This window comes from Sphingobium sp. Ant17 (genome assembly GCF_000588875.1).
Lineage (GTDB): Bacteria > Pseudomonadota > Alphaproteobacteria > Sphingomonadales > Sphingomonadaceae > Sphingobium.
In genome coordinates, this window is sequence record NZ_JEMV01000018.1 from 1 (window position 1) to 57,671 (window position 57,671).

At 63.1% G+C, this 57,671-nt stretch carries 42 protein-coding genes, 3 tRNA genes, 1 other RNA gene and 12 pseudogenes (1 of these 58 running past the window's edge); 25 read left to right on the plus strand and 33 right to left on the minus strand.

Annotated features, from left to right (window positions below; translation table 11 throughout):
- From BF95_RS27315 to mazG, 3 genes and pseudogenes are all read left to right on the plus strand, one after another.
- Positions 1-169 (plus strand): annotated as a pseudogene (locus BF95_RS27315) (alpha-ketoglutarate permease); the annotation flags it as partial.
- A gap of 163 nt (positions 170-332) precedes the next feature.
- Positions 333-1,748, plus strand: a complete 1,416-nt coding sequence (locus BF95_RS09935) for an ISNCY family transposase (RefSeq protein WP_043151239.1) — start codon at positions 333-335, stop codon at positions 1,746-1,748.
- Between the two features lie 240 nt (positions 1,749-1,988).
- The gene (gene mazG, locus BF95_RS09940) at positions 1,989-2,768 is read left to right on the plus strand and encodes a nucleoside triphosphate pyrophosphohydrolase (RefSeq protein WP_043151241.1); all 780 of its coding nucleotides are present in this window, start codon (positions 1,989-1,991) and stop codon (positions 2,766-2,768) included.
- A gap of 2 nt (positions 2,769-2,770) precedes the next feature.
- Here the strand turns inward: mazG and hflX are convergent.
- From hflX to dusB, 7 genes and pseudogenes are all read right to left on the minus strand, one after another.
- Positions 2,771-4,104 (minus strand): annotated as a pseudogene (gene hflX / locus BF95_RS09945) (GTPase HflX).
- Positions 4,105-4,248: 144 nt separating this feature from the next.
- Complete coding sequence (gene hfq / locus BF95_RS09950) at positions 4,249-4,743, minus strand: RNA chaperone Hfq (RefSeq protein WP_327195445.1); 495 nt, start codon at positions 4,741-4,743, stop codon at positions 4,249-4,251.
- Between the two features lie 130 nt (positions 4,744-4,873).
- The gene (gene ntrX / locus BF95_RS09955) at positions 4,874-6,244 is read right to left on the minus strand and encodes a nitrogen assimilation response regulator NtrX (protein ID WP_043151243.1); all 1,371 of its coding nucleotides are present in this window, start codon (positions 6,242-6,244) and stop codon (positions 4,874-4,876) included.
- Positions 6,234-8,503, minus strand: a pseudogene (locus BF95_RS09960) (sensor histidine kinase). The gene ntrX and the pseudogene BF95_RS09960 overlap by 11 nt, the downstream one beginning before the upstream one ends.
- A 125-nt stretch (positions 8,504-8,628) precedes the next feature.
- Positions 8,629-10,074, minus strand: a complete 1,446-nt coding sequence (gene ntrC, locus BF95_RS09965) for a nitrogen regulation protein NR(I) (RefSeq protein ID WP_043151244.1) — start codon at positions 10,072-10,074, stop codon at positions 8,629-8,631.
- Positions 10,074-11,183 (minus strand): two-component system sensor histidine kinase NtrB, encoded by a 1,110-nt coding sequence (locus BF95_RS09970; protein ID WP_043151245.1) that lies wholly within the window; start codon positions 11,181-11,183, stop codon positions 10,074-10,076. The genes ntrC and BF95_RS09970 overlap by 1 nt, the downstream gene beginning before the upstream one ends.
- Positions 11,180-12,202 (minus strand): tRNA dihydrouridine synthase DusB, encoded by a 1,023-nt coding sequence (gene dusB / locus BF95_RS09975; protein ID WP_043151246.1) that lies wholly within the window; start codon positions 12,200-12,202, stop codon positions 11,180-11,182. The genes BF95_RS09970 and dusB overlap by 4 nt, the downstream gene beginning before the upstream one ends.
- Before the next feature lie 110 nt (positions 12,203-12,312).
- Here dusB and BF95_RS09980 point away from each other — a divergent pair.
- Positions 12,313-13,481: pseudogene (locus tag BF95_RS09980) on the plus strand (bifunctional 2-C-methyl-D-erythritol 4-phosphate cytidylyltransferase/2-C-methyl-D-erythritol 2,4-cyclodiphosphate synthase).
- Positions 13,482-13,485: 4 nt separating this feature from the next.
- On the plus strand, positions 13,486-14,004 hold the full coding sequence (locus BF95_RS09985) for a CinA family protein (protein ID WP_043151247.1): 519 nt from the start codon (positions 13,486-13,488) through the stop codon (positions 14,002-14,004).
- On the opposite strand, the gene BF95_RS09990 is transcribed toward BF95_RS09985, so the two are convergent.
- Together BF95_RS09990 and lipA are read right to left on the minus strand one after the other, a co-directional pair.
- Positions 13,950-14,426, minus strand: a complete 477-nt coding sequence (locus tag BF95_RS09990) for a type II toxin-antitoxin system RatA family toxin (RefSeq protein ID WP_043151248.1) — start codon at positions 14,424-14,426, stop codon at positions 13,950-13,952. The genes BF95_RS09985 and BF95_RS09990 overlap by 55 nt on opposite strands.
- Before the next feature lie 7 nt (positions 14,427-14,433).
- Positions 14,434-15,368: pseudogene (gene lipA / locus BF95_RS09995) on the minus strand (lipoyl synthase).
- A gap of 65 nt (positions 15,369-15,433) precedes the next feature.
- On the opposite strand from lipA, the gene BF95_RS10000 reads away from it, so the two are divergent.
- Both BF95_RS10000 and BF95_RS10005 read left to right on the plus strand, forming a co-directional pair.
- Positions 15,434-16,072, plus strand: a complete 639-nt coding sequence (locus tag BF95_RS10000; protein ID WP_043151250.1) for a carbonic anhydrase — start codon at positions 15,434-15,436, stop codon at positions 16,070-16,072.
- A 10-nt stretch (positions 16,073-16,082) separates the two neighbouring features.
- Positions 16,083-16,898, plus strand: coding sequence for an NYN domain-containing protein (locus BF95_RS10005; RefSeq protein ID WP_043151251.1), 816 nt, complete (start codon positions 16,083-16,085; stop codon positions 16,896-16,898).
- Between the two features lie 184 nt (positions 16,899-17,082).
- Here the strand turns inward: BF95_RS10005 and BF95_RS10010 are convergent, their stop codons facing one another.
- Positions 17,083-18,204, minus strand: a complete 1,122-nt coding sequence (locus BF95_RS10010) for a 5-methyltetrahydropteroyltriglutamate--homocysteine S-methyltransferase (RefSeq protein ID WP_043151252.1) — start codon at positions 18,202-18,204, stop codon at positions 17,083-17,085.
- A gap of 23 nt (positions 18,205-18,227) precedes the next feature.
- Positions 18,228-19,913 (minus strand): energy-dependent translational throttle protein EttA, encoded by a 1,686-nt coding sequence (ettA, locus tag BF95_RS10015; RefSeq protein ID WP_037472204.1) that lies wholly within the window; start codon positions 19,911-19,913, stop codon positions 18,228-18,230.
- 102 nt (positions 19,914-20,015) lie between these two features.
- Between ettA and BF95_RS10020 the strand changes: the two genes are divergently transcribed.
- From BF95_RS10020 to BF95_RS10030, 3 genes are all read left to right on the plus strand, one after another.
- Positions 20,016-21,389, plus strand: a complete 1,374-nt coding sequence (locus BF95_RS10020) for a M20/M25/M40 family metallo-hydrolase (protein ID WP_043151254.1) — start codon at positions 20,016-20,018, stop codon at positions 21,387-21,389.
- A gap of 156 nt (positions 21,390-21,545) precedes the next feature.
- A complete protein-coding gene (locus BF95_RS10025) occupies positions 21,546-21,758 on the plus strand; it encodes a hypothetical protein (RefSeq protein ID WP_037472731.1) in 213 nt (70 codons plus the stop codon).
- A 105-nt stretch (positions 21,759-21,863) separates the two neighbouring features.
- Positions 21,864-21,940: transfer RNA gene (locus tag BF95_RS10030), tRNA-Pro, on the plus strand.
- Positions 21,941-21,946: 6 nt separating this feature from the next.
- Here BF95_RS10030 and BF95_RS10035 read toward each other — a convergent pair.
- From BF95_RS10035 to BF95_RS10095, 13 genes and pseudogenes are all read right to left on the minus strand, one after another.
- Positions 21,947-22,687, minus strand: a complete 741-nt coding sequence (locus BF95_RS10035; RefSeq protein ID WP_043151256.1) for a prepilin peptidase — start codon at positions 22,685-22,687, stop codon at positions 21,947-21,949.
- Positions 22,684-23,405: pseudogene (locus BF95_RS10040) on the minus strand (type II secretion system protein N). The gene BF95_RS10035 and the pseudogene BF95_RS10040 overlap by 4 nt, the downstream one beginning before the upstream one ends.
- Positions 23,402-23,890, minus strand: a complete 489-nt coding sequence (gene gspM, locus BF95_RS10045; protein WP_043151257.1) for a type II secretion system protein GspM — start codon at positions 23,888-23,890, stop codon at positions 23,402-23,404. Before gspM ends, BF95_RS10040 begins: the two are co-directional and overlap by 4 nt.
- Positions 23,887-25,005, minus strand: a complete 1,119-nt coding sequence (gene gspL, locus BF95_RS10050; protein ID WP_043151258.1) for a type II secretion system protein GspL — start codon at positions 25,003-25,005, stop codon at positions 23,887-23,889. Before gspL ends, gspM begins: the two co-directional genes overlap by 4 nt.
- Complete coding sequence (gene gspK, locus BF95_RS10055; protein WP_043151259.1) at positions 25,002-25,991, minus strand: type II secretion system minor pseudopilin GspK; 990 nt, start codon at positions 25,989-25,991, stop codon at positions 25,002-25,004. Before gspK ends, gspL begins: the two co-directional genes overlap by 4 nt.
- Positions 25,984-26,685, minus strand: coding sequence for a type II secretion system minor pseudopilin GspJ (gene gspJ, locus BF95_RS10060; RefSeq protein ID WP_043151261.1), 702 nt, complete (start codon positions 26,683-26,685; stop codon positions 25,984-25,986). Before gspJ ends, gspK begins: the two co-directional genes overlap by 8 nt.
- Positions 26,685-27,065: a type II secretion system minor pseudopilin GspI gene (gspI, locus tag BF95_RS10065; RefSeq protein WP_268747160.1), complete on the minus strand. Its 381-nt coding sequence runs from the start codon at positions 27,063-27,065 to the stop codon at positions 26,685-26,687. The genes gspJ and gspI overlap by 1 nt, the downstream gene beginning before the upstream one ends.
- On the minus strand, positions 27,058-27,504 hold the full coding sequence (locus tag BF95_RS10070) for a GspH/FimT family pseudopilin (RefSeq protein WP_043151298.1): 447 nt from the start codon (positions 27,502-27,504) through the stop codon (positions 27,058-27,060). Before BF95_RS10070 ends, gspI begins: the two co-directional genes overlap by 8 nt.
- 121 nt (positions 27,505-27,625) lie before the next feature.
- Entirely contained in the window at positions 27,626-28,150 is a 525-nt protein-coding gene (gene gspG / locus BF95_RS10075; RefSeq protein ID WP_043151299.1) for a type II secretion system major pseudopilin GspG, read from the minus strand.
- Between the two features lie 9 nt (positions 28,151-28,159).
- A pseudogene (gene gspF / locus BF95_RS10080) lies at positions 28,160-29,376 on the minus strand (type II secretion system inner membrane protein GspF).
- The gene (gspE, locus tag BF95_RS10085) at positions 29,369-30,907 is read right to left on the minus strand and encodes a type II secretion system ATPase GspE (RefSeq protein ID WP_043151265.1); all 1,539 of its coding nucleotides are present in this window, start codon (positions 30,905-30,907) and stop codon (positions 29,369-29,371) included. The pseudogene gspF and the gene gspE overlap by 8 nt, the downstream one beginning before the upstream one ends.
- 71 nt (positions 30,908-30,978) lie before the next feature.
- Positions 30,979-33,177, minus strand: a complete 2,199-nt coding sequence (gene gspD, locus BF95_RS10090; RefSeq protein WP_043151266.1) for a type II secretion system secretin GspD — start codon at positions 33,175-33,177, stop codon at positions 30,979-30,981.
- The gene (locus BF95_RS10095) at positions 33,174-34,022 is read right to left on the minus strand and encodes a type II secretion system protein N (protein WP_043151267.1); all 849 of its coding nucleotides are present in this window, start codon (positions 34,020-34,022) and stop codon (positions 33,174-33,176) included. Before BF95_RS10095 ends, gspD begins: the two co-directional genes overlap by 4 nt.
- A 180-nt stretch (positions 34,023-34,202) precedes the next feature.
- Here BF95_RS10095 and BF95_RS10100 point away from each other — a divergent pair, with 180 nt between their 5' ends.
- Positions 34,203-34,850, plus strand: a complete 648-nt coding sequence (locus BF95_RS10100) for a prolyl hydroxylase family protein (RefSeq protein ID WP_200866934.1) — start codon at positions 34,203-34,205, stop codon at positions 34,848-34,850.
- Positions 34,851-34,982: 132 nt separating this feature from the next.
- On the opposite strand, the gene BF95_RS10105 is transcribed toward BF95_RS10100, so the two are convergent.
- From BF95_RS10105 to BF95_RS10120, 5 genes and pseudogenes are all read right to left on the minus strand, one after another.
- Positions 34,983-37,661, minus strand: a complete 2,679-nt coding sequence (locus BF95_RS10105) for a TonB-dependent receptor domain-containing protein (RefSeq protein ID WP_043151269.1) — start codon at positions 37,659-37,661, stop codon at positions 34,983-34,985.
- Between the two features lie 92 nt (positions 37,662-37,753).
- Positions 37,754-39,347 (minus strand): annotated as a pseudogene (locus BF95_RS10110) (hypothetical protein).
- A gap of 267 nt (positions 39,348-39,614) precedes the next feature.
- Complete coding sequence (locus BF95_RS26305; protein WP_235209674.1) at positions 39,615-39,911, minus strand: tetratricopeptide repeat protein; 297 nt, start codon at positions 39,909-39,911, stop codon at positions 39,615-39,617.
- 376 nt (positions 39,912-40,287) lie between these two features.
- Positions 40,288-40,642, minus strand: a transfer-messenger RNA (tmRNA) gene (ssrA, locus tag BF95_RS26310).
- A 31-nt stretch (positions 40,643-40,673) separates the two neighbouring features.
- Complete coding sequence (locus tag BF95_RS10120; protein WP_043151272.1) at positions 40,674-40,907, minus strand: hypothetical protein; 234 nt, start codon at positions 40,905-40,907, stop codon at positions 40,674-40,676.
- Between the two features lie 256 nt (positions 40,908-41,163).
- Here BF95_RS10120 and BF95_RS10125 point away from each other — a divergent pair, with 256 nt between their 5' ends.
- The 6 genes and pseudogenes from BF95_RS10125 to lexA all read left to right on the plus strand — a co-directional run bounded on the left by BF95_RS10125 (position 41,164) and on the right by lexA (position 46,079).
- A complete protein-coding gene (locus BF95_RS10125) occupies positions 41,164-41,754 on the plus strand; it encodes an anthranilate synthase component II (protein ID WP_043151273.1) in 591 nt (196 codons plus the stop codon).
- 159 nt (positions 41,755-41,913) lie between these two features.
- Positions 41,914-42,906, plus strand: a complete 993-nt coding sequence (gene trpD, locus BF95_RS10130; RefSeq protein ID WP_043151275.1) for an anthranilate phosphoribosyltransferase — start codon at positions 41,914-41,916, stop codon at positions 42,904-42,906.
- The gene (gene trpC / locus BF95_RS10135) at positions 42,903-43,694 is read left to right on the plus strand and encodes an indole-3-glycerol phosphate synthase TrpC (RefSeq protein ID WP_043151276.1); all 792 of its coding nucleotides are present in this window, start codon (positions 42,903-42,905) and stop codon (positions 43,692-43,694) included. The genes trpD and trpC overlap by 4 nt, the downstream gene beginning before the upstream one ends.
- Positions 43,691-44,161: a cyclic pyranopterin monophosphate synthase MoaC gene (gene moaC / locus BF95_RS10140; protein ID WP_043151277.1), complete on the plus strand. Its 471-nt coding sequence runs from the start codon at positions 43,691-43,693 to the stop codon at positions 44,159-44,161. The genes trpC and moaC overlap by 4 nt, the downstream gene beginning before the upstream one ends.
- Positions 44,158-45,338, plus strand: a pseudogene (locus BF95_RS10145) (molybdopterin molybdotransferase MoeA). The gene moaC and the pseudogene BF95_RS10145 overlap by 4 nt, the downstream one beginning before the upstream one ends.
- 69 nt (positions 45,339-45,407) lie before the next feature.
- On the plus strand, positions 45,408-46,079 hold the full coding sequence (gene lexA, locus BF95_RS10150; RefSeq protein WP_043151279.1) for a transcriptional repressor LexA: 672 nt from the start codon (positions 45,408-45,410) through the stop codon (positions 46,077-46,079).
- Here the strand turns inward: lexA and BF95_RS10155 are convergent.
- A pseudogene (locus tag BF95_RS10155) lies at positions 46,070-48,215 on the minus strand (ComEC/Rec2 family competence protein). The gene lexA and the pseudogene BF95_RS10155 sit on opposite strands and share 10 nt — an antisense overlap.
- Before the next feature lie 99 nt (positions 48,216-48,314).
- Here BF95_RS10155 and gltX point away from each other — a divergent pair.
- A pseudogene (gltX, locus tag BF95_RS10160) lies at positions 48,315-49,737 on the plus strand (glutamate--tRNA ligase).
- Positions 49,738-49,757: 20 nt separating this feature from the next.
- A complete protein-coding gene (locus BF95_RS10165; RefSeq protein WP_043151300.1) occupies positions 49,758-51,044 on the plus strand; it encodes a citrate synthase in 1,287 nt (428 codons plus the stop codon).
- A 143-nt stretch (positions 51,045-51,187) separates the two neighbouring features.
- On the opposite strand, the gene BF95_RS10170 is transcribed toward BF95_RS10165, so the two are convergent.
- The 3 genes from BF95_RS10170 to BF95_RS10180 form a co-directional block, all read right to left on the minus strand.
- Positions 51,188-51,263: transfer RNA gene (locus tag BF95_RS10170), tRNA-Ala, on the minus strand.
- Positions 51,264-51,354: 91 nt separating this feature from the next.
- Positions 51,355-51,430: transfer RNA gene (locus tag BF95_RS10175), tRNA-Ala, on the minus strand.
- Positions 51,431-51,518: 88 nt separating this feature from the next.
- Positions 51,519-51,854 carry an FYDLN acid domain-containing protein gene (locus BF95_RS10180; protein ID WP_037480080.1) on the minus strand — a complete coding sequence of 112 codons (336 nt, stop codon included), beginning with the start codon at positions 51,852-51,854 and terminating at the stop codon, positions 51,519-51,521.
- A gap of 177 nt (positions 51,855-52,031) precedes the next feature.
- On the opposite strand from BF95_RS10180, the gene aroA reads away from it, so the two are divergent.
- The 6 genes and pseudogenes from aroA to BF95_RS10210 form a co-directional block, all read left to right on the plus strand.
- Positions 52,032-53,342: a 3-phosphoshikimate 1-carboxyvinyltransferase gene (gene aroA, locus BF95_RS10185; protein ID WP_200866936.1), complete on the plus strand. Its 1,311-nt coding sequence runs from the start codon at positions 52,032-52,034 to the stop codon at positions 53,340-53,342.
- A complete protein-coding gene (locus BF95_RS10190; protein ID WP_043151281.1) occupies positions 53,339-53,587 on the plus strand; it encodes a CBU_0592 family membrane protein in 249 nt (82 codons plus the stop codon). The genes aroA and BF95_RS10190 overlap by 4 nt, the downstream gene beginning before the upstream one ends.
- Positions 53,584-54,218, plus strand: a pseudogene (gene cmk / locus BF95_RS10195) ((d)CMP kinase). Before BF95_RS10190 ends, cmk begins: the two are co-directional and overlap by 4 nt.
- Positions 54,219-54,388: 170 nt before the next feature.
- On the plus strand, positions 54,389-56,101 hold the full coding sequence (rpsA, locus tag BF95_RS10200; protein ID WP_037480069.1) for a 30S ribosomal protein S1: 1,713 nt from the start codon (positions 54,389-54,391) through the stop codon (positions 56,099-56,101).
- Between the two features lie 166 nt (positions 56,102-56,267).
- Entirely contained in the window at positions 56,268-56,558 is a 291-nt protein-coding gene (locus tag BF95_RS10205) for an integration host factor subunit beta (RefSeq protein ID WP_037480067.1), read from the plus strand.
- Positions 56,559-57,053: 495 nt separating this feature from the next.
- Positions 57,054-57,671: the start of a TonB-dependent receptor plug domain-containing protein gene (locus BF95_RS10210; protein ID WP_043151282.1), read on the plus strand. Its footprint extends 1,758 nt past the window's final position; only the first 618 of its 2,376 coding nucleotides appear in the window; its start codon is at positions 57,054-57,056; the stop codon falls past the right edge of the window.

Consider the following 57,671-nt stretch of genomic DNA (forward strand, 5'->3'; position numbering starts at 1 on the left):
TGGCTAATACGCTGTTTGGCGGGACGGCGGAGTTCGTCGCCTTGTGGTTCAAGCAAGCGGGCATGGAGGAAGCTTCTACATCTATGTCACGGTGATGATCGCCATTTCGCTGGTGGTCTATGTGCGGATGCGCGACACACGCGAGCATAGCCAAATCCAGGAAGATTGAAGCCGATGAGAGATTATATTTAACATAATGTATATTATCGGACTTTATGATTGTAAGCGCTAAATAGAAATGTCACCCCTCCGCTAGTTAGAGATGTCACTCTCGACGTCGCAGTGCGGGTCATCGGTGGCATGGTTATCTCCTGATACAGGAGGTGGCGCTTATGACGGTGATTGGCATGAGCCATGGCGAGCTTTCCCGTTACGATACGCTGCTGCGGGTCGAGCGTGGCGAATTGCGTGTTGAGGATGCGTCGGCGCTATTGGGCCTTTGTCGAAGGCAGATATTCCGGTTGCTGTCACGATTACATGCGGCCGGTCCCGAAGGCTTGATTTCGGGTAGGCGTTGCCGACCAAGCAACCGGCGTTATGATGACGATTTCCGCGAGCGCGTCGTCGCGATCGTGCGCGAGCATTATCATGATTTCGGACCAACCCTGGCTCGCGAGTATCTTGCCGAGCGGCACGATATTCATCTGGCCTGCGAGACGCTGCGCCAGTTGATGATCCAGGCTGGTTTGTGGAAAGATCGCGATGCTCGTCGCCCTCGCCCGTATCAGCCTCGCTATCGCCGGGATTGCCGTGGCGAGCTGATCCAGATCGACGGTTCAAAACATTGGTGGTTCGAAGACCGCGGGCCGCAATGCACCCTGCTGGTCTATATCGATGACGCGACCAGCGAGCTGATGCACCTCCAGATGGTCGAGAGCGAGAGCACCTTCGCCTATATGGAAGCGACCCGCGCGTATATCGAACGGCACGGCAAGCCGGTGGCCTTTTATTCCGACAAGCACACGGTCTTCCGCAACCCAAAACCTACAGCCAGGCGCGATGGCATGACGCATTTCGGGCGGGCACTGGATGCGTTGAACATCGAGATTATCTGCGCCAATTCGCCGCAGGCCAAGGGCCGGGTCGAACGGGCCAATGCAACCTTACAGGACCGGCTGGTCAAGGCGATGCGCCTTGAAGGCATATCGTCCATCGCGGAAGCCAATGCATTTCTGGCGGCCTACATGGCCAGGCACAATGCTCAGTTTGCTCGCCCCGCCTTCGATGCCCGCGATCTGCACCGCCCCCTCGCCCCGCATGACGATCTGCGCTCGATCATGGTCTGGCAGGAACAACGGACGGTGACGGCGGCACTGACTCTGCATTACAACAAGGTGATGTTCATTTTGGAGCCAAGCGATCTTGCCAGGAAGCTGGCGCGCAAGCGGGTGACTATTTGCGAGTATCCCGATGGCCGGCTGGAGATCGAGCATGAAGGGCATGTCCTGCCCTATCGCCAGTTCGACAAGATGCGGCAGGTCAACCAGCCAGCCATTGTCGGGAACAAACATCTGGACGCGGCTCTGATCCTGGCAAAGCAGCTGCAGGCGATCATGCCGCATCATCGTAAGCGCAATAATGACGCCCCTGCCCGCCGTGACCAGCCCATGCATCTGTTCCCCGAGCCAGACCCGCCACCAAAGATCGATCGCCGCAAACTGGGTGGCTCCAAGCTCAAGCGCGGCCCCAGGCTGAGCGACGCAGAGTTGCGCGAACGCGGTACGCTCAGGTTCGTGCAGACGACATGACCGGGCCCACTGCAGAGCAGCGGGTCCATGGCTCAGCTACCCCGAGGTTAGCGTATCAGCAGGGTCTGCGCTGCGCTAACCCGATGGCTCCACGCAGCCCCTGCTATTCCCCACCCTGTGACATTTCTATATGGCACAGATTGTGACTTCTCTACTTAGCGAGAACAATGATCGGGCTGGCCATAGCCCGGCACACGCCCTATCGGCAGGATCGACCTTTCTACCAGCCGGAACCCGCCCATGTCCCAAGCCAGTCCCGCCGACATCATGCCGCTTGCCACCGTGATGGCGCGACTGCGCGATCCCGACACCGGTTGCCCATGGGACATCGCGCAGGATTTCGCCTCGATCGCGCCCTATACGATCGAGGAAGCCTATGAAGTCGCCGACGCCATCGAGCGCAATGATATGGCGGCGCTGTGCGATGAACTCGGCGACCTGCTGCTTCAGGTCGCCTTCCACAGCCGCATGGCCGAACAGGCCGGACATTTTACCTTGCAGGATGTGATTGACGGCATCACCCAAAAGATGACCCGGCGGCATCCCCATGTCTTCGGGCAAAACGCACGGCGCGAAGACGGTCATGCACAGTGGGAGGCGATCAAGGCTGCCGAACGGGCCGAAAAAGAACCGGACCCCAGCGCACTGGCTGGTGTCGCAAACGCCCTGCCCGCACTGCTTCGCGCCGAAAAGCTGCAGAAGCGGGCCGCCCGCACCGGCTTCGATTGGCCCGATACGGTGGGGGTCATCGACAAGATCGTCGAGGAACTGGACGAAGTCCGCGCGGCGACCACCCAGGCTGACCGCGCCGAGGAAGTCGGCGACCTGCTGTTCGCCGTGGTCAACCTCGCACGTCATCTGAAGGTCGATCCGGAAGCTGCTCTGCGCGCAGGCAATAGCAAATTCGATCGCCGCTTCCGCGCGATGGAGCAGCAGGCCGGTGCTGACTTCGCCGCTCTGTCGCTCGAAGCGAAGGAAGACTTATGGCAGCAGGCCAAACGGCAGGAGAAAAAGCCCTAAGCCTACGCCTCTCCGCGCTTCCCGAACCGCGCAAAGGCCGCGTCGGATAGCCGGACTTCGACGCGGCTCTCCTCCTCTTCCACGTCCGTCGATAACACTTCGCCATGTTCGTGCAGCCAGGCCATGGCCGCGCCATCCGACACGGGAATGCGCAGGCCATAGACCTTCGCGCCCGTGGTCATATGGTCGCTGATCATGCGTTGAAGCTGCTCCACCCCCTCCCCGGTCAGCGCCGACAGGATCGCCACATCATCGCGCCGCGCCGCCGTTTCGCGCGCCAGGACCGCAGCATCCGCGTCCAGCAAATCCAGCTTGTTCCACGCCTCGATGATCAGCGGCGCTGGCGGTTCGCCCTCAGCTCGCTCCAGCGCGGCTTCCCCCGCAACCCCCAGTTCGCCAAGCACATCCAGCACATCGTCGCGCTGCGCATCGCTGTCGGGATGGGCGATATCGCGAACATGCACGATCAGATCGGCCGACAGCACTTCTTCCAACGTGGCGCGGAACGCCGCGATCAACTGGGTCGGCAGATCGGAGACAAAGCCCACCGTGTCGGACAGGATCGCCTTGTCGAGGCCAGGTAGCGCAATCTGGCGCATGGTCGGATCAAGCGTAGCGAACAGCAGATCCTGCGCCATGACATCAGCGCCGGTCATGCGGTTGAACAGCGTGGATTTGCCCGCATTGGTATAGCCCACCAGCGCAATCACTGGCCAGGGCGCGCGCTGGCGCCGCGCGCGGTGCAGGCCGCGTGTGCGCGTCACCTGGTCCAGTTCCTTGCGGATCTTGGCCATGCGATCGCGGATCATGCGCCGATCCGCCTCGATCTGGGTTTCGCCCGGACCGCCCAGAAAGCCGAAGCCGCCGCGTTGCCGTTCCAAATGGGTCCAACTGCGCACCAGCCGCCCGGCTGATAATCGAGATGCGCAAGCTCGACCTGCAGCCGCCCTTCATTGGTGGCGGCACGCTCGCCGAAAATCTCCAGGATCAACCCGGTACGGTCGATGACCTTGGCCTCGCAGGCCTTTTCCAGATTGCTTTGCTGCACAGGCGACAGGCTGTTGTCGACGATGATGAGGTCGGCCTCTTCCTGCCGCGCGAGCGTCGCGATCTGATCGACCTGACCGCTACCGAACAGGGTGGCGGGCTTGCGGTCGCGCACACGAAATGCCTGTGCCGCGCGCACATCGATGCCGATTGCTAAGGCGAGGCCCCGCGCTTCTTCCAACCGCGCATCGCTGTCCCGCCGATCGCCGCCGTGGGTTTCGGCATGAACGACGACAGCGCGCGCGCCGCGCGCCACTTCATCTTCGGAATCGCGATTGAATATGGCCATGAAAGTTTAACGCCTCAAAACACAGGACGCTCCCGAACAGACACATGCCCGGTCCAACGGAGGAACGGGGCAACGGCCTGCGCGGGAGCGCATAGACTATTATTCAAAAATATGCGGCGGGCGAATGCGTCCGCGCAGGGCCGGTCAATCGTCCTGTTCATTCTCGCCGGTCAGGTCGAGCGCATGGAGCGGCTGGACCGTCGAAATGGCGTGTTTGTAAACAAGCTGCACCATGCCGTCGCGTTCCAGCAGCATGCAGAACAGGTCGAACGCGGCGATTTCGCCTTGTAGCATGACGCCATTGACCAGGAACATCGTCACCGGACTGCCCGATTTACGGACGGCGGACAGGAAGATTTCCTGGAGCAGCTTGGCCTTGCCATTGCCCTCGCTCGCCTTGCGCAGGTCGGACAGGTCCATCGGCTGCGCGGGCATGACGGTCGAAATGGCATGCTTGTAGACAAGTTGCGACTGGCCATCGCGGCGCAGCAGCACGGAAAAATTGTCGAACCAGGTGATGATGCCCTGTAGCTTGACGCCCTTCACCAGAAACATGGTTACCGGAGTCTTGCTCTTGCGCAGGCTGTTCAGGAAAATATCCTGTAGATTGTTCACTTTATCGGCCATGGTCGTCGCCAGTCCTTTATTCTTGGCGGGACGTTACCCGCTCGCGCGCCCTTAAGCAGGGTGTCTTGCTTGCCCCCGCTTGTCGGAGGCGCAACGATCGTATCGCAATTGCGAACGGCCGTCCATGGGGAATGGCGCCGACCTACTCCTTGTCGTCTGTAATGCCCAGCAGCTTCAATTTACGATGCAGGGCCGATCGTTCCATGCCGATGAAGGTCGCGGTGCGTGAGATATTGCCCGAAAAACGGCGGATCTGGATGCGCAGATATTCGCGCTCGAAACTCTCGCGCGCCTCGCGCAGGGGGGCGCCCATGATCGCGGACTGGCCCATCCCCTCCCCGCCGCCGCCGCTGGTGAGTTCAGGCGGCAGCATGTCGAGTTCGATCCGGCCGATCCGGTCGCCCGGCGCCAGGATCATCGTGCGTTCGATGACATTGCGCAACTGGCGGACATTGCCCGGCCATTCATTGGCCTGCAGCGCGGCCATCGCGTCGCTTGCCATGTCCGGCGGCGGAACGCGGCGTTCTGCGGCGAAGCGGGCAAGATAATGTTCAACCAGCGGCGGAATATCGTCGCGCCGTTCGGACAAGGGCGGAATGGCGAGCGGCACGACGTTGAGGCGATAGAAAAGATCCTCACGGAAACGCCGTTCCTCAATCTCCCCCGCCAGGTCGCGCGCGGTCGAGGAAATGACGCGCACGTCCACCTTCACTTGGCGCTGGCCACCAACACGCGTGAAACTCTGATCGGTCAGCACGCGCAATATCTTGCCCTGCGTGGTGATCGGCATGTCGGCGATTTCATCGATATAGAGTGTGCCACCATGCGCCTGCTCCAGGAAGCCGGGACGGACAAGGCCGCTCTGATCCTCCAGCCCGAACAATTCCTCTTCGACCCGGTCGGGGTCCATGCGCGCGGCAGCGACGATGATGAAGGGCGAGTCGGCCCGCCCGCTCCAGCTGTGGAGCATACGCGCGGCTATCTCTTTACCGACGCCGGCCGGGCCGGAAATCAGCACGCGGCTGCCGGTGCCCGCGACCTTCTTGATCGTCGCGCGCACGCCGTTGATCGAGGCGGAACTGCCGGTCAACTCGTCATCCTGGCCGAAACGGGCGCGCAGCACCTGATTTTCCCGGCGCAACCGTTCCGTTTCGGTGGCGCGACTGACAAGGTGCAGCAGCCGGTCGGCCTCGAACGGTTTTTCGATGAAGTCGGCCGCGCCCTTGCGGATCGCGGCGACGGCGGTGTCGATATTGCCATGGCCCGAAATCATCAGCACCGGGATGGTGGGGTCGCGCCGCTTGATCTCGTCCAGCAGTTCCAGGCCGTCCATCCGCGACCCCTGTAACCAGACGTCGAGCAGGACGAGCGAGGGGCGACGCGCGTCCAGCGCTTCGATCGCGGCATCGGCATGGGCGGCGGTGCGGGCAGTGAAGCCCTCATCCTCCAATACACCCGCGACCAGATCGCGAATATCCTCTTCATCGTCGACTATCAGAATATCAAGCGCCATTGGCCGTCACTTTTCCCGTCAAATTACCTTGGGGCATGGCGATTACCTGCCCCTCTTCCAGTCGTTCCAGCGCGCCTGCGGCAAACCGCAATGTCACGCGCGCACCGCCACCTTGCGCATCGTCGAAGCGGATTTCCCCCAGATGCTCCTCCACAATCTTCTTGACGATGGCCAGGCCCAGACCCGTCCCCTTGGTCCGCGTCGTCATATAGGGTTCCAGGATGCGATCGCGTTCGGGCGGCAGGCCAATGCCGTCATCGCTGACCGTGATGATCAGATCATCGCCCTCCCCCGCCAGCGTCATGCGAACATGGCCGCGCGGCCCGCCATCGTCGGGAACGGGTTTGGGTTCAATGGCTTCCACCGCATTCTTGACGATGTTCGTCAGCGCCTGCCCAAGCTGCCGCCGGTCGCATACCAGTTCGAGGTCGGGTTGGTCAGCCTGAAATTCGAACCGGATGGAGGGATGCGCGACTTCGTGAAGAAATAGGGAGTGGCGCGCAATGTCGGCCACGGCCTCGCGCCGGAACACGGGCTTGGGCATCCGCGCAAAGGACGAGAATTCGTCCACGATCCGGCGCAGATCGCCCACTTGCCGAACGATCGTGCCGGTCAGCCGGGTGAAGGTCGGCCGGTCGCTGGTGATTTCCTCGGCATAGCGCCGCTGGAGCCGTTCGGCGGCGAGTTGGATCGGCGTCAGTGGGTTCTTGATCTCATGCGCGATCCGGCGCGCCACATCGGACCAGGCGGCGCGGCGCTGATCGGACAATTGCTGGGTGATGTCATCGAAGGTCAAAATATGGCGCGACGCATCTTCGGACCGCTTGACCGCCAATGTGCGCAGGTCGCCATGCGCGCGCACCTGCACGATGCCCGCGCCATCGCCCGACGCGATGAACTCCGCCAGTTCAGGCGATATCTCGGCCAGCGTGCGACCGACCGGATCATCCCCCTCCTCCACCAGGATCGCGGCGGCCGACCGGTTGAGCAACTGGATCTCGCCACTATGATCGACCGACAACACCCCCGCGCTGACGCCGGACAGGATTGCCTCGATAAAGGCGCGCCGTTCGTCCAACTGGCTGTTAGCGCCCACCAGCGCACCCGTCTGCGCTTCCAGCCGCTGCGTCATCCGGTTGAACGCCGACGCCAGCGTGCCAATCTCGTCGCGGCTTTGCAGGCTGGTGACGCGCGCCGACAGGTCGCCCGCCGTGATCCGCCGCGCCGCCGTCACCAGTTCGTTGACCGGCCGGACCATCCAGTCGGCCACCGCCAACGCGATATAGACGGCAATGCCGACCAGCAGCAGCGATCCCACGAACAAGGCGATGTTGAACCGTAACTGCAACGCGCGCGACTGGGCTGCGAACAGATCATAGTCCGCGATCACCGTCTTTGCCCGCTCCGCATTGGAGAAGGAGGAACTGCCCGCATTGCGTGTGACGTACAGATAGATTTTCGATCCCGGATAGAGCAGCGTCACTGCCTCGATCTGGTTTTGCTTGGCCAGCACCACGACATTTTCGCCCGCCGCCAGCCGCTTGGTGACTTCGGGCGTCAATATTTCGGATGCCGGGCGATTGTCCGGCTCGACCGTCGCCGCCGTGCGGGCGACGCCATCCTTGCCGACCTCGATAATCGACGCACGGTTGAGCTTGCGCGTCACCACCTGAAAGATGAACCTTCGGCAAAGCGCGGGCTGGAGACATCGGACTGGGTCAGATAGTCGCGCAGATCGTCCGCCATGGTGACGGTTTCATCGCTCACCTCACGCAGATTCTGCTCATAGTAGCCGCGCGCCAGGTCGCTCGCATTTTGCAGCATCCCGCGCGCGCTGTCCGATGCCCAGAATTGCACGCCATATTGGAACAGCAGAGACGCGAAGATCACGACCAGCAGCATCGGCACGCTGGCCGCGATCGAGAAGATGGCGACCAGTCGGACGTGCAACTGCCCGTCGCTGCCGATCGCCGACTGCGCCGCGCGCCGCTTGGCCACGCGCCGCCCCAGCAGCATCAGCAGCGCGATTGCGGGCACCAGGTTGGCGACCAGCAACAACGCGATGATCGGCGGGGTCAGCAGATCACCGGACGGCGCGCTGCCCCCAGCGAGCAACCGATATGTCAGGACGGCAATACACAGGAAGAGCGCGAGGGTTATACCCTCGACCAGTGCCGCGAGGCGCCCATGGCGCAGGAAGGGTGGCACCCTACGGCGCCAGATTGATGCCCGCCGGGAAAATGTGGTCGCGCCGCTCATAGTGGCTTTGTTACAACAAGGCCGTGCCCGATCAAACACAGTAATTGATCAAAACCCAGTCGCTGGTCGATATGACCTGTCGGTTCGTCCCGAAAAGCGGGCGCGGCCCGATCAGTCGGCCCCCATCAATCGGCAAGGCGGAGCTGGAGCGGGTCCAAGCCATAGTCGGTCAGCTTCTTGCGCAGCGTGTTGCGATTGATGCCGAGCAATCCTGCGGCGCGAATTTGATTGCCATCGACGCTGGACAGTACCTCCTGCAACAGGATCGGCTCGATCACCCCCAGCAGATCATCATGCAGACTGCGATTGGTTTGGCCCAGCCCGATGCCCAGTTGCCGCTTGGCCCAATCGCGCACCGCATGCACCAGATGGTCGGCCGGGGCGGCATAGTCGGCGGGCACAGCGTCCATGGGCAGCATGTTGCGCAGGATATCGGCCGTGATGATATTTTCGCGACTCAGCACCGACAGTCGCTGCATCATATTCTGCAATTCGCGGACATTGCCCGGCCAGTGGTAGGCCATCAGTAGCTGCGCCGCATCGTCCGCCAGCGTCTTGCGTGGCAGTCCCTCCTGCGCCGCGCGTTCCAGGAAATGACGCGCAAGCAGGATCACATCCTCGCGCCGTTCGCGCAAAGCGGGCAAAGCGATCGGTACGACATTGAGGCGATAGTAAAGATCCTGCCGAAACCGGTTGTCCTCGATCAGCGGCGGCAGATCCTTGTTAGTCGCGGCGATGATGCGGACATTGACCCGCACCGGCTTGGACCCGCCCACCGTCGTCACCTCGCCCGATTGCAGGACGCGTAGCAGCCGCGTCTGCGCCTCCATCGGCATATCGCCAATCTCGTCGAGGAACAGGGTGCCGCCCTGCGCCTGCTCGAACTTGCCGGCGGTGCGGGCATGGGCGCCGGTAAACGCCCCCTTTTCATAACCGAACAATTCCGCCTCGATCAGCTCGCGCGGGATCGCCGCCATATTGATCGCGATGAAGGGCCGCGTGCGCCGCTGGCCCAGGCTATGGATCGCTTCGGCCACCAATTCCTTGCCCGTGCCCGATTCGCCCAGGACGAGGATCGACAGGTCATTGGAAAGCACCCGCGCGATGGTCCGATATACCTCCTGCATCGCCGGTGACCGACCTACCAGCGGCAGGCCGTCATGCGGCAGGCCGATATCGCCCTCTTCCTCCGGCGCGCTCTGCCGCGTGCCGAGCGCATCGGCCACGGCGCGGGTCAATTCGTTCAGGTCGAACGGCTTGGGCAGATATTCGAACGCGCCCTTTTCGGTCGCGCGGATCGCGGTGTTGAGCGTATTTTGCGCGGACAGGATGATGACATTGAGGTCGGGGCGATCAGCGATGATCTCCGCCACTCCTTCCAACCCATCGCCATCGGGCAGCATGACGTCCGTGATCAGGATATCGGGCCGAAAACTGTCCATCAATGCCGCCCGCTCGCGGATCGATGCGGCGGTCTTCACCTTATGCCCCTGCCGCCGCAGCGCCTCGCCCACCACCACGCAGATGGCGGGATCGTCATCCACGACCAGAACGGTTCCCGTCGCCGCCATCAGCCCATGCCCATCGGCAGGAGGATGCGGAACGTTGATTCGCCGGCATCGGCATCGCGCGAATATTGGACGAAGCCGCTCATGTCGCGGACCAGCTTGTCGACCAGCGCCAGCCCCAGCCCCTGCCCGTCCCGCTTGCCGGTGATGAAGGGATTGAACAAATGATCCAGAATATGTTCGGGAACGCCCGGCCCATTGTCCACGACGACGATCTCGATCGGCAGGACCGCACTCCCCTTGCCCCCACCCATCACCACGGACACGCCATGACGAAAGGCGGTCTCGACGCGGATGCGCGGATTTTCCACATGTTCCAGCGCCTCGGCAGCATTTTTCAGCAGGTTGATCATCACCTGCACCAAGGCATCCTCATTGATGTTGGCAAATGGCAAGGACGGGTCATAATGTTTTATGATCTTTACATGTCTTGCAAACCCCGCCGCAGCGATCCCCGCCGCCCGGTCGATCAGCGGATAGATATTGCCGGGGCGACATTCCAGCGTCCGGTCAGTGGTAAAATCCTGCATCCGATCGATCAGCGCGGCGATGCGATCGACCTCGTTGCAGATCAGTTGGGTCAGCGCGCTGTCGCGCCCATCTTGCCCGGATTCAAGCAGTTGCGCCGCGCCTCTGATACCCGATAACGGGTTCTTGATCTCATGCGCCAGGATCGCCGCCGCGCCCATGGCCGACCGCGCGCCCCCCGACGTACCGCGATGACCGATCTTGCGCGCCTGGCTTTGTGCATGGAGCGACACGACCCGCCAACCTTCATGATCGATGATCGGCGAGATCATCAGATCGACCTCCATCTCGGCGGTGCGCCCGGCATGGACCTTGATGTCATAGGCCGCGATCGGCTTGTTGCTGTGCCAGATATCGAAGCGCGCGCCTGCCTCCGCAATGCGGATGGTCCGCGCCACATCGCTGTCGACAATCGCAGACCGTGCCATGTTGAGCAATGTCTCGGCGCTGACATTGGCCTCGGCAATGCTGTTGTCCGGCCGCACCAGCAGCGTCGCGACCGGCAACGCCGTCATCTGGTCGCTGAGCGATGGTCCGTCCTGCTGCAAGCGAAGCGGCGGGACGACCGTCATGACAACGGTCATGCGGCCTGGCGCAGGCTATCGGCATCCGCACCGCTGGCGATCAGCGGCTCATAGAAACCGGCCAGCATGTCGAGCACCTTGTCCGCATCGGGTTCCTGGTTCACCGCATGGCGGAACTCGGCCGATCCGGTCAGCCCCTTGGTGTACCAGCCGATATGTTTGCGCGCCATGTTGACGCCGGTATGGTTATCATAATGGTCGAGCATCGCCTTATAATGGCCTATGATCGCATGATATTGTTCTTCCAGCGTGGGGTCGGGAATGCGCTCGCCCCGTTCCAGCCAGGCCATGACCTGCCCGATCAACCAAGGCCGCCCATAGGCACCGCGCCCGATCATCACGCCATCCGCGCCGCTCTGATCCAGCGCCATATCGGCATCCTCGATCGAGCAGATGTCGCCATTGGCGATCACCGGCAGCTTCACGGCATCCTTGACCGATCGGATGAAGGACCAGTCGGCGCTGCCCTTGTACATCTGGCACCGGGTCCGCCCATGGACGGTGATCAGCTTCGCACCCAGATCCTCCGCGATGTGCGCCAGTTCGGGCGCGTTCAGGCTGCTATGGTCCCAGCCCATCCGCATCTTCACGGTCACCGGCACGTCCATCGCCTCGACCGTCGCCTTGATCAGCGCAGCGGCGAGCGGCAGGTCGCGCATCAGCGCGCTGCCCGCATCGCCATTGACGACCTTCTTGACCGGGCAGCCCATATTGATGTCGATGATCGCCGCCCCCCGATCGGCGTTCAGCTTGGCGGCCTCGGCCATTTCGGTCGGTGAACAGCCAGCCAATTGCATCGACACCGGCTCTTCCAACGGATGCCAGGCCGCCTTTTGCAGCGATTGGCGCGTCTCGCGGATCATCGCAGCGGTCGCGATCATCTCGGTCACGTTGAGACCGCAGCCATAGCGGCGGACCAGCGTGCGGAACGGCATATCGGTCACGCCCGTCATCGGCGCAAGAACGACCGGCGTGGCGATGGTCACTGGACCGATGGAGATGGGGGAAAGCCTGGACATAAACTCTGATGCTACTGCCTAAAAAACAGGCAGGCCATAGCCGAAATGGGATGGGTCGGCAAGGGATGGGGTCTGGCGGCCCTCCCGGCACTCGGCTATGCGCTGACACCATGACCGAAAACAGCAAGACCATCGCCCTGCTCGTCGCGGCGGGTCAGGGTAACCGGGCCGGTGGCGACACGCCCAAGCAATTTCGCCTGGTGGCGGGCAAGGCCGTGTTGGCCCATGCCTATGACGCGCTTGCGGCGCATGGCGGGATGGATGCGATCCATATCGTGCTGGGCGCAGGGCAGGAAGACACGGCCCGCAACCTGCTCGGCGATCGGGCGGCATCCTTCATCGAAGGCGCTGACAGTCGACGCGGATCCGTGCGCGCCGGGCTGGAGTCGATTGCAGCGATGGGCGGCGCAGAGCGGGTGTTGATCCACGACGCCGCGCGGCCGTTCCTGCCCGGCGCAGTGATCGACCGGCTGCTCCACGCGCTGGACGGGGCACCGGGCGCTATCCCTGCGTTGCCTGTCGCCGATACGCTGGTGCGGGGCATGGACGGACGCATCGCCGATGGCGTACCCCGCGACGGACTGTTCCGGGTGCAGACGCCCCAGGCGTTCCGCTTCGCCACGATCATGGCGGCGCACCGGGCTTGGGATGTGGCGCGCGAAGCCACGGACGACGCGCAGATTCTCCGCGCGGCGGGCCATGACGTCATGATGGTGGACGGCGATGAAGGACTGGAAAAATTGACCTATCCCCAGGATTTTGCGCGCGCTGAAGCCCGGCTCGCGCCAGCGATGACCGTGCGCGTCGGCATGGGCTATGACGTCCACCGTCTGGCGGCGGACGAATTATTATGGCTGGGCGGCGTGCTCGTGCCGCATGATCGCGGGCTCGCCGGACATAGTGATGCCGACGTCGCCCTGCACGCCATCGTCGATGCGCTGCTCGGCGCGCTGGCGGAAGGCGATATCGGCAGCCATTTCCCGCCTTCCGACGCGCAATGGCGCGGCGCCTCGTCCGATCGCTTCCTCGCCTATGCGGGCGAGCGGGTGGTCGCGCGCGGTGGGCGGATCGATCATATTGATCTCACCATCATCTGCGAAGCGCCCAAGATCGGCCCGCATCGCGACGCCATGCGAACCCGCATCGCCACCATCCTTGCGGTGCCGATCGACCGGGTGAGCGTCAAGGCGACCACCACCGAGCGGCTGGCTTTGCCGGGCGGCGCGAAGGTATTGCGGCGCAGGCGGTTGCCACCCTCTCCCTTCCCGCGCTATCCTGACGCCATGACCGATACACTCCTCCCGACCGCTCTGGTCGAACTGGCCGAAAAGGTCATCATCGCCAACCGACGCGCGGGACGTACAATCGCCGTGGCGGAAAGCTGCACCGGCGGGTTGGTCTCGGCCGCCTTGACCGAGATTGCAGGATCATCCGACGTGTTCGAGGCGGGTTTCGTAACCTATTCGAACAATATGAAGGCCGAAATCCTCAAAGTGTCGCATGATGTTTTGGAGACCTTCGGTGCGGTCTCGATCGCTACGGCCTGGGCCATGGCGCAAGGGGCGCTCAAGCAAAGCCGTGCCCATGTCGCCGTCGCCATCACCGGCGTCGCCGGGCCTGGCGGCGGGACCGAACAGAAGCCCGTCGGCACTGTCGTCTTCGCGCGTGCCGAACGGGGCGGCAGTCCCGATAAGATCGTCGCGGACCTGCGCCATTTCGGCGATATGGGCCGCGGCGGAGTCCGGCTTCAGGCGGCGTTATGCGCGCTAGAACTGCTGCTGCCCGACTCGCCCGCACCATAAAGTACGGCGGCACGGGTTTCGAAGGCGCCGATCATCTTGCGCAACGCCCGGTCGAACACTTGGCCTGCGAGCATTTCGAACAAGCGGTTCTTGAATTCGAACTCGACCTCGAAATCCACCAATACCCCGCCCTGCCCGTCATCGCGGAAGCGCCATTCATTGTGCAGATGCTTGAGCGGCCCGTCCATATAATCGACCCGGACATGATCGGGCCGATGCTTGTGAACGCGCGAGGTGAAGCTTTCCTTGATCCCCTTGAACCCCACGATCATGTCGGCAACCATGTCCGCTTCGCTGTCCGATCGAACGCGGATCGCGCTGACCCAGGGCAGAAATTCGGGGTAAGCCTCCACATTGGATACCAGATCGAACATCTGGGTCGGGGTGTAGGGGAGATGGCGGGTTTCGCTGTGCTTGGGCATATAGCGTTCAGGCCTTCACGGCCGTCTTGGCCAGCTTCGCTTCGCGCGCCGCGCGCATCTGCGCGAAATCCTCACCGGCATGATAGCTGGATCGGGTCAGCGGCTGGACGCCACTTGAAGGAAGCCCTTGGCCCGCGCGATCGCGGCATAGCTGTTGAACGCCGCCGGGGTGACGAACTCCATCACCTTGGTATGTTTGGGCGTGGGCTGCAGATATTGGCCCATCGTCAGGAAATCGATATCGGCCGACCGCATATCGTCCATCACCTGATGGACTTCCAGCCGCTCTTCGCCCAGGCCCAGCATGATGCCCGATTTGGTGAAGATCGACGGATCGAGCCGCTTGACCGATTCAAGCAGGCGCAGCGACGCATAATAGCGCGCACCGGGCCGGATGGTCGGATAGAGGCGCGGCACTGTTTCCAGATTATGATTATAGACATCCGGCCGCGCCGCGACGATCATCTCGACCGCCCGCTCATGCTTGTTGCGGAAGTCCGGGGTCAATATCTCGATCGTTGTGTTGGGCGTCGTCCGGCGCAGCGCCTCGATCACCTTGACGAATTGCGACGCGCCGCCATCGGGCAGGTCGTCGCGATCGACCGAGGTGATGACGATATGCTCCAGCCCCATCTCCGCCGACGCGTCGGCCAGATTTTGCGGCTCATTGACATCCACCTTGCGCGGCATACCCGTCTTGACGTTGCAGAAGGCGCAGGCGCGGGTGCAGACATCGCCCAGGATCATGACGGTCGCATGTTTCTTCGACCAGCATTCGCCGATATTGGGGCAGGCGGCCTCCTCGCATACCGTCGCCAGACCTTTGTCTCGCATCAACTTGCGCGTCTGATGATAGGCGGGGCTGGTAGGCGCCTTGACGCGGATCCAGTCGGGCTTACGCATGCGCTGGCTGGGCTCGGTTATGGGTGCGATGTCGTTCATTTGTCCCAGATAGCGATGCAAGGCCGGTCTTGCCAGTGTTGATATTGTCGGGCAAACCCCCTGCCATGACCGATTTTACCGACATGCTCGCAGGCTATCGCCGCTTCCGCGAAACCGGATGGGCGCAACAGCGCGGCCGATGGGATGAATTGAATGAGGGGCAAAGCCCCCGCGTCATGGTGATCGCCTGCTCCGACAGCCGGGTCGACCCGACCCAGATTTTCGACAGCAGCCCCGGTGAAATCTTTGTCGTCCGCAACGTCGCCGCTCTTGTGCCCCCGTTCGAAACGACCCCGGGCCATCATGGCGTGTCGGCGGCGCTGGAATTTGCGGTGCAGGTGCTCAAGGTCGGCGAGATCGTCGTCATGGGCCACGGCAGGTGCGGCGGTTGCAAGGCCGCGCTCAGCCACGATCTGAAAGACGCGGAACCGGGCGACGGCGGATTTATTCATGCCTGGATCGAACTGCTCGACGATGCGCGCGAGACGGTGATTGCTGCCCATGGCGACGAACGTAGCGACGAAGTCGAACGGGCGATGGAGCAGGAGGCGGTGAAGGTCAGCCTCGCCAATCTGCGCACCTTCCCCTGCGTCCGGTCCAAGGAGCGCGAGGGCGAATTGAAACTCGTCGGTGCGTTTTTCGCCATTGCCGATGGCCAGTTGCACGTGATGGACGACCAAAGCGGCATTTTCTCGCCCGCCTGAAAGGATTGATATGGCGTCGACACGCGATGGCAGCGGCAATATCGCCCTGCTGATAGACGCCGACAATGCGTCCGCCGCGCATTTCGATCCGGTGATGACCGTCCTGGCCGAACTCGGCACGGTCAATATCCGCCGCGCCTATGGCAATTGGAGCAAGACCACGCTCAAGACCTGGGCCGCGCTCTCGGTCGCGCAGGCGATTGAGCCGCAACAGCAGTTCGATTTGACCAAGGGCAAGAACGCCACCGACATGAAGATGACGATCGACGCCATGGACCTGATGGCGTCGGGCCGCGTCGATGGCTTTGGCCTCATGTCGAGCGACAGCGATTTCACGCCGCTCGTTACCCGCATCCGGCAGCAGGGCATCCCGGTCTATGGCTTTGGCTCGGTCCAGACGCCTGAAGGCTTCCGGCGTGCCTGCACGCGTTTCATCGACGTTGCGGCATTGGCAGCGGCAGAAGTGCCGTTGAACAAGCCGGCGGCGAAGAAAACGACAGCAACTGCCGCAAAGTCGCCGCAAGCCACAGAAAAAAGCACGCAGGCGAAAACCAGTCCGGCCAAAACCGCGCCACCCGCCCCGGTGGCGAAAAAGGCCGTGGACGAGGAAGTCATCAAATTGTTGATCGACGCCTATGGATCGGTCACCCGCGACGAACGCGGCTTCGTGCGGCTGGGATCGGTGGGCCAACTGGCCGGCAACCGCTCCAGCTTCGACGTGCGCAATTACGGCTATAAGCGCCTGTCCGACCTGGTGCAGGACATTCCCAATTTCATCTCGGAAACGCGCGAGGGCGGACAGGTCTGGATCAAGCGGGTCAATTGATCCGTCCGACTGAAAACCGCTACGCTACGGACAATCGGAAAAAAAGGGCCGGTCTTCGCAAAGACCGGCCCGTAAAGTTTTAGGAGAGGATGCCTGAAAGGCACCGTCTTCCTGCATTGATAGCGGTATCATGACAAATGCAAAGCGAAGAGGTACGGTTGCAAATATTGCAACCGTACTATGTTTACGCTTCGCCCCAAATGGCCTTCGCCGTCCGCACGACGAGATCGAGCTTTGCCCGCTGTTCATCTGGCGTGATCGCATTGCCCTCTTCGGTGGAGGCAAAGCCGCACTGGGGCGCGATGCCGAGCTGGTCGATATCGGCATATTTCGCTGCTTCCTCGATCTGGCGCTTCAAGCCATCGATCGGCTCCAGGTCAGGCACCTTGGTCGTGATGAAGCCGGGATAGACCCGCTGCTTGCCCTTGGCGAGGAAGCGCAGCGGCTCCAGACCCCCTGCCCGCTCGCTGTCATATTCCATGAAGAACAGATCGACGCCGGTCTGATTGAAGATGGCGTCCGCTGCCAGGTCATAGGCCCCTTCGGCCGCCCAGGTGGAGCGGAAATTGCCGCGGCACATATGCATCCCGATCAGCATGTCGGCCGGGCGATCCTTGATCGCGTCCTGCATCATGCGGGCATAAGCGGTGATCAGCCAGTCGGGATCGATGCCTTCGGCGACCTTTTGCGCGCGATGCTTGGGATCGCAGAGATAGGCGAAAAAGATATCGTCCATCTGCAGATAGCGACAACCTGCATCATAAAAAGCCTGGACCGCCTTGGCATAGGTTGCCGACAGGTCCGCAAATAGCGCACCGAGATCGGCATATTCGGGGACGCGAATATCCTCCTTCGCGGTCCGAAAATGGCAGCAGCTGGGGCCTGGGATCGAAATCTTCGGCGTCACGCTGGTTGTTTTTGCCAGGAACCGGAAATGGTCGAGCATTGGATGATCCGCGGGGAAGTCCAGCTTCCCCGTGATGACTGGGAAAGTCGGCCGCAATTTGACGCCATGAAACTGCGCACCCTCTTCCGGGTCGCGCTGCTCCAGGTCGAACCCGGTAAGCCCGCCCATGAAATCATAATGCCAAAAAGACCGGCGAATTTCCCCGTCGGTCACGACCTTCAGACCAACGGATTCCTGCATTTTGACCGCTTCGACGATCCCGGCATCTTCGATCGCGGTCAATTCCGCGCGCGAAATGCGCCCCTCTTCGAAAAAACGCCTTTCGCGCAGCGGTAACAGCAGCCGGCCGCAGCAGCGAGCGACATGGTCGGCGCGGAACGGAGGAGTAGAGTTGGTCATCGTCAAAAATCCGTGATGCGCGATTATCGGGTCAGCTTCTTATAGGCGAGGCGCGTGGGCCGGTCGGCCGCATCGCCCAGGCGGCGACGCTTATCCTCTTCATAGGCTTCGAAATTGCCTTCGAACCATTCGACATGGCTGTCGCCTTCGAACGCCAGGATGTGGGTGGCCAAGCGATCGAGGAAGAAGCGGTCATGGCTGATGACCACGGCGCAGCCTGCGAAATTCTCGATAGCCTCTTCCAACGCACCCAGCGTTTCGACGTCGAGATCGTTGGTCGGCTCATCGAGCAGCAGCACGTTGCCGCCCTTTTTCAGCATCTTGGCGATGTGGACGCGGTTGCGTTCACCACCCGACAGCTTGCCGACATTCTTCTGCTGGTCCTGCCCCTTGAAGTTGAAGGCACCGACATAGGCCCGCGTCGACATGTCGTGGCCATTGACCTTCACATAATCGAGGCCGTCGGAAATTTCCTCCCAGACATTCTTGCTTGGGTCGAGATGATCGCGGCTCTGGTCGACATAGCCCAGCCGCACGGTCGTACCGATATCGACTTCGCCGCTATCGGGCGTTTCCTGCCCCGTGATGATCTTGAACAGCGTGGATTTACCCGCGCCGTTCGGTCCGATCACGCCGACGATGCCGCCCGGTGGCAGCAGGAAGGACAGGTCTTCGAACAACAGCTTGTCGCCATAGGCCTTGCTGATGCCCTTGAACTCGATGACTTTGCCGCCCAGCCGCTCTGGCACCTGGATGACGATCTGTGCCTTGCCGGGCGAGCGGTTGTTCTGCCCTGCGACCAGTTCCTCGAACTTCTTGATACGCGCCTTGGACTTGGTCTGACGCCCCTTGGTCCCGGCCCGAATCCATTCCAGCTCGTCGTTGATCGCCTTCTGGCGGCCGGTGGCCTCGCGGTCCTCCTGCTCCAGGCGCTTGGCCTTCTTCTCCAGATAGGTGGAGTAATTGCCCTCGTAGGGGAAATATTTGCCCCGATCGAGTTCGAGGATCCAGCCCACGACATTGTCGAGGAAATAGCGGTCATGGGTGATCATCAGCACCGCGCCCGCATATTCCTTCAGGTGATTTTCCAGCCAGGTGACGCTTTCGGCATCAAGATGGTTGGTAGGTTCATCGAGCAGCAGGATGTCGGGCTTCTGGATCAGTAGCCGGGTCAGCGCGATCCGGCGCTTTTCACCACCCGACAGATTTTCGACCGACAGGTCCGACGGCGGACAGCGCAGCGCTTCCATCGCGATTTCGAGCTGATTGTCGAGCGTCCAGCCATCGACCGCGTCGATCTGCTCCTGCAACGTGCCCATTTCCTCCATCAGCGCGTCGAAATCGACGTCTTCGGGCGGATCGGCCATGATGTTGCTGATCTCGTTGAAGCGATCCATCTTGTCCGCAATCTCGCGGGCACCGTCCTTAACGTTTTCCAGGACATTCTTGTTGGGGTCGAGCTGCGGCTCCTGCGCCAGATAGCCGACGGTGATATTTTCACCCGGCCAGGCTTCGCCCGAAAAATCGGTGTCGATCCCGGCCATGATCTTGATCAGGGTCGATTTACCCGCGCCGTTCGGCCCGACGATGCCGATCTTGGACCCGCGATAAAATTGCAGGTTGATGTTGCTCAACACCGGCTTGGGCGCGCCGGGGAAGGTCTTGGTCATGCTCTTCATGACATAGGCATATTGCGAGGAGGCGGACATGGCTGCTGCAGCTCCGAATGAAGACAGAGAAAGGATTTGGCGCGGAGTTAGCGGAGGCGGGACGCATTGGCAAATGGGTGATGGCCAGCTACGCTCCCATCCATGCAGAAAATCCGATCGGGCACGCTGGCCGCCCTCCTCCTTGGCAGCGCTTTCACCCCCACCCTCTCCCTCGCCGCCCCGGCAGATAGCGCCGCGATTCGCGAAGCGGCGCTCAAGGATGACGTCGCCTGGGACTTCACCGAAGGGCTGACCACCGAAGTCGGGCCGCGTCCGGCCGGCACGCCGCAGGAGGCGCGGGCGCGCGACTGGGCGGTGGCCAAGCTCAAGGCGCTGGGGTTCAGCAATGTGCGGGCCGAACCCTATACCATGCCGGTATGGGTGCGCGGGCATGACGAAGCGAAGATCCTCTCGCCCTTCCCGCAAAATCTGGTGCTGGCGGCGCTGGGCAATAGCGGATCGACCACGGACAAGGGGATTGCCGGCGAAGTCGTCTATTTCCCGACCCTCGCCGATCTGGAAGCGGCCCCCGATGCGAGCCTGAAGGGCAAGATCGCCTTCGTCAGCCATGGAATGGAAGCAACGCAGGACGGCTCCTCCTACGGCTATTTCGGCGCGGCGCGTCGGCAGGGGCCGAGCATCGCGGCGAAGAAGGGTGCGATCGGCATCCTCATCCGCTCGATCGGCACGGACCATCACCGCATGCCCCATACCGGCGTTCAGATGTGGGCCGATGGCGTCACGCCGATCCCGGCCGCAGCGCTCTCCGTACCCGATGCCGAACAGCTCGCCCGCGTCATTGCGCGCGGACAGCCGGTGAAGCTGCACCTCACCCTGACATCGAAAATGCTCAAGGATCAGCCATCGGGCAATGTCATCGCGGAAATTCCCGGTAGCGATCCGGCAGCAGGCGTGGTCGTCGCGGCCTGCCACCTCGATAGCTGGGACCAGGGTACCGGTGCCATCGATGACGCCAGCGGCTGCGCCATCGCAGCGGCCTCGGCTCTGCATGTCGCAAAAGCAGGCCAGCCCCGCCGCACCATCCGCGTGTTGATGGCGGGCGCGGAGGAAGTCGGCGGCGACGGCGCACGCGCCTATTTCAAGGCACATGGTGCCGAGAAACATGCACTGGCGATCGAGTCGGATTTCGGTGCCGACCGGGTGTGGCGCGTCGATTTCAAGCTGCCGCAAGGGCATGAAGCGCTGGCAACACAGGTGGCCGACGCATTGGCTCCCTTAGGCATCGGTGCAAGCAGGCAGGAAGCCGGCGGCGGCGCGGATATCGCGCCGTTGGTGCGGGCGGGCGTGCCCGTCATCGACCTGCAACAGGATGGCACACGCTATTTCGACCTGCACCACACGCCCGACGATACGCTGGACAAGGTTGACCCCGCCCAGTTGCGCCAAAATGTGGCTGCTTGGGCTGTCACATTGAACCTTATCGCCAATGCATCAGAATCCATGGGCGTTAACTGAACTTTTATTGTAGACAACACCCCGTCGCGTGATTCTGTCGCTTCACCGACGCAGAAAAGCATTGATTTGTGCAGCGCACACGTTAATGCGGGTCGCTCGCGTAGGGTCACAGTATAAAGTGGCTGACGCGGCAAAATGCTATGGGAGCCGTACACAATGAAGAAGATCGCTGTAGTTTTCGCTTCGGCCAGCCTGATGGCTCTCGCCGCTTGCGGTGAGACCCCGGCCAACGAAACCGCGAACGCTTCGAACGCCGTGGTTGAGAATGTCGTCGAGAACGCCATGAACGCTTCGGACAACGCCATGAATGCCGCCAACGCTGCCGATAACGCTGCGATGATGGCAAACAACGCTGCGAACGCGATGTAATCTTCGCGTCAGCGAGATTTCCGAAGGGCGGGCCTCATGGCCCGCCCTTTTTGTTTGTAAGTCGATTGACGGCACGCACATTGGGCCGCTAAGGCGCATCGACGTCGGGGAGTAGCGCAGTCTGGTAGCGCGCCTGCTTTGGGAGCAGGATGTCGCAGGTTCGAATCCTGTCTCCCCGACCACTTACCTCACATGATGCGCTGCACGATGATCCAGGCAGGAAAAGCTGCCAGCGCCAGGAACGTCCCCAGCGGCACGCGCGCACCGGCCGCCTTGGCCCGGCCCGTGACCAGCATCACCATTAGACCCGTCACCGACGCGATGAGCAGGATGAACGGCAAAGCCTGCCAGCCCATCCATGCGCCGAGCGCGCCCAGCAGCTTGGCATCGCCCAGGCCCAGCCCGTCCCGCCCCCGCACCGCCCGATAGCCCAGCGCAATGGCCAATAGAGCGCCATAACCTGCCGCCGCACCAATGGCGCGATCGACCGGGGTGACGTCGGTCGCCCACAGGCCGATGGTAAAGCCCAGAAAGGCCAGCGGCAGCGTTAGCGCATCGGGGAGCCAGAAATGCCGCCAGTCCAGCACCGCGAGCGTGAGCAGCAACCATCCGAACACAGCCCAGCCGATGCCACCCAAATTGGGCATCACGCCCAGCGCCAGCGCGCCGATCACCGCGCACCCCGCTTCGACCCGCCCATGCAACGGGTCGATCGCTGCACCACAGCTGCGGCATCGCCCGCGTTGGATCATCGCGCTGAACAACGGTATCAAATCCTGCGCGCCAAGCGTCCGCCCGCAGCCGTCGCAGGCCGACCGCCCGCGCATCACGCTGCGCCCCTGCGGCCAGCGCAGGATCAGCGTGGCGAGGAAACTGCCGAGAATGGCACCCACAAGGCCGCCGATCAGCGCCGCAACCGGCTCGATCACAGCGTGCCGTCGACCTTGAGCAACTGCCCGTTGCCAACGGCCGCAAAGCCCGCAAGCCCCAGCGCCCCGGCCAGCGTCGGATCCGCCGTCTCCACCCGCATTTCAGCGGTATAGCGGCCCGACCGCCAAATGCGCAGGGTCAGCTTTTCCATGCCCGACTGGCTGATCAACGGCAGCAGCAACGCATCGCCATCGCAACTCACGACGCCCGAAAGCCCCTGCGTCAGGTTGAGGCCGGGAAATTGCCCCGCCATCCGCGCCCGCACACGCCCCTCGGCATGGCCGCAGCGATCGCCAGCGAAATAGGCAGTGACGTCCTCCAGCATCAGGCTCCCCACCGGCAGCGGCGCGAAGGTGCGGCCCAGCGGCACAGCGCCCGTCACATCGTCGATGCCGATCCGGCCAAAGCGACCGTCAAAGCACCGCCAATGTCGTCGGCCAACCCGTTACGCCGTTCTATGTCGAATCGCGCTCGGCCCGTCAGCAGGCCAATCGGTGACAGGCCCGCGCGCACGCTGCCCATCGGCATCTCGCCCAGCATCAGCTGGTCGATCCGCCCGCTCCACACCGTCCCCCGCACTTCCCGCGCGGCAACGCCCAGCCGCTCCAGCCCGGCAAGGCCAAGCGCCACGCGCATGGGCAGGAAGATCAGCAGGCCAAGCGCCAACGTGACCAGCAGGATGATCCGCATCCGGCGCGACAGGGTTAGCCCCATCATTGCCCATTTCCCCGCGCAAGAACGGCCTGCACCGCCACGCTGCCCGCCGTGGGGGCGGGCCGCGCGCTCATCGTGTCGACGCGCACACCCTGCGCTTCCAGCGTGGCAAGCCAGCTGAACAGCGCCACCGGGCGAACCGAGGCGATCGCGATGTCCATCCGGTCGGCCCCTTGCGCCTGCGCCCGTTCCAGCGTCAGTCCCGCCTCACCCGCGCTCTGGCCGACCAACTGATCGATCGGCGCGATTGGTCCTGCCGCCTGCGCGGTGCGGGGCAGCGCCTTCAATTGCTTGACGGCGGCGCGCACGGCCGAATTGCGATCGGTCGCCACGCGAAGGTCATCGCGCGCGGCGATCTGCGCCCGGTCGAGCGGCATCGCGACCCCGAACCAGAGGATCACGCCCGCCAGCAGCGCGATCATCACGCCCAGCATCACCTGTTCGCGCGCCGAGCGTTCGGCCCAGAGGCTCTTCATCCGTTCCATCATGACCGCACCGTAATATCTGCCAGCGTTCGCCCGCCCGGATCCTGCGACGGGGTGGCCGTGATGGTGAAGCCCGCCGCCTGCAGCGCGAGCAACACGATGTTGATGTCATCGGCCTTTGCCGAGGCTAGCGTCGCGCGGACCATCCCGTCCGGGTCGCGCGACAGGCTGGTCAGCGCCACGCCCGGCGCGTCCTGCATCGCGCTCAGCAGTCCGGCGACCGGTGCGGTAAAGGCGCGTCCGCCCGCACCGCGCGCGGCAAGCTGCCCCTCCATTTCGGCCAGCGCCTGCGCCGGATCGCTAGCGCCCGGCAGCACTTGCTGCGCCTGCGCCAGACTATCCGCGTCGAGGCGGCTGGCCTCGCCATAATTTTTCGCAATGCCGATGAGCGCAATCAACAGGCTGGCGAGCAGGATCAGGCCACTCCAGAGGGCAATTCGCCCGATCACCCGCTGGTCGATCGACCGCCGCACCCGCTTGGCGAAATCGCCCTGGCGCAGGTCGAGCGGCGGATTGTCGAGCGCGGCAATGGCGCGCCCCTCGATCAAACCAGGCGACACATCGGCAATCGGTGCATCACCGACCAGTGCCCCCGACGCCATGTCGCTCGTCAGCGCCATGTCGACGCCACGCAGCACGGTTGCGCCGCCAATCTCCCCGCGCGCAAAGCCACTCTCCGGCTCAGGCAGCAACAAAGCGGCGGGGACGATCAGATCGGGGTCCAACCCATGATGCTGCGCCCACAGCAACCAATGTTGCATGTCAGCCCGACTGGCGAGCGCAATGATATGCGGCCTGGCGGGGTCTTCATTGGCGCATGGGGCGGCGAACAACTGATCCGATGGTGCGATGCCGCCCGCCAGCGCCGCCAGCCGCGCCGCCGCCCTGCCCTGCCGCACCGGCAGGTCGGGATGAACGACCCAATGCAAAGCGACTAAAGCGGCGGGCGGCACCAACATGACCCGCGCCTGATCGGGCAAGGCCGCAATGCCACAGGCGGCGAGCCAATTGGCGCCCACCCCCGACTGCGCCAACGCGCCGTCGATCACCCGCATCCACTGCGGCTCCGCCTCTTCCGCTTCGGGCAGGAAGACGATCAGGGCGTCGCGTGCGCTCATGCGCCCGCGCCCCAGCTGCGTCGCACGATCGTCGCCGGGTTCTCCCGCGCGTCGATCAGCGCGCGCTCCACCAATTGTGTTCCCCCGACATTCACCGCCACGTCCACTTCGAAAAACCCCGTCGTCAATTTGACTTGTTCGCCCACTTCCTGTCCCGGTGGCGAGCCAGCAAGAGAAGGCAATTGCCAGAATTGCCGCACGCTGCCGTAGCCGTCCGGTGGCCGCTGCGCCAGCAATTGCCGCGCCTGTGCCACCGACAATTCCCCCGGTAACAGCATCGCGAACAACGGTGCCTGCGTCGGCAGCAGCGTATTGATGTTGATCGGCGACAAATCCGTGACGGGCAGCGCGCAAACCCATGGCCGCGCCAGATCATAGATAGCGGGCGTGATGCCGTTGACCGCGCGCAACTCGCTGGCATCGACCATCATGCGGTTCGCCGCGCGATAGGGGCGCGGGGCTTGCGCGTAGGTCTCATCCTCCGCGCCGCCGGGCTGGGCGACGCTGTCGCTGTCGATCCAGTCGGCCAGCGCAGCCGCGGCACCCTGCGCCTGGCGCGCATCGACACCCAGCGCCTGAAGCAAAGCCTGGAATTGCGATACGCCGATCGGGCGAACCTTCAGACTGGCCTCGCTCTCCCCCGTCACCACGCTGTTCAGATTGAAACAATTGCCGCCGTCAGTCACTCGCGCGGTCGCGATGCCGCCGGGAACGGGAATGCTCTGGGGCGTGCCCATCCATCCGCCCGCCAGCGTGATCTTGGCCGGATTGGCCGCGACCAGATCGCCAATCCGCATTCGGGCAATGGCGGTCCCCGCGTCGGCATAGGCCCGCGCCTGGTCGATCGCGCCGCCATTGCCGGTCATGCGCGTGGCCAGCGCCACCCGTTCAAGCGCGGTCGCGGCGACGACGGACATGACCGCCACCAGCAGCAATACCGTCAGCAGCGCCGCGCCGCGTTCATTGGGTTTGCGCGGATCAGGCACCGGTCGCCCCTTCGATAATCGGCTTCTCGATCGGGCCAGGCGCGACCAGGAAGCGCAACGTGACCGGCGGTTCGCCGGCCCGCGTCAACACCATCTCCACCGCGCGAGGGAGCAGGTCAGGCTGGGTCGGGGTCCAATCGTCCCGCCATTTGCCCTGCGCATCCCGAAATTTCAGGACGACCGCCTCGACATTGTCCAGCAGCGCCGCCGGTTCATCGCCCGCCGCGCCGTCCAACTGCGCATAGCTGCGCCGCTCCAGCCGCCCCTGCCGCACCCAATATTCGATCTTTTGCAGCGAAGGCCGCGGCAAATCGCCCAGATTGTCCCATCCGCCGCGCACGAACTGCATCACCGGCTGACTTTCCCCCTCGCCGTTCGCCCAGAAGGCCGGCGCGAGCGTGCCGCTCTCGGTACGCGTGATGCGCGGCACCGCCTGCCCCAGATCGCCCGCCAGCGCGCCGCCTGCCCGCTGGACCGCCGCCATATCATCCAGCCGCGCCTTGATCTGCGCCTGCGCCGACACGCTATTGCCGAGCAGCAGAACGCCCGCACTGGCCAACATCGCAAAGATCATCAACGCGACGAGCAGTTCGATCAGCGTGAAGCCAGCGTCCGGACCATTCTCGCCGTTCGCTTCGAGCGACGTCGAGAAGCCGTCGCTCGACCCGAACGGATGGAGGCGCGAGGCACGCATCACTCCACCACCCGCACAAAGCTCAGCACCACCGGCGATGCGCCGGGCTGTCCATCGACCGTCAAGTCCACCTGCAGCAGCCGCTGATCGTCGGTCGGCTTGACGATCCGGTGCCAACGCCAATTCCGCCCGCCATTGGCGACCGCGCCATCGTCTTCCCCCACGGAGGGCGGCAAGGGATCACTCTGCACCTCCACCATAAGGTTGCGCGCGACGATCTGGCCCAGCGCCTTGCTGTCGAGATCCGCGGCGGTGCGCAGGGTCACTCCCTGCAAACGCACCAAAGCCAGCGCCGCCAGACTGAACACAGCCAGCGCGACGAGCATCTCTAAAAGCGTGAAGCCCTGTTGGGCGGGGGCAAGGCGTTCCGGCTTACCCACCGACCATGACCTTCCCGGCCATATCGACCGTCACGGACACCCGCTCGCCTTCGCGCGCGAGGGTGACCTTCAGCGGATCGGTCGGCAGCCCTGTGCCATCAAAGCCGATCTGTTGCCGCCCGTCCCTGCCCACAAGCGCGCGGGTGCCACTTTTCCAGTTGGCGGTGACGAACGGCTTGTCCTCCAACGGCACCCATCGCCCCTGCTCGCGGCGCTGGAAGCCATAGCCCGACGCCGACACCCATAATCCCATCGGCGCGGCCGTGACGACCGCTTCGTCGCGCGCGGCGGCAACGCGCGCGGCAAAGCGGTCGGCATCCTCGATCACGCGCCCGCGCGGATCGGGGATGGCCATGACGACGGCAGCCGAAATGAAACCGATGATCGTCAGCACGACCATCAGTTCGACAAGCGTGAAGCCGCGTTGGGCGGAACGCATCAAAGGCGTGAAGCCGCGCTCATTCCATCCGTTCGTTTCGAGCGCAGTCGAGAAACGAGGCATAGCCGAGTTCAGCGAAGCTAAACGCTTCTCGACACGCTCGAAGCGAACGGCGGATATGTTACATCTCGCTGGAATAAATATCCGCATTTTCACTCTCGCCGCCCGGCTGGCCGTCCGCACCCAGCGAACTGATGTCGAACGCGCCCTTGCGCCCTGGCACGGTGTAGAGATAGGCGCGGCCCCACGGATCATCGGGCAGCTTCTTGATATAGCCGCCGCGACGATAGCGCTGCGGCTGGGCCAGCGACGCAGGTGGATTGAGCAGCGCCTGCAACCCGTCGGACCCGGCCGGATAGGTCAGATTGTCGAGCCGATATTGTTCCAGCGCTTGTTCGATAGTGGAAATATCGGCCTTGGCCTTCTCGACCCGCGCGGTGTCGGTCGCTGGAATGACATTGATCGCCACGATCGTCGCCAGCAGGCCGATGATGACGATGACCACCATCAGTTCGACCAAGGTAAAGCCTTCCTCTCCCAGCCTATTATTTCCGTTCGCCCTGAGCCTGTCGAAGGGCACTCCTTTTGCTGAAAAGAAAGAAGGGGCTTCGACACGCTCAGCCCGAACGGATTTTAGCTTAAACATATTCAACTCCTAAGCCCCGGTCAGGCTTTGCAACTGCAAAATCGGCAGCAGGATGGACAGGATGATGACGGCGACGATGCCGCCCATCAAAATGATGATGATCGGCTCCAGCATGGCGAGCGCAGTCGAGGTGAACGAATCGAACTCGCGCTCCAGATAATCCGCCGCGCGCTCCAACATGGTGTCGAGCCGCCCGGCGCTTTCGCCGCTCGCCGCGAGATAGACCAGCAGCGGAGGGAACACCCCGGCGCGGCGCAGAGCGGCGGACAGGCTGCCTCCGCCCCGGATCGCTTCGACGATCTCGTCCGACGCGCGACGCAGCACCCGATTATGCACCGTGTTGGCCGTCAGTGTCAGCCCCTCCATCAACGGCAGGCGGCTCGCCACCATGGTCGACAGCGTGCGCGCCATCCGCGCGGCGTGCAGATCGCGGATCAGCTTGCCCAGCACCGGCAGCCCCAGCAAGGTCGCGTCGAACCGATAGCGGAACCGCTCATTCTTGAGCGCCCGCCAAAAGGCGACGCCACCCAGGATCATCGCGATCAGCAGCAGCCACCAATAGGCCGCCAGAAAGGCCGACAAGCCCATCACCATCCGCGTCAGCAGCGGCAATTCCTGCCCCACCGTATCGAACTGCTCGACCACCTTGGGCACGACGAAGATCATCAGCGCCGCCACCACGAACACCGCAAAGGTCGCCAGCACCGACGGATAAGCGATCGCGGTCAGCACTTTCGACCGCATCAGCGCCTGTCGCTCCATCAGGTCGGACAATCGCTCCATGATCGTGGGCAGCTGCCGGAGCTTTCGCCTGCCGAGATCATCGCGCGATAGAGCGGGGGGAAGCTTTTCGGCTCTGCGCCCAGCGCATCGGCCAGCCGCCGCCCCTCCATCACGCCCGAATGGACCTTGCCTACGACGGCGCGGACATGGTCCTGCTCGCTCTGGCGCCCGATCGTGCGCAGCGATTCCTCCAACGGGCTGACCTGGGTCAGCGTCGCCAGTTGCCGCGTGAATAAAGTCAGTTCCTTGGCGCTCAGGCGCGGACTGCGCAGCGACAGGTTTGCGCGGCTGCGGGCGCTCTCGACAGCGCCCGGCTCCAGCGTGACGATGAACAGCTTGCGCGCATCCAGCTTGGCGCGCGCCTCCTCGATAGTATCGGCCTTGATCGATCCCTTGCGGTCCTTGCCCACAGGGTCGATCGCGACATAGTCGAACTCAGCCATCGACGATCGTTTCCGCCTCAACCGAATCGCGCCGCGACACGCGGATCGCTTCTTCCGCCGTGGTCTGCCCGTCGCGCACCAAAGCGCGCGCGGCCGATCCCAGATTGGGCGCATTGAGGAAGGCATGACGCGCAATCAGCGATTCGTCACCGCCATCGTTGATCAGGCGGCGGATCGTGTCATCGACCCGGATCGCCTCGAACACGCCGATCCGGCCCTTATAGCCCGTGCCGCTACACTCGTCGCAGCCCCGCGCGCGATAGATGATCGTGCCGGGATCGAAACCCAGCAGCGCACTGGCCGACTTGTCCGCCTGCACCGGCTCGCGGCAGCTCTGGCACAAGCGCCGCACCAGCCGCTGCGCGATCACCGCGCGCAGCGTGGATGCCAGCAGAAACGGTTCGACCCGCATGTCGCGCATCCGCGTGATCGCGCCGACCGCGTCATTGGTATGGACGGTGGACAGCACCAGATGCCCGGTCAGCGACGCTTGCACCGCAATCTCCGCCGTCTCGCGATCGCGGATTTCGCCGACCATCACCACATCGGGATCCTGCCGCAAAATCGCGCGCAACCCGGCGGCAAAGGTCAGCCCGACCTTGGCATTCACCTGGGTCTGGCCAACGCCCTCCATCGCATATTCGACCGGATCTTCGACGGTCAGGATGTTGCGCGATCCGTCGTTCAATTGCCGCAAACCGGCATAGAGCGTCGTCGTCTTGCCCGACCCGGTCGGCCCGGTCACTAGGATGATGCCGTTGGGCTCGCTCAGCCCCTCGCGGAAAATCCGGTCCGGTGTGCCGTTCATGCCCAGCAAGTCGAGCGTGATCCCGGCATTCTCCTTGTCGAGGATACGCAGCACCACTCGCTCGCCCGCTCGGCTCGGCAGGGTCGACACACGCACGTCGAGCAGCTTGCCGCCCAGCGTCAGGCCGATACGCCCATCCTGCGGCACCCGCCGTTCGGCAATGTCGAGCCGCGCCATCACCTTGATACGGCTGACCACCACCGGCGCGACATGCGGCGGCATGCGCAGCGTTTCGCGCAACACGCCGTCGACCCGCATGCGGACGATCAACCCCGTTTCGTAGGGTTCGATATGAATGTCCGACACACCCTGTCGCGCGGCTTCGGCGATGATGCCGTTGATCAGGCGGATCGCCGGCGCATCATCGGCGCTGTCCAGCAGATCATCGGCTGTCGGAATATCGGCGGCAAGAATATCCAGTTCATCGGCGCCGACATCCAGCGACCCCGCCATGGCGGCTGCGCTGCCCTCCATCGCATAATGATTGGACAGATGCCGGTCGAACTCGGCGGGCGATGTAAACACGACATCGAAGCTGCGCGCCAAATGGCGGCGCACTTCCAGCAGCACGCGCGGATCGCTCCCTTCGCGCACGCCGATGGTTAACCGCTCGCCTTCGATCGGCAGCATGACGACGCCATTCTTGCGCGCGAAGGTGTAAGGAATGTCGATGGGCCGCGGCGGCGCGGGAGGGAACGCGTCCCCGATCTGCGAAAGCGACATTTCAGGAGCCAGAGCATGGGCTTCGCCCCCCTGAACGCCTGCTTCGGCCGTCATGCCTCGCTGTGTGTCGCTCACTGCTGACCTCCACTCGGCGGTAGATCCACCGGCCGCACTACGCCGCTCGATTGCCGTACAATCGGCTCGATCACTTGCGGTTGCGCAGGCGCTACCACCGCGTCGGTCGGCTGGGGCGGCAACGGTGGTGTCGCGCCCATATAGTCGCGGACTAACTCGTCAATGGTTGGCTCCATGTCGGGATTACGCTGCAACTGCATCCCCCGGACATAACCATAGCGCTGCTGCGTCAACTTCTGCGCATCCTCCTTCGACCGCAATATGGTCGGGCGAATGAACACCATCAGGTTCGTCTTCGTGCGGCTGCGGCTGCGCGACTTGAACAATTCGCCCAGCCCCGGAATGTCCGACAGCAGCGGAATGCGCTCGATCGTCTTGCGTTCATTGTCGTCGAGCAAGCCGCCCAGCGCCAATATCTCGCCATCATCGACCGTGACCGTGGTCTCGATCTCGCGCTTGTTGATGATGAGGTCACTGCTCGAATTGCTCACCGGCCCGGCCACACTCGACACTTCCTGCCGCAGGAACAGCTTGATCGCACCGCCCGTATTGATCTGCGGCTTCACTTCCAGCTTGATGCCGACATCCTGCCGCTGGACGGTGCGGAACTGATTGTCGAAATTCTGGCTCAGCGCCTCGCCGGTCGTCACCGGCACCTGCTGCCCGACCAAAATCGACGCCTTCTGATTGTCCAGCGTCATCACCGATGGCGTGGAAAGCAGGTTGCTCTCCGTATCGGACTTCACCGCATTGATGATCGCGCCGAAAATGCCATTCTTGCCGATGCTCCCACCAAGGCCAGCGATCGCGCCAGTCGCGCTGGTCAAGCTGTTGATCGCCGCCTGCTGCAAGGTGCTGGCAAGATCGCCACTATTTTGCACCTCGGTCGTGGTGCGCGTGCCATCTGGCGCGACCACGGTTGTTGTCGTCGTCCCCAATTGCGTCGCGCCATAGGCACCGGCCAGCGTCAGCAAATTGGGCGAGGCGTTGGAATAGTTGGACGCTGCAAAGCCGGTCGAGGTACTGCCGAGCAGGAATTGCACGCCCAACTTCTTGGCGGCCGCATCGCTGATCTCGACGATGATGGCTTCCACCAGCACCTGTTCGCGGCGCGTGTCGATCTGGCGGATCGTCTCGCCCAACATCCGCTGCACATCGCTATTGGCCGCAACGATAATCGCGTTCGCGCCTTCATAGCGGGTGACGATGGCCGGACCACGAGTCGAAATCCCGCTGCCACTGGAGGAACCCGACGAAGCGGCCGCAACCGGCGCGGCAGCCTGCGAAGCGGGCGCGGCACTGCCACCGGCCGCTGGCGTCGACGCCGTTACTGGAAGATTGGTCGATTGCCCCACCAACTGTTGCAACACCGGCAACAGCTTTTCGGCATCGGCATGTTCCAGCCAATAGACGCGGATTTCGGTGCCGCTCGCGGCCTGCTGGTCGAGCTGGCGCGCCATGGCAGAGAGGCGGGCGACGGTATTGGCATCGCCCCGGATGGCAATCGCGTTGCTGCTGTCGATCGGCACCACGGTCGCGGCCGATGCGACCGCATTCTCGCCGCCGCCGCTGCTCGCCACCAACGCCTGCAGCGACGTCGCAATTTCGCGCGCGCCGGCGTTCTTGAGCATCACCATCTGCGTCGCCGACGTGTCGCGATCGACTCGTGCGATCACCTGGCGGATGCGCGCGATATTATCGGCATAGTCCGCCACCACCACGCTGTTACCCGCGCGGTTGGCGGTCACTGACCCTTCCTTGCTGACCAGTGGGCGCAGCGTTTCCAGCGCGCTCGCGGCGTCGATCGAACGCAGGCGGAACACTTCGGTCACGAAGCTGTTGCGGCTGGCACCACGGCCGACGCTGCTCGGCTGGCCCGACGCGCCATCGGCGGGCTGAATGCGATAGGCGCCGCCCGGTGCAGGCACCGCAACCAGGCCATTGGCGCGTAGCGTGGACAGCACGATCTCGAAATATTCCGATCGCGACAGCGGCCGGTCGGTCACGACCGACACTTTCCCCTGCACCCGATTGTCGATGATGAAGGTGCGCCCCGTCACCCGCGCCGCGTCCTGGATGAAAGCGCGAATATCGGCATCACGAACATTGAGCGTCTGCTGCGCCATCAACGGCGCGGCGATCGGCGTCGCCAGCGCGAGGGCAAGGGCGGCGGTGTGTAGGAGTTTGCGGGTCATTGGCCTTGCACGATCAAGTTGACGGAGGCGACGTCAGCGCCACGCTCCACGGTCAGGGACAGGCGCGCACCGGGCGCGATCTGGTTCTGGATGGATTGCAGGTCGCCGATCGGCTGACCGTTGATCTGGGTGACGATGTCGCCGGGGCGGAAACCGGCGCTGGCAAAGCCTGGCCCTTTGGCACTAACCGCCAGCCCGGTGACCCGACCATTTTGCATGCGAGGGGCAAAACCGATGTCACGCTTCAGGCTGTCGGCCGTTGGCCCAGCGCCGGGAGGCGGCGCGGACGCCTCGCCCGATGGTGTCGCAACCGAAGGCGCGCCGCCTTCGGGCGCAGCGGCGGGTGCCGAGGTCGATTGATCGATGAAAATCTGCTCTTCCGCTCCGCCCCGGTCGATGGTGACATGGTCGAACGCCACGGCTTTAAGCACCACGCCAGGCATGATCTCATCCCCTACGGCGAAGCTGTTCTGCACGCCATCCGGCGACGCGATGATCGCCGAACCAAGCCCCGACCCCTCATTGACGCGTACGCCATAAAGCGTGAGCGCCAGCGACGTGACGACGCCATTGCCCGCGGGCGTGGGTGCATCGCTGCGGAAGAAGGGATCGAAGGTCGCGAACAGCGCCTGCTGCGCACTCGGCGACAGGATTTGCGCTTGCCGGCCCTCCCACGGGCCAAAGCTGCCGACCGGCACCACTACGGCCCAGACGAGCCGCACCAATTGCAACGCAAGCAGCATCAAAAGTCCGCGTTCCAGCAGACGCCACAGGTCGAAGGGCGGCAAACCACGCGGCCTGCGCTCGCTCCACCCGCGCACTGTCTGGCCAAACGGCACTCGCATGATCTGATGAAGCCCCCGTTGATGTGGGAGCCTGCTAGGCATTTCTCCTTACGGCACGATGACATTTATATGACTTAAATATGACAATCGACGGCGTACCTGCCCGGCTTGCATTTTGGCGGTTGAACGATAGCAACGGCGGCGTCTTTACCGCATCCGATAGCTATTGCAGGACCGATCATGACGGACCAGACCCTAACCGCCGCTGCCGATGGTGACCTCGCCTGGATTGGCGCCCATCCCCGCGTGCAGCGCGTCCCGAACAAGGAACTGACGCTGTTCATTTTGCGGGACTTCCTCTCGCCAGCCGACTGCACCGCTCTAATCGAACGGATCGACGCCCAGCGCCGCCCCTCGACCATCGCGGACGCCAATGGCGATGGCTATTTCCGCACCAGTGAAACCTGCGACCTTGATCATGGCGACCCGTTCGTCGCCGCCATCAACGCGCGCCTCGATGCCTTCGCGGGGATCGCCACGCCTTATGGCGAACCCATCCAGGGCCAACGCTATGATGTGGGGCAGGAGTTCAAGGCCCATACCGATTATTTCGACCCAAAGGGCGCGGACTATGCGACCTATTGTTCGGTCGCGGGCAACCGCACCTGGACGTTGATGGTCTATCTGAACGAACCGACCGCCGGCGGCGCGACTCGCTTCACCAAGATCGGCAAGACGGTCCAGCCTCAGACGGGCAAGCTGCTCGCATGGAACAACCGCCTGGCACCCGGCCAACCCAACCCCGCCAGCATCCACCACGGCATGAAGGTGCGCAGCGGCGTGAAGCATGTCATCACCAAATGGTATCGCGAAAAGCCGTGGGGGTGATCGCGTCATACGCCCCTTTATCGCGGCGATTGCGCAACGGGCGCTGCCCAAAAACAAAGCGACCGGCCCGCAAGGAACGAGCCGGTCACCTGTAGAGCCATTGGGCCGCGTGCAGGCGGCCCTTAGGTTTTTTTAGAAGGCTACGCTCATCGACGCCGCGATGGTGGTGCCGATCTTGTAGCGGTTATAGAAGACGCGGTTGCCGTCCTGCTCCTGGAACTCCTGGAACTTGCGGCCCAGGATGTTACGGGCTTCGAACTTGAACTCGCTATTGATACCGCCAGGCAGCAGGACGCCTTGACGCGCGACGAAGTCGAGTTGGACACCCGGCCGTTCCTTGATGTCCGGCTGCAGGCTCGGACCACGGCTGGTGACGCGGTCGCTGGCATAGGTCAGCAACAAGGTCTGCTGCGACAGCTTGTCCGTGTCTTCCAGGCCGATCTGCAGGTTGACAAGATGGTCCGACTGGCCCGTCAACGGCACGCCGTCGAGGAAGAAGTCGGAAGCGGCTGGTGGATCACCGATCGTGTAGGTGTACGGAATGGTCGTATCACCCTCCCCAACCTTCAATTCCGATTGGGTATAGGTATAGTTACCAATCAGAACGATCCGGCGCGCGGCAAAGAAATCGGAATTCGAAAAACCGTCGAGCGGGATATATTTCTGCACTTCCAGTTCAGCACCATAAAGCGTCGCCTCTGGCGCATTGGCGAAGCTGGTAGTGACGATATAGGTGTCCGTGATCGTCGTGTAGGTCTCGATCGGATTGTCGATCTTCTTGTAGAAGGCCGCTGCCGTGATCCGTTCGTCACGTCCCATATACCATTCCGCCCGAATGTCCGCATTCCACAGCTGGCTGTCCTTGAGGAAAGGATTGCCGCGGAAGAAACGGTTGGATTCGACGTCCAGATAGGGCTGGGCGATCAGTTCGCGGAACTGCGGGCGCGCAATTGTCTTGGACGCACTGGCCCGCAATTGGAGACCTCTGGCCGCCTCAAGCGTGACCGTCACCGCAGGCAACCAATAATCCTTGCGGATTTCATTAAACGGGGTTGTGCCTGTATTATAGACGTCCAGGCCGGTCACCGACATGTCGCCCTTTTCATAACGGACACCGGCATTGACCGAGAAGCCTGGAAGCAATTCTGCCTGAACTTGCCCATAGCCTGCATGAGTACGCAGCGCCGCGTCATACACCGGATATTCGCCCGAAAAATCGATCAGGCCGATGTTATAAAGCTGGATCGAGGCATCCGAAAGCAGGAAGTCAGGGCGCAGTTGCTGCACGGGAACAGGCAGGTTGACCGCATCGAAATGCAGCTCATAGCGCGAAGACCGGCGCTTGGTGTCGTTGAAGGCATAGCCTGCCGTCAGCGAGAAGCCCGGTGCGATCTTGTAGCTCAGATCGACGCCGGCGAACCACAGATCTTCGTTCAGGTCGCTGAAGGTTACCGACGCGTCGCCGCGCTGGCGGTTGAGAGCGTTGACGAACCGGTCACCGACCGGATCGATCGCCAGGTCGCGATTGGTGCGAACATAGACGAATTCGCGCTCATAGGGCGCCTCACGCTGCGAATTGGCAAAGCCGCCGCGCATGTCGAGGCTAAGCGCGTCGGACAATTTGAATTCACCAACCAGCTGGGTGTCGATCAGTTGACGCTCATACCAGGCGGTATTCTGTTGCAGGAAGTCGGCTTCCTGGATGGTGCCGTCATTCTGGCCGATCGCCAGCGCGCTCCGCTTCAACGTGTCGCGAATATAGAGGTTGGTCCAGCGCAGTTTCTGGTCACCCAGTTCGAGCCCGAAGCCAACCAGGCCGTTGACCGTCACTTCATTGTCGGTGCTGACCTGATTATAGCTTCGGCCTGCACCCGCCGCGACGTCGAGCGACGCCTGTTGCAGATTTTCGCGCGTGCGCCATTTGTTGGCATAGGATGCCGTCGCGATCACGCCCAAACGACCGTCGCTGCCGACATCAACGGCGGTGCCGCCGTTGATCGAACCAGAGAAGTTGAACGGCAGGCTGTTGGTCCGCTGAACGACCGAGGTATCGGAGTTCAGGAACTGCATCGAAATGGCCTGCTGCTCGGCACTGGTCAAATTGGCAAAGGGAACGCCGCTACCAAAGGCCTGCGCCAGCAATGGCGGCACATCGCGCGAACTATCGTCAAAGCCGGTCCAGTCGGACTTGGCACCATAATGGGTATAGCCCATCTGCCCCGACGTTTCGGTGTTGGCCGAGCTGCCAACGCCAATTTCCAGATAGCTTTCGCTCGGGATGGCCTTGGTGGTCAGGTTGATGACGCCGCCGCCGAATTCACCGGGGAAGTTGACCGAATAGGTCTTCTGCACCAGCGTCGATGCGATCACGCTGGTCGGAAAGATGTCGAGCGGAACGACGCGCTTCAAAGGCTCGGGGCTGGGCAACGGCGAACCGTTGAGCAAGGCGAGCGAATAACGATCGCCAAGGCCGCGGACATAGACATAACCGCCCGACACGACCGACAGACCGGTCACGCGCTGGAGCGAACCGGCGATATCGCCTTCGCCCGTCCGCTTGATGTCGGCCGCGGACAGGACGTTGACCACCTGAGGCGCGGATTGCGAGATGTTGGACGTGCGGCGACCGGTAACGACAATGTCCGCGCCGGGGATCGACACATCGACATTACCGGCATCGGCATCGGCTTCTTCGGCGGTGGGCGGCGACACCGCGCCGCCGGCATCGGCACCGGTTTGCGCCATAGCCGCAGGTGCGACCAGAGCGGATGAAATCAGGAGCAGGCGCGCCAGGCTGAGCGGCTTCGACATGCTAAATGTCCCCCTTTGGGATATGCAGTGCAAAAGAAGGCGGGGAAGCGCAAATGCACGCTCCCCCGCCCCTGTTGAGGTCGTGGGTCCGATCAGGTCGTCGGAATGGCGGTGCAGTTACCGCTGGCGCTGCCGAAGCTGGCGGTCACCGAGTTGCAGGTCCAGCCGGCATACCAGGTGTCGCTGCTGTCCTTGACCGCACCGATATAGTTGGTCGTGTCGAACGCGGCGTCGAGCGTCTTGGGATCGACCGCAGCGCGCGCCGTCTCGGTCGGACCGTTGATGAACAGGCTGGTCAGCGAGGGGGTGTAGCTGATCGTGCTGTTGGCACCGGCTTCGAAGATCGACTGGACGGCGGCGGCATCGACGCCACGGCTGCCCCTATACGGCGTGCTGTTGCACTGCATCACCACCGAGATGTAGCGCGGTTTGCCGGCATCCTGCAGCGCCGTATCGGCGTCACGGGTTGTGGTCGTGCTATCGATACGCAGGCAAGTATTCATCGGCGAAACAATGATACCGTTGGCCAGCGTCAAATCCGCACCGCCGCGCAGCAGCATGCTGCGCCATTGCTGCCCGTCGTCGAACGATGAATGTAGGTGAAGTTTGCGATCTTCACATACTGACGCGGCAACGCATCTTCGCCATTGTTGGCAGCCGTACCACCGTTGGAGTCGGTTTCAAGGAAACCGTCGCCAATGTCGTTGCCAGCGCGCTGGGCACTGATGACATATTGTACGGTGCCGCGATAACCGACGTCGGAGTCGAAGTTGTCGTCTTCGTTGCCGGTCAGCACCAGATGCTTGAAGTGGACGTTGCCACCGAAAGCTTCGATACCATCGTCCGAGCTGTTGTGGACCTGGATGTGGTCAAGCTGCGTGCCGGTGCCGACACCCGATGGGGTCAGACCCTGCAACTCGCTACCGCCGGTAAGGGCGAAGCCCGAATAACGGATCTGGACGTAGGACATGCGGCCCGAATTGTCGGCGTCATTGGCACCGCCATAGAGCGCGCCGCTGCTGCCTTCGGTATCGCGCTCGCAGGCCACCGTACCAGCGGCTGCGGCAGGCGCGATGCAATCGGTGATGCGCGCACGGCCAAGCAGAACGACGCCGCCCCACTGTTGCGACGTCTGATCGTCGGCGTTGCCCAGGACATTCGATTCGCTGGTGAAGATGATCGGCTGCGACGCAGTGCCGACAGCATTGATCCTGTTGCCGCGGTTCACCGCCAAATAGGACGCACCGGTCGTGGCGAACACGACAACGCCGGGCTCGATGTTCAACGTGACTTCATTGTTGGTGCTGGCAGCGCCCTGGTCAGTGCCGACATCGACACGGCCGGGCAGCGAGTAAAGAACGCCGGCAACCTTGGGCAGGGTGGTGCTTTCCGTGAAGCGCGCGGGGAAACCGCAGTTCAGCCAGGTGTTGCCATTCTTGTCCGAAATGGTGCCGCGCGCGGTCAGGTCAGCCGAACCGGAAATGTTCGGGCATTCCGCAGCCGGCGTCACGCCGGTCGGCGTGGGGGTCGGGGTCGGCGTGGGGGTCGGCGTCGGCGTTGGCGTCGGCGCGGGGATGACAATGGTGCCTTCGCCCGGCGAAGAAATGTCGTCGGCGCCGCAAGCGCTCAGACTACGCAGGCGCAGCTCGCCATCAGGATCGTTTGGATACGGTTAATCTTGGCCATGTCGTCTCCGCTCCGGCGTATCGCCGGGATATGTTCAGGATGCGGAGCGCAGGGGAAAATCGAATCGGATAACGCCCCCTGTCACCCTCGAAGACGGCAGGTAGGCGCAGCACGTGACAGGCTTGTTGGCGTTTCGTGACGATGGCACGTCATTTAAATGACGGTTTGATGACTTTTATGTCATTGCTATTACAGTTGGTGGCGGAGCGACAGGAAATGCGGCTCGCACCAACCGCACTCCCCGGCCACCTTAACCGCGCCGGACGGTCAACGCATAGCGTAGCTTGCTTGTACCCGACCTATCGCGCGTCGCGCAATGTCGCGCGATGAAGCCTCGTCCCCATTGGCGAGTACCAGGATCGATTCCGGCGCGAACCGCGCGCTCTTATAGGCGTCATGTGCGTCGGCAATCCGCCCCATGCCCAGATACGCATGACCAAGATTGATAAGCCGCGCTGGATCGCTTGCGGCGTCTGGGCGGACAGCGTTCAAGCGTCGCGCTGCCTTGTCGAAATCGCCACGCATCAGCGCGCCGGCGGCCAGGCGACCGTCAGGAACGCCCACGACCACCACCTCATCCGGCGCAGCTGGGCGATGCCCGGCGCGACACAGGCCAGCGCAAACCCCATGATAACCGCTACCGTCTTCATCGCATTTCTCCTGAAAAAAACTTCTTACTATAGTCAGGATTATTTCATTTAGATGACATGAGCGCAAGACCGAGCAATGGCGCAGAAAATGATTTAGTATTGCGTAAAAACAATGGGTTACAAATATTTCATCGCATTGTCATAAAAGCGTAATCGAAAAGACAGCCGAATGTCCATCGATTCGCGTCGCGATTCGCGGTTGGATCGGCGCACGCAGGGCGATCTCATGATGACAATGTCGGGGGATGAAGGTCCGGGAGGTTCTGTTGCCCGGCCCCCCCGGAGGCCGCTGAATTCCCTTCTGTTGCCCGGTGGGTTCAACCGCGCTATTTTAGGGTAACGTCAGGCCGTGAGGCCCTCAGTTACGCTGCAATGGCGAGTGCTTCGTTATCGTTGGCACTTGTGAGTTTTGCACAGTTTAACGGCTTACACGGGCCGGGTAAAAACATCGCCTTTGAACACACGTCGATCCTAGTTCGGCCCCGTCAGACATCCCGCCAGGCATGACACCCATCGGGATATGTGGTGGAACCGCCGGGTACTGCCCCCGGGTCCGCTGCGTCTATTATACGACACAATTTATCACCATAGCCGGGCGAACCCGGCACCCTCTATATGCGCGCGCCTGCCCGGCTTTTCAAGATGTTCCGTCAGCGTTGCGCGCCGACGGCCTCTATCAGCCCGCCGACCGTGGCTGCCGCGCCAGGAACAGGGACGACCGCACCACCGGCGTATCGATCAGCTTGCCCTTCATCAGCGTCCGCAAACGCTCTGCCCCGTCTGGGTTCAGCATCACGACCCGCGTGCCGCCAGCGGGCAGAGCCTCGATGGTTGAAATCGCCAGCGCGTGGCGTTCGCACATCGCCTTGACGTCGGCCAGTTCGGCCTTGATATTGATCGCGCGGCTCATATGCCCTGGTCCTTCGAACCAGTGCGACAGCCTATATAATGGTTGAGATCGGCCAAGATGGGCGCTCCTTGCTGGCAAGCGGGAGCGCGATCGTCTCTCGGTCACGCGAATGCTTGCAGGCAGGGTTCGCGTCGATGGCTGCCCATAGCAGGCGCACCGCCCTGTTGTCGCGCTGTTTCGGCTGCGACATTTCTTATCGAACAGGGGCATAGGACCGCTTCCCCTCGCCCGCCGACCGCCCTATAGCCTTGTCCCCATGATCCTCGTCATCGACAATTATGACAGCTTTACCTGGAACCTGGTCCATTATCTGATGGAGTTGGGCGCGCGGGTCGAAGTCGTCCGCAACGACGCCATTTCGGCGGGCCAGGCCCTCTCCAGCGGCGCCAAAGCCTTCCTGCTATCGCCCGGTCCTTGCACCCCCAATGAAGCAGGGGTCAGCCTCGACCTCGTCGCCGCCTGCGCCGACGCGGGCGCGCCGCTGCTTGGCGTATGCCTTGGCCATCAGGCGATCGGCCAGCATTTCGGCGGCAAGGTCGTGCGCGGCGGCCTGATGCACGGCAAGACCTCACCCGTCACCCATGATGGCACGGGCTTGTTCGTGGGCATCCCCTCGCCCTTCACCGCCACCCGCTATCACTCGCTGATCGTCGAGGATATTCCCGCCGACCTGGTGGTCAATGCGACCAGCGAAGACGGCTCGGTCATGGGCTTCCGCCACGCGACGCTGCCGATCCACTCGGTCCAGTTCCACCCCGAGAGCATCGCGACCGAACATGGCCATGACATGCTGGCCAATTTCATGACGATCGCTGGCATGAAGGTGAAGGCGCGCGAGGCCGCCTGACGTCTGTCCTATCGGGATGGGCTTTGCTATGCTGCGCCAGTCACTTTCCCAATCTGTCGGCAATAGGAAATCATATTTCAAAATGTGCGGGAAAAGTGCGAAGTTAAGCCCTATCGCCCTCTCGACTTACCGGCCCTACCCCGACTAAGGCGAAGCCTCATGACCCGCCTGCCCGACCCCTCTTCACCGCTCGACGCGCAGGCTGCCGCCATCGCTTTCGACTTGCTGTTCGACGCGGACCTGCCGGAGGCGGAGATCGCGACCTTCCTCGTCACCATGGCCCGGCGCGGCGAAAGCGCGATCGAGATTGCGGCTGCCGCCCGCGCCATGCGCGCCCGCATGATCCCGGTCACCGCACCCTCTGGCGCGATCGATGTTTGCGGCACCGGCGGCGATGGCCATCATACGCTCAACGTCTCGACCGCCGTCTCGCTGGTCGTAGCCGCCGCTGGCGTGCCGGTCGCCAAACATGGCAATCGCGCCGCTTCCTCCAAGGCCGGAGCAGCCGACACGCTCGAAGCCCTGGGCCTGAACCTCGACCATGCCGCCACCACCGCCGAAGCGACGCTGGCGGATCTCGGCATCGGCTTCCTCTTCGCGCAAAACTACCATCCGGCGCTCAAGCGCCTTGGCCCCATTCGCAAGGCGATCGGTGAGCGGACCATCTTCAACCTGATGGGACCGCTGGCCAATCCCGCCGGCGTCCGCCGCCAACTCGTCGGCATCGCTCGCCCGGCCTATGTCCCCATCTATGCGGAGGCGCTTGCCGAACTCGGCGTCGATCGGGCGATGATCGTATCGGGTGACGAAGGGCTGGACGAACTCTCGCTCGCGGGCGGCAACGACATGGCGGAAGTCACGGGCCATCGCCTGATCGCGATGCACCGCATCACTGCCGCAGAACTTGGCCTGTCCACCCACCCGGTCGAAGCCATCAGAGGCGGGGACGCGGCCCATAATGCCGCGGCCCTGCGCGCGCTGCTCCAGGGCGAAACCGGCCCTTATCGCGACGCGGTGCTGCTCAACGCCGCCGCCGCCCTCGTCGTCGCGGACGCCGTTGCCGACCTGCGCGAAGGCGTCGAGGAAGCCGCCGAGACGATCGACCGCGGCCTCGCCAACGCCCTGCTCCATTGCTGGATTGCCTACACATGACCAACAAGCTGATCGAGATTTGCGATTTTAAGCGCGAAGATGTCGCCCGGCGCAAAGCCGCAACCAGCATCGCCGCGCTCCACGCCCGCGCCAGCGAACAGACGCCCCCGCGCGGCTTCCGCAAGGCGCTCGACGATGCGGCGCGCTCCGGCTTCGGCCTGATCGCCGAGGTCAAGAAGGCCAGTCCCTCCAAAGGCCTGATCCGCGAAGATTTCGATCCCCCCGCCCATGCCCGGGCCTATGCGGCGGGTGGCGCAGCCTGCCTGTCGGTGCTGACCGACGAACCCTATTTTCAGGGTCATGATGACTATCTGATCGCCGCCCGTTCCGCCTGCGCGCTGCCGGTCTTGCGTAAGGATTTCATCGTCGATCCCTGGCAGATCCTCGAAAGCCGCGCGCTCGGCGCCGACGCCATCCTCATCATCGTCGCCGCCCTGGACGATGGCCAGATGGCCGAGATCGAGGATATCGCGCTCGGCCTTGGCATGGACGCGCTTATAGAAGTGCATGACGAAGCCGAACTCGACCGCGCGCTCAAACTGCGCTCGCGCCTGATCGGCGTCAATAATCGCGACCTGCGCGATTTCACCGTCGACTTCGCCCGCACCTATGAACTGGTGGGGAAAGCCCCTGAAGGCTGCACCTTCGTCGCCGAAAGCGGCCTCACCGGCCATGCCGACCTCACCGCCATGGCCGACCATGGCGTCCGCTGCTTCCTGGTCGGAGAAACATTGATGCGGCAGGCCGATGTCGAAGCCGCCACCCGCCACCTGTTGACCGGCGCATGAGCGATCTCACCCATCTCGACCCCGACGGCGCAGCCCGCATGGTCGATGTATCGGCCAAGGCCGTGACCGCGCGCGAAGCGGTGGCCGACGGACGGATCGACATGAGCGAGGAAGCCGCCGCCGCGATCCTTGCGGGCCTGGTCAAGAAAGGCGACGTCCTCGCCGTCGCGCGGGTCGCAGGCATCATGGCCGCCAAGCGCACCGCCGATCTCATCCCGCTCTGCCACCCGATCGCGCTCAGCGCCGTGACGATCGATTTCGACCTGGACGACACCGGCGTCCGCGTCACCGCCACCGCCCGCACGGCGGGGCAGACGGGGGTCGAGATGGAAGCGCTGACCGCCGCCTCCGTGGCCCTGCTGACCATCTACGACATGGCCAAGGCGATCGATAAGGCGATGGTCATCGACGGCGTCCGCTTGCTCAGCAAGACCGGCGGCAAGTCGGGCGACTGGCATAGGCCATGAGCCTTCTGCCGGTTGCGGAGGCGCAGGCCCGCCTGTTCGCACTGGTCGGCCGACTGCCCGCCGAAGACATGCCCGTGACGGCCTGCGCCGGACGCTGGCTGGCCTCCGATGCCATCGCGCAGCGCGCCCAGCCCTGGGCGGACCTCAGCGCCATGGACGGCTATGCGGTGCGCGCCGCTGAGGCGCCCGGCCCCTGGCACGTCACCATGACCAGCAGCGCAGGCGGCACACCCCCGTCGCCCCTCGCGCCGGGCGAAGCCTGCCGCATCTTCACCGGCGCGCCCTTGCCCGAAGGGGCCGATGCCATCCTGATCCAGGAAAATGCCACCCGTGACGGCGACAGCCTCACCGCCAGCGCCGACCCGCTCGCGCCCGGTCGCCACGTCCGCCCCGCCGCATCCGACTTCGCAAAAGGCGCGCCGCTGCTAAAGGCACGCTCCCGGCTAGGCCCGACCCAGATCGCGCTGGCCGTGCTGGGCGGCCATGGCCACCTGCCCGTCGGAAAGCGACCCAGGGTCGCGCTGCTCTCGACCGGCGACGAACTCGTGCCGCCGGGCGCACCAACCCCGCCGGGCGCTCTCCCCTCCTCCACGCCCCTATGCTCGCCGCAATGCTGGCCCCCTTGCCGTGCGACGTCATCGACCTCGGTATCGTGCCGGACGATCTCGACGCCATGGTCGCCGCGCTCGATCGCGCGCGTCAGGCCGACATCATCGTCTCGACCGGCGGCGCATCGGTCGGCGATCACGACGTGGTCCGCCCTGCCTTCGCGCAAGCCGGAGGCACGCTCGATTTCTGGAAGATCGCCATGCGCCCCGGCAAGCCGCTGATGGCCGGCCGCCTGGGCGACGCGCTATTCCTGGGCCTGCCCGGCAACCCGGTCTCCGCGTTCGTCACCGGCACCCTCTTCCTGCTGCCTCTAGTTCGCCATATGGCCGGAGCATCCACTCCGCTGCCTTCCTTGCACGAAGCCAAACTGGCCTCGCCCCTCCCCGCCACCGGCGACCGCGACGATTATCTGCGCGCCTTCCGCAGCGACGACGGCATCGTCTCGGTCACTTCGCAAGACAGCGCCGCCACCGCCGCCATGGCCTTGGCCGATTGCCTGATCCTCCGCCCTGCCGGATCACCCTCCGCCGCCACCGGCGACACGGTGCAAATTCTACCCCTGCCCTGATCCGGTCGCTTGACTAACCTTCATCTGTTTCCTATGCGTTCCTTATACGTTCCACGGAGGACCGCAGCCATGTTGACGCCCAAACAGCAGGAATTGCTGAGCTTCATTCAAACCCGCTTGGAAGAGGGCGGCGTGTCGCCTTCTTTCGAGGAGATGAAGGATGCGCTGGATCTGCGCTCCAAGTCGGGCATTCACCGTCTGATCAACGCGCTGGAAGAACGCGGCTTCATCCGCCGCCTGCCCAACCGTGCCCGCGCGCTTGAAGTCTTGAAGTTGCCCGATGCCATGCACCGCATCCCGGCCCCGATCGTCGCGCCTAAACCCCAGGTCTCGGCGCCACAGCTCATTGCCGCCAACGACGTGATCGAAATTCCCATGCACGGCCGGATCGCAGCAGGCGTCCCGATCGAAGCGATGGAAGGGCAGACGATGCTGTCCGTTCCCGCCGCGCTGCTTGGCGCGGGCGATCATTATGCGCTGGAAGTGTCCGGCGATTCGATGATGGAGGCGGGTATTCTGGACGGTGACTTTGCGCTGATCCAGCGGACCGAAGTTGCGCGCGAGGGCCAGATCGTCGTCGCCCTGATCGACGAGAATGAAGCCACGCTCAAATATTTCCGCCGCGAAGGGCAAAGGGTGCGGCTCGACCCGGCCAACAGCGCCTATGAGCCGCAAATCTACGACCCGCGCCAGGTCCAGATCCAGGGCAAACTCGCCGGACTGCTTCGCCGCTATAATTGAGGCCGAGGCCGCGCATAGAATGGGCGCGACTTCGACGGAGCATATCGGGGTGACCGCTTGGGGATCGGCACGATCCAGGGGTGGGCATCTCCCGCCTGACGCACCGTACGAACGGCGGCATGGTCCAGATCGATGGCTATGCCGCCGGTTCGCGCCAACAGCCGACGGTCGATCTTGAGCCAGCGCGGGCGGCACCAGCGCGGCAGACCGCGATCGGCAATGACGATGTCCGCAGCCGCGCAATCGCGGGCGAAGGTAGCGCGGTCCACCAGCATATCGCTGCGGGTCACGAGCAACTGCCAGCGCCGCCCGCCCGCCATCAACCCGACCGCGCACAAATCGCTCGAACAGCGCGCCTGCGGCAACCGCGCGATCGACTCCAACGTCCCATCATAACCCGCGCTTTCCGACAAGACATCGCGCACATAGTCGCCCGCCCCTGCGCGCAGGATCGCCATGCGACCATCAGGCGTCCGCACCGCCACATGGCGGCCATCGCCGGTCACCAATATGTCGGGCGGCGACAGAAAAATTATGGTGATGACGCCCGCGACCAACGGCCCCAGCCCCAGCCAGCGCCACCGGCTGCGCCACAGCAAACACCAGAGCATCCCCGCCATCATGCCTGCAAAGACGAACGCGGGCACCGAAGGGGTCAACATCGTCGCCCAAGGACTGGCCGAGACCCCATGGGCGATCATCAGCAACAGCGTCAGCGCCTGCTGCGTCAACCACCAGAAGGGCGCGCCGAGGCCGACCATATCGAACAGCAACGCCAACGCCTCCAGCGGCATCACGACAAAGGTAGTGAGCGGGATCGCGACGATATTGGCGAAGGCACCCAACATACCCGCCTTGTGAAAATGGAACAGCGCGATCGGCATAAGCACCAGTTCGATGACGAAACCCGTCGCCAATGTCACCAGGAGCATGCGTATAACCTTGCGCCAGCGCGCCTCGTCCCGCGCGACGGCAAAGGCACCGAACCGCTTATGCTCAGCCAAGGCAACCAGCGCCGTGACCGCGGCAAAGCTCATCTGGAAACTCGGCCCGACCAGCGCTTCGGGCCAAAAGACCAGCACGATCAGTGCGCCCGTCGCCACCAGCCGCAGCGTAATCGCATCCCGCCCCATCGCAAGGCGCCCAGCACCAACAGCGCGGCGATGCAGGACCGCACCGTTGGCACCTCGGCCCCCGTCAGCAGCGTATAGCCGACCCCCGCCAGCGCGCCCCCTGTGGCCGCGATCAGCATCAACGGCCAGTCGAGCGCCGCCTGGCGGCTAAGCGCCATGACCCGCATCAACAGGAAGATCACCGCCCCGATCAGCGCCGTCACATGCAATCCACTGATCGACAGCAAATGCGCCAACCCGCTGTTGCGCATCGCTTCGGCATCGACCTCGGCAATCGCCCCCTGATCGCCGGTCGCCAGCGCGATGGCGATACCCTTCGCCGGATCATCCACCTGCCCAGCAATATGGGCGAACAGCCGCGCCCGCAGCGGTGTCCCACCCGTAGCAGGCCGCACTACCTCTATCGGTTTCAAGGCCTTGCCGGTCGCGCCTATCCCTTCAAAATAGCGCGCGCGGCGAAATCATATCCACCCGGCACACTGGGTGGTGCAGGTGGCATCAGGCGCACCCGAAAGCGGATCGTCGCCCCTTCGCCCAACCCGATGGGCACGTCGCTGTCCGCGATATTGACCCGGATGACCTTTGGCAGGGTCGGCGCATCCACCGGGCGCAGCATGGCGCGCACCATCTGCTGGGCGGGAACCGCGCGGACCGACAGGACGTCGCCCGTCACCCGAACGAATGTCGCGCGGGCTAGCGGCGCTTGCCCCAGCAGCGACGCTTTCCCCCATATCAGCACGCAACCCATGCAGGCCAGCACCCCGCCCGCCACCATCATCCGCCGCAACCGCGCGCCATCGGGCAGCAACACCCCCAGACAAGCGAGCGCCAACGCCCCGCAGCAAAAGGCCAGCCACGCCATCCGATGGGGCAAGGCGAACCAGGCCGCGATGCCGACCCCCAGCGCGATCGGTGCCCAAAGCGGAACCTGTTCCCGCTCTTTCTCCAGCCAGCGTTCCACCGCCGCAAATCCAGCGCGCAGCCGTGCAGTGACCTCGACCATAAGGGAGGTTTGTCGTGGCTCGAAAGCCATGCTAGGGGGCATCGCATCCATGGATCAGAAGGGCGAATGTCAAGCAATATGGTGGTGAACGCAACGGGAATGAACAAGCCGGTGGTGACCCGTTTCGCCCCCTCGCCTACGGGCTTCCTCCATATCGGTGGCGCTCGCACCGCCTTGTTCAACTGGCTGTTCGCGCGCCACCATGGCGGCAAGTTCCTCTTACGGATCGAGGATACCGACCGCGCCCGGTCGACCGAGGAAGCGGTCGCCGCGATTTTCGACGGCCTGGACTGGCTCGGCCTTGGCGGCGATGAACCGGCCGTATTCCAGTTCGAGCGGACACCCCGCCATGCCGAAGTCGCTAATGCGATGCTCGCGGGCGGCCATGCCTATAAATGCTATGCCACGCCGGAAGAACTGGCCGCGCTGCGCGAAGAACAGCGCGCCGCCAAAAAGCCCATGCGCTATGATGGCCGCTGGCGCGACCGGTCACCAGAAGAAGCACCTGAAGGTGCGCCCTTCGTCATCCGCCTGAAGGCCCCGCGCGAAGGCGAGACGGTGATCGAGGATGCGGTGCAGGGCCGCGTCGTCGTGCAGAATGCCGAACTGGACGACATGATCCTGCTGCGGTCCGACGGCACGCCCACCTATATGCTGGCCGTGGTCGTGGACGATAACGACATGGGCGTCACCCATGTCATTCGTGGCGACGATCATCTCAACAACGCCTTTCGCCAGCTTTGCATCATCCGCGCGATGGAGTGGGAAGAGCCGATTTACGCGCATATCCCGCTGATCCACGGATCGGACGGCGCGAAACTGTCCAAGCGCCATGGCGCGCTGGGCGTTGATGCTTATCGCGACGAGATGGGGATGCTGCCCGAAGCGGTGCTGAACTATCTGCTACGTTTGGGCTGGGGCCATGGCGACGAGGAATTCATCCCCACCGCCCGCGCCATCGAATTGTTCGACGTATCGGGCGTCGGCCGCTCGCCCTCGCGGTTCGACATCAAGAAGCTGGAAAATCTCAACGGCCATTATCTGCGCCAGGCCGATGATGGCCGTCTCGCCGCCTTGGTGGCGCCTCGCGTCGAAGCACGGCTCGGCAAGCCATTGCCACAAACCGGTCTAGCACTTTTAGGCGAGGCAATGGCTTCGCTCAAACCGCGCGCTAAAAACGCTTAATGAAATTGCGGAGGGCGCGGAATTTCTGTTCAAAAATTGCCCGCTCGATTTTGACGAAAAGGCGTCGGCTCTGCTAGACGACTCGGCACGCGCGCTGCTGATAAAGACAGCCGACGCTCTTTCGGTCGCTCCATCCTGGACGGTCGAAGCGATTGAAGACGCGATACGCCACGTGGCGGAGGATGCCGGTCTGGGACTGGGCAAGGTGGCGCAGCCATTACGGGCGGCACTCACCGGGCGCACTGTCTCGCCGGGGATTTTCGATGTCCTCTTCCTTTTGGGGAAAGAGGAAAGCTTGGAACGGCTGACCCATGCGGGGCACGCATCGGTTGGTTGATGGCACTCAAGGAGAACAATATGTCGGATAATAATGCCACTTTGACCGTCGGAGGAGCGACGAAAGACTATGCCGTCATGGACGGCTCGGTCGGGCCCCAGGTCATCGACGTTCGCAAGCTTTACGCCAATACCGGCATGTTCACCTATGATCCGGGCTTCACCTCGACGGCGAGCTGCGAATCCGGCCTGACCTATATCGATGGCGATGAAGGCGTGCTGTTGCATCGTGGCTATCCGATCGGTCAGCTGGCCGAAGAATCCAGCTTCATGGAAGTCTGCTACCTGCTGCTGAACGGCGAACTGCCGTCCAAGACCGAGCTGGACGACTTCATCACCACGATCACGCGTCATACGATGGTGCATGAACAACTCACCACATTCTATCGCGGTTTCCGCCGTGACGCGCACCCGATGGCGATCATGTGCGGCGTGGTCGGCGCCCTGTCGGCCTTCTACCATGACTCGACCGACATCAACGATCCGGTACAGCGCAAGATCGCGAGCCACCGTCTGATCGCCAAGATGCCGACGATCGCGGCGATGGCGTATAAATATTCGGTGGGCCAGCCCTTCGTCTATCCGCGCAACGACCTGTCCTACACGGCAAACTTCCTGCGCATGACCTTCTCGGTCCCGGCGGAGGAATATATCCCCGATCCGGTGATCGTGGATGCCATGGACAAGATCTTCATTCTCCATGCCGACCATGAGCAGAATGCCTCGACCTCGACCGTGCGTCTGGCTGGCTCTTCAGGGGCCAACCCCTTCGCCTGCATCGCGGCCGGCATCGCCTGCCTGTGGGGTCCGGCGCATGGCGGCGCGAACGAAGCGGCGCTCAACATGCTCCGCGAAATCGGCACGGTCGACAAGATCCCGGAATATATCGCTCGCGCCAAGAACAAGGACGATCCGTTCCGCCTGATGGGCTTTGGCCATCGCGTCTACAAGAACTACGATCCCCGCGCGACGGTCATGCAAAAGACCGCCAAGGACGTGCTGGAGAAGCTGGGCGTCAACGATCCCGTGTTCGACGTCGCCAAGGAACTGGAGCAGATCGCCCTCAACGATCCCTATTTCATCGAAAAGAAGCTCTACCCCAATGTGGACTTTTATTCGGGTGTGATCCTGTCGGCGATCGGCTTCCCGACCGAGATGTTCACCGTCCTCTTCGCCCTCGCCCGTACCGTCGGCTGGGTCGCGCAGTGGAACGAAATGATCTCCGACCCAGCGCAGAAGATCGGCCGCCCGCGCCAGCTCTACACCGGCCCGACGCAGCGCGACTATGTGCCTGTCGAAAAGCGCTGATCCGCGCCAGGTCTGACCAAAAAAACGGCGCTCCGAGAGGGGCGCCGTTTTTCGTTGTGCAGTAATCAGGGAAAAACCGGGCGCGGCACATGTCCACCAGACGCAGTTATGCCGTTCGCCCAAACATCATCAATGTCAGAAAATGGTGGAGCCTAGCGGGATCGAACCGCTGACCTCCTGCATGCCATGCAGGCGCTCTCCCAGCTGAGCTAAGGCCCCATTTGGGCGTGGTGCAAGGCCGCACGCCACATGGATCAAACCCTGTCCGGCAAATCCCGCAAGGGATAAGACCGTCGGTCGGATATAAGGATGGTGGAGCCTAGCGGGATCGAACCGCTGACCTCCTGCATGCCATGCAGGCGCTCTCCCAGCTGAGCTAAGGCCCCGTCACCATCGTGAAACGCCGTTGGGACGGCGCTTGCGAGGTCGCTGCCATTAAGTCGCAGCAACCTCCTTGGCAAGAACAAAAATCAGTTAATTGTCATCGCTGTCGTCGTCGCCCGCGGCTTCGACACCCAGGTCGTCGTCGCCGCCCAGATCGACGTCATTATCCGGCGAATCGCCGTCATCATCGACGTCCAAATCCAGATCCAGATCATCGTCAGCCGTTTCCAGCTTGCCATCGGCGGTTTCGATAACCTTCTTGGGCGCTTCTTCGTAGGGAAGCGGTTGCTTGGACTTGAGAACCGGCTCCGGTTCCCAGGCCGCGTTGCAGTTGATGCAGACGACCGGATCGTCCTTGCCCAGGTCATAGAAGCGGGTTGCGCATTTCGGGCAGGTCCGTTTCGTGCCCCATTCAGCCTTCACCATGTCCGGCCTGTTCCTTTATAGATGCTCAAATAGACTTTACGCGGCGCAACGGCTGTTGCCCACGAAACGTCGCGCGCCTTGCCATAGCCCAAGCGCGCTGTCAAAAGCCGGGCGCATTTTTTCCCGCCAGACCAGACTGGACGAACCGTGACCGCTGCTGCCGAATTGCCCCGCCCGATGACATTCACCGCCGCGCCTGCGCTGACAGGCAGCGTGACCGTACCGGGGGACAAGAGCATTTCGCACCGATCGCTGATGCTTTCGGCGCTGGCCGTGGGCGAAAGCCGGGTGGAAGGCCTGTTGGAGGGCGAGGACGTGCTAGCGACCGCCGCCGCCATGCGGGCGATGGGCGCGGACATTCAACGCGACGCGGATGGCATCTGGCATATTCATGGCGTGGGCGTCGGTGGGCTGCTCCAGCCGGAGGGCGCGCTCGACATGGGCAATAGCGGCACGTCGACCCGCCTGCTCATGGGCCTGCTCGCCAGCCATGATCTGACCGCGACCTTTATCGGCGATGCCTCACTCAGCAAGCGCCCCATGGCGCGCGTCACCGACCCACTGGCGCAAATGGGTGCCAGCTTCACCACCAGCCCTGGCGGCCGGTTGCCACTCACCATGCGCGGCGCCTGCCCCGCGGTGCCGCTCGACTATCGTCTGCCCGTCGCCTCGGCGCAGGTGAAGTCAGCGATCCTGCTCGCAGGCCTCAATACGCCAGGCATCACCCGCGTCGTCGAGCCGATCCCGACCCGCGACCATAGCGAACGGATGCTGCGGGGATTCGGTGCGGACCTTAGCGTAGAAGTGGAAGCCGACGGCACCCGCATCATCACGCTGGTCGGCGAAGCCGAATTGCAGCCGCAGCAGATTGTCGTGCCCGGCGACCCCTCCTCCGCCGCCTTCCCGATGGTCGCCGCGCTGCTGGTGCCGGGGTCGAAGGTAACGATCGCCAATGTCGGCCTCAACGCCACGCGCGCTGGCCTTATCGACCTGCTGCGCGAAATGGGCGGTTCCATCGAGGTCATAAATGCCCGCGAGGTCGGCGGCGAACCTGTGGGCGACCTGATCGTCACAGCGTCGGTCCTCCAGGGTATCGAGCCAGATCCGGCCCGCGCACCGAGCATGATCGATGAATATCCCGTCGCCTTTATCGCCGCCGCCTTGGCACAGGGACGCAGCGTCTTTCGCGGACTGGACGAATTGCGCGTCAAGGAATCCGACCGGATCGCCGCCATGGCAGCGGGCCTCCGCGCGATCGGCGTTCCGGTCGAGGAATTGGAGGACGGCCTCATCATCGAAGGGAGCGGCGGCGCACCGCTCAAAGGCGGCGGGCCGATCGCCACCAAGCTCGACCATCGTATCGCCATGAGCTTCGCCGTCGCGGGCCTGGTCTCGCGCGATGGCGTGACGATCGATGACATGCGCCCGGTCGCCACCAGCTTCCCGTCCTTCACCGCGCTGCTCCAGACGCTGGGTGCCATGGCATGACCTTCGACTGGGCCAATATCATCGGTCTGGCGGGCAGCGCCATGATGGTCGTTGCTTATGCCTACAGCAACATCGCCAAGCAGATGAACTTTGTCTTTTTCAATCTGTTGAACCTCATCGGCTCATTGCTGCTCATCTGGTCGCTGACCGTGCATTTCAACCTAGCGTCCATGGCGCTGGAAATCGTCTGGACCCTCATCGCCCTGCTGGGCCTCGTCAAAGCCATGAAAAGAAAATCCGCATGATCATCGCCGTCGACGGCCCCGCCGCATCGGGCAAGGCACCATCGCCAAGGCCCTTGGTCGTCATTATGCCCTGCCCGTTCTCGATACCGGCCTGCTCTACCGTGCGGTCGGCCTAGCCGTGCTTAAGGCGGGCGGCGACCCGGACATCGAATCGGACACGCTCGCCGCCTGCGCCTTTGACGACGAAACCCTGGCCGACCCGGCCTTGCGCAGCGAAGCGGTCGGTAGCCTCGCCTCACGCGTCTCCGTCCATCAGGCGGTGCGCGACGCCCTCGTTAAACGGCAGCGCGATTTCGCGACCCAGCCGGGCGGCGCGATATTGGACGGACGCGACATCGGCACCGTCATCGCGCCTGATGCCCACGCCAAGTTGTTCGTCACCGCCAGCGTCCATGTCCGCGCGCAACGCCGCTATCAGGATGCTCTATCGCACGGTGGCCATCCTGATATGGACTCGCTTGTAGCCGACATCCAGGCGCGCGACACCCGCGACATGAGTCGCGACCATGCGCCGCTCAAGGTCGCCGATGGTGCGGACTTGCTAGACACCAGCGATTTGTCTATAGACGCGGCCGTCCGCCAGGCGATTGCGCTTGTGGACGCCCAGCTTGAAGGTCGCTCCCGCAGCTGACCCGTCAAGGCGTGCGGTATTCCGCGCGCCCTTTTCGCTTTTCTCGTCTGCGCGTCCATGAACGCTTTCGCGTCAACGGATGTCCTTGCCGCATGCGGCGTCGGGGACAGTTTGGCCAAAGACCATCGGATACAACCGGTTGGCCAGCAATGATGAGTGAAGGACTAACCATGGCCTCTACGGCATTCCCCACGCGCGACGATTTCGCCGCGCTTCTCAATGATTCCCTCGGTGGTGAGGACGGCGGCTTCGAAGGCCGCGTCGTCAAGGGCACCGTTACTGCCATCGAAAACGACCTGGCCGTCATCGACGTAGGTCTGAAGTCCGAAGGCCGCGTGCCGCTGCGCGAATTCGCGATGCCCGGCCAGAAGGCCGACATCAAGGTCGGCGACGAAGTCGAAGTCTATGTCGATCGCGTCGAAAACGCCCATGGCGAAGCCATGCTGTCGCGTGACCGCGCCCGCCGCGAAGCGGCCTGGGACAAGCTGGAAGCCGAGTTCACTGAGAGCGCCCGCGTCGAAGGCGTCATCTTCGGCCGCGTCAAGGGTGGCTTCACCGTCGACCTCGACGGCGCTGTGGCTTTCCTGCCCGGTTCGCAGGTCGACATCCGCCCCGTGCGCGACGTCACCCCGCTGATGGACATTCCGCAGCCTTTCCAGATCCTCAAGATGGATCGCCGCCGCGGCAACATCGTTGTGTCGCGTCGCGCCATTCTGGAAGAGACCCGCGCCGAACAGCGCAGCGGCCTCATCCAGACGCTGGCCGAAGGCCAGATCATCGAAGGCGTCGTCAAGAACATCACCGATTATGGTGCGTTCGTTGACCTGGGCGGCATCGATGGCCTGCTGCACGTCACCGATCTCAGCTACAAGCGCATCAACCACCCCAATGAGATGATCAACATCGGCGACACGGTGAAGGTGCAGATCATCCGCATCAACCGCGACACGCAGCGCATCTCGCTCGGCATGAAGCAGCTTGAAAGCGATCCGTGGGAAGGCGCATCGGCCAAGTATCCCGTCGGTGCCAAGCTGTCGGGCCGCGTCACGAACATCACCGAATATGGTGCGTTCGTCGAGCTGGAAGCCGGCATCGAAGGCCTGGTCCATGTGTCCGAAATGTCCTGGACCAAGAAGAACGTCCACCCCGGCAAGATCGTTTCGACCAGCCAGGAAGTCGAAGTTCTGGTCCTCGAAGTCGATCCCGAAAAGCGCCGCATCTCGCTCGGCCTCAAGCAGGCCCAGAGCAATCCCTGGGATAGCTTTGCCGAACGTCACCCGATCGGTTCGACCGTCGAAGGCGAAGTCAAGAATGCGACCGAGTTCGGCCTGTTCATCGGCCTGGACGGCGACGTCGATGGCATGGTCCACATGTCCGACATCGCGTGGGGCATTTCGGGCGAAGACGCGCTGGCGCTGCACCGCAAGGGCGAGGCCGTTCAGGCTGTCGTTCTCGACATCGACGTCGAGAAGGAGCGCATCAGCCTCGGCATGAAGCAGCTTGAGCGTGGTGGTCCGGCCGCTGGCGGTACGACCGCTGCTGCTGCTGGCCTCAACAAGAATGCGATCGTCACCGTGACCGTTCTTGAAGTCCGTGACGGCGGTCTGGAAGTCCAGGCTGGCGACGATGGTGCCACCGGCTTTATCAAGCGCAGCGACCTTGGCCGTGACCGTGACGAGCAGCGTTCGGAACGCTTCCAGATCGGCCAGAAGTTCGACGCCATGATCACCGGCTTCGACCGTGCCAAGAAGCCAACCTTCTCGATCAAGGCGATGCAGATCGCTGAAGAGAAGCAGGCCGTTGCGCAGTACGGTTCGTCCGACAGCGGCGCGTCGCTGGGCGACATTCTGGGCGAAGCACTCAAGGCGAAGACCGAAGGCTAAGTCCTTTCGTCAAAGTCGACTAATTAGAAAAGCCCGCCGGGATCATAATCCCGGCGGGCTTTTCATGTCCTTGCCGGATCGAAACAATCCCTTACCTGCGTGATTGTCAACGCCCTGCAAAACCCCTATGATTAGGCAGGGAAAAATCAGGGGGCTCTGGAATTCGATGATCCGTTCGGAATTGATCCAGAAACTGGCCGATGAAAATCCGGGCCTGACCCTCCCGGAAGTGGAGCGAATTGTCGACCTTTTCTTCAAGGAGATTGTCGATCGACTGGCATCAGGCGGGCGCGTCGAATTGCGCGGCTTCGGCGCCTTCACCACCCGCGCTCGCGACGCCCGCACCGGACGCAATCCCCGTACCGGCGAACAAGTGCCCGTCAGCGCCAAGCGCGTCCCCTATTTCAAGCCCGGCAAGGAAATGCGTGAACGGCTGAATGCCGATCATGAGGATTGACGATTACGTCGCTTTGCGCTGACCATCAAATCGCGCTTGGCTCTGCCGATCCTCCCGACTATAGCCAGCCTTGGTAATGCGGGCGTGGCGAAATCGGTAGACGCAACGGACTTAGACCATTGAGTGCGCACAGGGAAATCTGTGACGTAGAACTGCTCAAATTCGGGGAAACCTTTAACATGGCAATCCCGAGCCAAGCCTGAAAGTCGGCTTTCAGGAAGGTGTAGAGACTAGACGGGCAGCACCTGCGCCCCGGCCTGCCGGGAATGGTGAAGGGATAGTCCAGACCACAAACGCCCCTCCGGGCGGCGGCGAAAGCGTAGCGGGTAAGAAAATCCGTCGGGCTTTGCCCATGGGGGTTCAAGTCCCCCCGCCCGTACCATTACCGCCTTTCCCTGATCGATATAAATTCCAGGTTCGATACACAGAACCGTCATGAGCGCATACTAAAGGCGCGGTCATAGCATAATAACGACCAAGCCTTTGGGGACCATCATGAAATTTCTGGCCGGTAGCGCGATGATCGTGCTGCAATTCTCTGCGTGCGCGTTCGCGGTGGCGCAAGACAATATGCCCGCTGCATCCGATATCGACAGTGGCGACTCCATCATCGTGACTGGAACGCGCGATGCCAAGCGAACGAAGTTCGATACACTAGCACCAATTGACGTGCTATCGTCCAAGTCCATCGACAATAGTATTTCCAACGATCTGTCCGATACTTTGGCGCAACTCTTGCCATCGTTTAACGTCCAGCGTTTGCCCGCGGCGGACGGCCAGGCCTTTGTTCGCCCCGCGACGCTCCGTGGCCTCTCGGCAGACCAGACGCTGGTGCTGGTGAACGGCAAGCGCTATCACCGCTCCGCTCTGCTGGGCAGCCGCGGCGCGCAGTCCGCCGACCTTGCAACCATCCCCAATCTGGCGATCAAGCGCATCGAAGTGCTGCGCGACGGTGCATCGGCCCAATATGGCTCGGACGCGATCGCCGGTGTCGTCAACATCATCCTGGACGATCAACCGGGGATGGAAGCCTTCGGCCAATATTCGCAATATTATGAAGGGGATGGCACTAATTACCAGACCGGCGCACAAGGCGGCCTGGCCCTGGGCGAT

Coding starts and splice junctions, on each gene's coding strand:
- moaC (WP_043151277.1), top strand. CDS start 43,691: ATGAGCGATCTCACCCATCTCGACCCCGACGGCGCAGCCCGCATGGTC.
- ntrX (WP_043151243.1), bottom strand. CDS start 6,244: ATGGCGCTTGATATTCTGATAGTCGACGATGAAGAGGATATTCGCGAT.
- BF95_RS10125 (WP_043151273.1), top strand. CDS start 41,164: ATGATCCTCGTCATCGACAATTATGACAGCTTTACCTGGAACCTGGTC.
- BF95_RS09985 (WP_043151247.1), top strand. CDS start 13,486: ATGACCGATACACTCCTCCCGACCGCTCTGGTCGAACTGGCCGAAAAG.
- mazG (WP_043151241.1), top strand. CDS start 1,989: ATGTCCCAAGCCAGTCCCGCCGACATCATGCCGCTTGCCACCGTGATG.
- gspJ (WP_043151261.1), bottom strand. CDS start 26,685: ATGCGTGCCTCGCGCCTCCATCCGTTCGGGTCGAGCGACGGCTTCTCG.
- gspE (WP_043151265.1), bottom strand. CDS start 30,907: ATGTCGCTTTCGCAGATCGGGGACGCGTTCCCTCCCGCGCCGCCGCGG.
- trpD (WP_043151275.1), top strand. CDS start 41,914: ATGACCCGCCTGCCCGACCCCTCTTCACCGCTCGACGCGCAGGCTGCC.
- BF95_RS10180 (WP_037480080.1), bottom strand. CDS start 51,854: ATGGTGAAGGCTGAATGGGGCACGAAACGGACCTGCCCGAAATGCGCA.
- BF95_RS09970 (WP_043151245.1), bottom strand. CDS start 11,183: ATGACCGTTGTCATGACGGTCGTCCCGCCGCTTCGCTTGCAGCAGGAC.
- BF95_RS10205 (WP_037480067.1), top strand. CDS start 56,268: ATGATCCGTTCGGAATTGATCCAGAAACTGGCCGATGAAAATCCGGGC.
- ettA (WP_037472204.1), bottom strand. CDS start 19,913: ATGTCCGCCTCCTCGCAATATGCCTATGTCATGAAGAGCATGACCAAG.
- trpC (WP_043151276.1), top strand. CDS start 42,903: ATGACCAACAAGCTGATCGAGATTTGCGATTTTAAGCGCGAAGATGTC.
- ntrC (WP_043151244.1), bottom strand. CDS start 10,074: ATGGCGGCGACGGGAACCGTTCTGGTCGTGGATGACGATCCCGCCATC.
- BF95_RS10005 (WP_043151251.1), top strand. CDS start 16,083: ATGGCGTCGACACGCGATGGCAGCGGCAATATCGCCCTGCTGATAGAC.
- BF95_RS10190 (WP_043151281.1), top strand. CDS start 53,339: ATGACCTTCGACTGGGCCAATATCATCGGTCTGGCGGGCAGCGCCATG.
- BF95_RS10000 (WP_043151250.1), top strand. CDS start 15,434: ATGACCGATTTTACCGACATGCTCGCAGGCTATCGCCGCTTCCGCGAA.
- BF95_RS10095 (WP_043151267.1), bottom strand. CDS start 34,022: ATGCGAGTGCCGTTTGGCCAGACAGTGCGCGGGTGGAGCGAGCGCAGG.
- dusB (WP_043151246.1), bottom strand. CDS start 12,202: ATGTCCAGGCTTTCCCCCATCTCCATCGGTCCAGTGACCATCGCCACG.
- rpsA (WP_037480069.1), top strand. CDS start 54,389: ATGGCCTCTACGGCATTCCCCACGCGCGACGATTTCGCCGCGCTTCTC.
- gspM (WP_043151257.1), bottom strand. CDS start 23,890: ATGATGGAACGGATGAAGAGCCTCTGGGCCGAACGCTCGGCGCGCGAA.
- BF95_RS09935 (WP_043151239.1), top strand. CDS start 333: ATGACGGTGATTGGCATGAGCCATGGCGAGCTTTCCCGTTACGATACG.
- BF95_RS10120 (WP_043151272.1), bottom strand. CDS start 40,907: ATGAGCCGCGCGATCAATATCAAGGCCGAACTGGCCGACGTCAAGGCG.
- gspD (WP_043151266.1), bottom strand. CDS start 33,177: ATGACCCGCAAACTCCTACACACCGCCGCCCTTGCCCTCGCGCTGGCG.
- BF95_RS10100 (WP_200866934.1), top strand. CDS start 34,203: ATGACGGACCAGACCCTAACCGCCGCTGCCGATGGTGACCTCGCCTGG.
- gspG (WP_043151299.1), bottom strand. CDS start 28,150: ATGTTTAAGCTAAAATCCGTTCGGGCTGAGCGTGTCGAAGCCCCTTCT.
- BF95_RS10165 (WP_043151300.1), top strand. CDS start 49,758: ATGTCGGATAATAATGCCACTTTGACCGTCGGAGGAGCGACGAAAGAC.
- BF95_RS10010 (WP_043151252.1), bottom strand. CDS start 18,204: ATGACCAACTCTACTCCTCCGTTCCGCGCCGACCATGTCGCTCGCTGC.
- BF95_RS09990 (WP_043151248.1), bottom strand. CDS start 14,426: ATGCCCAAGCACAGCGAAACCCGCCATCTCCCCTACACCCCGACCCAG.
- lexA (WP_043151279.1), top strand. CDS start 45,408: ATGTTGACGCCCAAACAGCAGGAATTGCTGAGCTTCATTCAAACCCGC.
- aroA (WP_200866936.1), top strand. CDS start 52,032: ATGACATTCACCGCCGCGCCTGCGCTGACAGGCAGCGTGACCGTACCG.
- BF95_RS10020 (WP_043151254.1), top strand. CDS start 20,016: ATGCAGAAAATCCGATCGGGCACGCTGGCCGCCCTCCTCCTTGGCAGC.
- BF95_RS10025 (WP_037472731.1), top strand. CDS start 21,546: ATGAAGAAGATCGCTGTAGTTTTCGCTTCGGCCAGCCTGATGGCTCTC.
- BF95_RS10105 (WP_043151269.1), bottom strand. CDS start 37,661: ATGTCGAAGCCGCTCAGCCTGGCGCGCCTGCTCCTGATTTCATCCGCT.
- gspL (WP_043151258.1), bottom strand. CDS start 25,005: ATGAGCGCACGCGACGCCCTGATCGTCTTCCTGCCCGAAGCGGAAGAG.
- BF95_RS10070 (WP_043151298.1), bottom strand. CDS start 27,504: ATGCGTTCCGCCCAACGCGGCTTCACGCTTGTCGAACTGATGGTCGTG.